Origin of the sequence: Streptomyces sp. MMCC 100 (assembly GCF_041538145.2) — a bacterium.
In the GTDB taxonomy this organism is placed as follows: Bacteria; Actinomycetota; Actinomycetes; order Streptomycetales; family Streptomycetaceae; genus Streptomyces.
The window spans coordinates 4,073,139-4,129,362 of record NZ_JBGORK020000001.1 but is presented as its reverse complement, the minus strand read 5'-3'; the positions used below and the strand labels follow the sequence as shown (position 1 = coordinate 4,129,362).

Below are 56,224 nucleotides of genomic sequence, written 5' to 3'. Positions count from 1 at the left end.
GCACGAGACCCTCGGCACCGGCAAGGGCACGGTCAGTCTCCAGGACCTCCACCACGCCGACCTGATCTTCCTGGTCGGACAGAACCCCGGCAGCAACCACCCGCGGCAGCTGTCCGCGCTGGAGCAGGCCAAGCTGAACGGCGCCCGCATCGTCGCCGTCAACCCGCTGCCCGAGGCGGGACTGATGCGGTTCAAGAACCCGCAGAAGGCACGCGGGGTGATCGGACAGGGCGTCCGGATCGCCGACCGGTTCCTGCACATCCGGCCCGGCGGCGACCTCGCTCTGTTCCAGGCCCTGAACCGGCTGCTGCTGGAAGCCGAGGACGCCCGGCCCGGCCATGTGCTGGACCACGCGTTCATCCACGACAGCACCAGCGGCTTCGAGGAGTTCGCCGCGCACGCCCGGCAGACCTCCTGGGACGACGTACTCACCGCCACCGGCCTGACCCGCGAGGAGATCGAGCAGGTCCGCGACGAGGTCCTGCGCAGCAGCCGGGTCATCGTCTGCTGGGCGATGGGCGTCACCCAGCACAAGCACGGCGTCCCCACCATCCGGGAGATCGTCAACTTCCTGCTGCTGCGCGGCAACCTCGGCAGGGCCGGAGCCGGCGCCTGCCCGGTGCGCGGCCACAGCAACGTCCAGGGCGACCGCACCATGGGCATCTGGGAGCAGATGCCCGACTCCTTCCTGGACGCCCTGCAGCAGGAGTTCGGCTTCGACCCGCCGCGCGCCCACGGACTCGACTCGGTGAACTCCATCAAGGCGATGCGGGAGGGCCGGATCAAGGTCTTCCTCGGCGTCGCGGGCAACTTCGTCCGGGCCGCCCCCGACAGCGCGGTCACCGAGGAGGCCATGCGCAGCTGCCGGCTGACCGCCCACATCTCCACCAAGCTCAACGGGTCCCACACGGTCTGCGGACAGACCGCGCTCATCCTGCCCACCCTCGGCCGCACCGAACGCGACCACCAGGCGGGCGGCGAGCAGTTCGTCACGGTGGAGAACTCGATGAGCGAGGTGCACACCTCCCGGGGACGGCTCAAGCCGGCCTCCCCCCTCCTGCTCAGCGAGGTCGCCATCTTGTGCCGGCTCGCCCGCCACACCCTCGGCCAGGGCCCGGGGAACATCCACTGGGACGAGTTCGAAGCCGACTACCACTCGATCCGCGACCGGATCTCCCGCATCGTGCCGGGCCTGCACGACTTCAACCGGCGCGTGGCACGCCCCGGCGGCATCCGCCTGCCCAACCCCGTCAACGAGGGCGTCTACCGCACCGCCACCGGCAAGGCCATGTTCACCCGCAACACCTGGCAGGCGCCCGACGTCCCCGAAGGTCACCTGCTGCTGCAGACCCTGCGCTCCCACGACCAGTGGAACACCATCCCCTACACCCTCAACGACCGCTACCGGGGCATCCACGGCAGCCGCCGCGTGGTCCTCGTCAACCCGGCCGATCTGAACACCCTCGCGCTGACCCAGGGGGACCGCGTCGACCTGGTCACCGTCTGGCACGACGACACCGAACGCCGCGCCGAAGGCTTCGAGGTCGTCCCCTACCCCACGGCGCTCGGCTCCGCCGCCGCCTACTACCCGGAAACCCAGGTGCTGGTTCCCCTGGACAGCGTCGCCGACATCAGCAACCAGCCCACCTCCAAAGGCATCGTCGTCAGAGTGGAGCGCGCGACACCGTAGCCGCATCGTGAGACGGACCCCGCCGCGGGAATGGCGGGAAGCAGGGCTCCGTTGACACCTGTCATGCCCGACACTTCCCCACGGCCCGCGGCCGGCCGCATGCCGCTCGCCGTCTACATCCTCGGCCTGTCCGTCTTCGCCCTCGGCACCAGCGAGTTCATGCTCTCCGGGCTGCTGCCGCCCATCGCCGACGACATGGACGTGTCGATCCCGCAAGCCGGGCTGCTGATATCGGCGTTCGCGATCGGCATGGTGGTCGGCGCGCCGCTGCTCGCCGTCGCGACCCTGCGGCTGCCGCGCAAGACCACGCTGGTCGCCTTGATCTCGGTGTTCGGCCTGGGCCAGGTCGCGGGCGCGCTCGCGACGAGCTACGAGGTCCTGTTCGTCTCGCGGGTCGTGAGCGCGCTCGCCTGCGCCGGCTTCTGGGCCGTGGGCGCGGCCGTGGCCATCGCCATGGTGCCGGTGACCGCGCGGGCCCGCGCGATGGCCGTGATGATCGGCGGACTGTCCATCGCCAACGTCCTCGGCGTCCCGGCGGGCGCCTTCCTCGGCGAGCACCTGGGCTGGCGGTCCGCGTTCTGGGCCGTGGGCGGCGCGTCCGCCGTCGCGCTCGTGGGCGTGGTGACCCTGATCCCCCGCATCCCGCTGCCCGAGCGGCGGCCCCGGCTGCGGGGCGAGCTGGCGATCTACCGGGACCGCCAGGTCTGGCTGTCCATCGTCGTGACCGCGCTCGCCGCCGGCGGCGTGTTCTGCGCCTTCTCCTACCTCGCGCCGCTGCTCACCGACGTGGCCGGGCTTGCGGACGGCTGGGTGCCGACCGTGCTGGCGCTGTTCGGCGTCGGCGCGCTGATCGGCACGACGATCGGCGGCCGGGTCGCCGACGCGCACCTGTTCGGCGTGCTGCTCTCCGGCATCACCGCCTCGACGGTCCTGCTGGCCGCGCTCGCGCTGTTCGCCTCCAGCCCGGCCGTCGTGATCGTCCTCTCGCTGCTGCTCGGCGTCTCCGCGTTCTACACGGCGCCCGCGCTCAACGCGCGCATGTTCAACGTCGCCGGCGCCGCGCCCACCCTCGCGGGCGCGACGACGACCGCCGCGTTCAACCTGGGCAACACCGGCGGCCCCTGGCTCGGCGGCACGGTGATCGACGCGGACCTGGGGTACGCCGCCACCGCCTGGGCGGGCGGGGCGATGACCCTGGTCGCGATCGCCTTCGTCGCCGTCTCGCTGCGGCTGCACAGCCGGTCGCGCGTCGTGACGGGCGCCATGGCCACCGAGCCCGCGAGCATGGAGCGGGCCCAGCGGGTCTGACGCACGCCGAGGTCCGTACATTCACCGGGTAGTCGTACAGGCTCTATGTATGATCATCTGCAAGGGCGGGGTCGTAGCACAGAGGTAGTGCGCCGCGACACCATCTCGGAGGACGCCGGTTCGAATCCGGCCGCCCCGCCCCCTCACCCGACGTTCGTCCCGACCGGGCGCGAGCGCCCTCGTCAAGGGGGCGTGGGTTCGGCGGCGGCCCTGGCGCAGCGGTCGGCCAGTCGTACGAACGCCTCCCTGAGCGCGGGCGGACCGACGACCTCCACGTCCGTGTCGAAGAGGCAGAAGGCGGCGGCGAGAGCGGGCCACGACCAGGATCCGAGGGTGAGCCGGCAGCGGTCCGGGCCGAGTTCCTCGACGACTCCGTCGGCGGCGTGCGGGGACACCGCGGAGGCGGGCGCGTGGAGTACGGCCTGGCCGCGGCAGGGCCACCGGTAAGAGCCGTCGGAACCGCGGAACCTGCCGGTCACGAACGCGGCCACGTCCTTGCCGGGCAGTTCCCGCGAGGTGAAACGGGGGCCGGTGGGGGTGCGCGGGGTGATCCGGTCGGCGCGGAAGACACGCCAGTCCTCGCGGTCCAGGTCCCAGGCGACCAGGTACCAGCGCCCACCGCGGGTGACCAGATGATGCGGCTCCACCCGGCGCGGTGACGGTACGGCGTCGGCCGCGGTGCTCGCCGGGTGGGCCGGGGCGTGGTCGAAACGCAGCACCTCACCGGCCCGGACGGCGGCGCCGAGTGCCATGAGGACGCCGGTGTCCGCCTGGGGCCGCGGCCCGGGCGCGGACCGCTCGACCGAGGTCACATGGAGGGCGTCGATCCGGTGCGACAGCCTGCCGGGCATGACCTGGCGCAGGGTGGCCAGGGCACGGGCCGCCCCGTCCTCGATCCCGGCGCCGGTGGCGGTCCGCAGCGCGACGGCGAGCGCGACCGCCTGCTCGTCGTCGAAGAGCAGCGGCGGCAACCGCGTTTTGGCGTCGAGCCGGTAGCCGCCGTCGGGGCCCTTGGCCGCCAGCACGGGATAGCCCAGCTCGCGCAGCCGGTCCACGTCGCGGCGCAGCGTACGCGGGCTGATGTCCAGCCGCTCGGCCAGTACCCTTCCGGGCCAGTCCCGGCGTGCCTGGAGCAGCGAGAGCAGGGACAGCAGCCGGGCCGAGGTTTTCCGCATGCCCGGCATGTTCGCGCGAGTAGCGGACACAACCTGACCGCTGCTCGAAGCAGAGTGAGCACGGCGGGGCCACAGGGGCCCCGCGGCCGGCCCGCCGTGGGCCGTCCACCGTGATTCCCCCACGAGGCAAGGAGCCCGTCGTGACCGCCAAAGCCGTGACCCACCTGAACTTCCGTGGTGCCGCCCGCGAGGCACTCACCTTCTACCAGGCCGCGTTCGGCGGGGACGTGACCCTGGTGACGTACAAGGACGCCGGGAACGTCCAGGAGCCCGCCAAGGCCGACCAGGTGATGTTCGGTCAGGTGGCCACCGCCGACGGCCTGTGCGTGATGGCCTACGACGTGCCGTCCGGCCTGCCGTGGGACCAGGGCGAGAACGCCTTCTTCGTCTCGGTCCGCGGCGGGACCACCGAGGAGATCACCGCGTACTGGGAGAAGCTGACCGACGGCGCGACCGTCCTGCGGCCACTGGGCGCCGCGCAGTGGGCGCCCCTCTACGGCATGCTGCGGGACCGGTTCGGCGTCACCTGGGTCCTCGACGTCGTGAGCGAGTACAACGCGTGAGCGTGCTCGACGCCCGGTCGCTGAACCGGGCGGCACTCGCCCGGCAGTTGCTGCTCGACCGCGCGGACCTCCCCGCCCTGGATGCCGTCGCGCACCTCGGCGGCATGCAGGCACAGGAGCCGCAGGAACCGTTCGTCGGACTGTGGTCGCGGCTGCGCGACTTCGCACCGCGAGCCCTCGCGGACCTGCTGACCGGACGTCGGGTGGTGCGCACGCACCTGATGCGCCGCACCGTCCATCTCGTGACCGCCGAGGATGTACTGGCCTGGCGCTCCCGCCACGACGCCATGCTGCGCGGACGCGTCCTCGGCACCTACCGCCGCGAGCTGGAAGGGGTGGACCTCGACGAGCTCGCGGCGGCGGGCCGGGCGGTCCTGGCCGACGGCGAGCCCCGCTCGATGGCCGAACTCGCCCGGGCCGTGGCGGGGCGGTGGCCGGATCCGGGACCGCGGGCGCTGGGGGAGATGCTGGTCGCCGCGCTGATCCCGATGGTGCAGCTGCCGCCGCGCGGGCTGTGGCGCACCAAGGCCGGGGTGCGCAACGCCCCGGTCGCGGCCTGGCTGGGCCGCGAGGTCGACCCGCCGGCCCCACCGGGCACCGATCCGGTCGGTGCGGCACTGGTACGGCGCTACCTGGCCGCGTTCGGACCGGCCGCCTCGGCGGACCTGCGCGCCTGGTGCGGACTCGCGGGGCTGCCCGCCGCGGTCGCCGCGGTACGCGGGGAACTGGTCGCCTTCCGCGACGAGCGCGGCCGGGAACTGCTGGACCTCCCCGACGCGCCGCGACCGGACCCCGGGGTCCCCGCCCCGGTGCGGTTCCTGCCGGCCTTCGACAACGCGGTCCTCGGCTACCAGGACCGCGGCCGCGTCATCGACGACGCGCACCGCGGTCTGTCGGCCACCGGCGCCCGTTTCGTCCTCGTCGACGGCCGGGTCAGCGCCACCTGGACCGTCGAGGACGGCACGGTGACCGTCACCCCGCTGCGCCGGCTCACCCGGCCCGAGCGCACCGAGGTCGGCGAGGAGGGGCGGGCCCTGGCGTCCTTCCTCTCCGACGGCGACAGCGACCGGGCCCGGGTCGGGGCGGCGCCGCTCTGAGCGAGGGATGACTCGAAAGGGCCCCTCCCGGCGGGGTCAGGCGCTCGCCACGACGTCGGCGACCACGCAGCTGACGTTGTCGGGGCCGCCGGCTCCGTTGGCGAGGGTGACCAGTTCCCGGACGGCCCGCTCGGGTTCCCCGGCGCCGGCGAGCACCCGGTGGATCTCCTGGTCCTGCACCACCGTCGGCAGTCCGTCGGAGCAGAGCAGGTAGCGGTCCCCGGGCCGGGCGTCGTGCAGGCGCATGTCGGGGGTGGCGTCGGCACCGCTGCCCAGGGCCCGCACCAGCATCGACCGCTGGGGATGGGAGGCGGCCTCCTCCGGGCCGATGCGCCCTTCGTCGATCATCGCCTGCACCACGGTGTGGTCGTGCGTGATCCGGAACAGCTCGCCGTCGCGCAGCAGGTAGACGCGGCAGTCGCCGATGTGGACGAGGGCCAGTTGCGAACCGGTCCAGAGCATCGCGGTGAGCGTCGTCCCGGCTCCCTCGGCGGCGGAGCCGGTCCGGACGGCGCCGCGCACCGCCTGTTGGGCCTGCTCGACGGCGTCCGCCAGGACGTCGAGGAGACCGCCCGCCGCAATGCCGTCCGTCTCCAGGTGCTTGAGCGCCTCGACGGCGGCCGCGCTCGCGGGGGCGCCGTCGTCGCCGAACCCGTCGGCGACGGCGAGCAGACGGGAGCCGGCGTAGGCGGTGTCCTGGTTGGTCTCGCGGACCAGGCCGGCGTCGGAACCGGCGGCGTAACGGATGCTCAGGGGACTCACGGTGGCTGTCATGGCAGGGTCCTCTCGTTCCAGATGACCGACGAGGAAGGCGACCAGGTCCCGCCGTGCGGCGAAGTCGGCCTCGGCCCGCGCCCAGAAGGCGCGGATCTCCTGAGCCGAAGCCCCCGCGTCCAGCGAGCACACGTGCCGGATGCGGACCAGCGGCATCCCCAGCCGCCGCAGCCAGGCGACGAGCCGAGCCCGCTCCACCTGGTCGGGCGCGTAGAGGCGGTAGCCGGTGACCGGGTCGACGCGGGCGGGCGGCAGCAGCCCCAGCTCGTCGTAGAGACGCAGCGCCTTCGGCGACAGCCGGGAGGCCTTCGCGAACGCCCCGATGGTCAGCAACCCCATGCCCACTCCTCCTCGTTCCGGGCAGGTCGCCCGGTGACACGATGCTGTGGCCTGCCCCAAGGTGAAGGTCAACCACCGTCCTGCCGTCAGCCGTCCATGAGCTGTCAGCCCGTCAGCCCGTCAGCCGTCGTCCGGCACGAGACGTGTGACGTGAGGCTCACAGACGTCGGCTGCCCGTGGCAACGAAATGCGGCGTACACCCATTTTCGTGATCTACACCCGGGGGAGAGGGGCACGGGAACGCACTACACCCGACGCAGTACGCCAGTCCAGACCCAGGGTCGGATCAAACGCCGAGAACCCCGGGCGAGCATGGATGTGTACCCCGGTCAGCGCCTCCGCCTTCCCCCATGTGCCGGGTCTTCGTCCTGCCCGCAACCCGACGGATTGGTCCAAAAGGTGGCTACGTTTCTCTATCGACTCGGCCGGAGGGCGTTCCGGCGCCGCGGTCTCGTCGCCCTGCTGTGGGTGGCCGTACTCGTGGGCGCCGGCGTCGCCTCGTCCGCGGCACCGGCCCCGCCCGAAGACTCCTTCTCCATGCCAGGCACCGAGTCCCAGAAGGCGTTCGACCTGCTCGACGAGCAGTTCCCGGCCGCCAGTGCCGAGGGCGCCACCGCGCGCGTCGTGATCCGTGCCCCCGAGGGCGGGAAGATGTCCGACGCGGCCGGCAAGGACCGGGTCGAGGAACTGGTCGCCGACCTGAAGGCCGGCCCGCAGGTCGCCTCGGTGGACGACCCGTTCGAGGCGGACGCCGTCAGCAAGGACGGCACGACCGCGTACGCCTCCGTGACCTACAAGGTCAACGCGATGGAGCTGACCGACGAGGCCCGCGACTCGCTCACCGCCGCCACCGACGCCGCGCGCGAAGGCGGTTACACCGTCGAGACCGGCGGCGACGCGGTCGTGGCCGAGCAGGAGATGGGCGGCACCGCCGAGCTGATCGGCATCGGCGTCGCCGCGGTCGTCCTGCTGCTGACCTTCGGCTCACTGGTCGCGGCCGGCATGCCGCTGCTCTCGGCGATCATCGGTGTCGGCATCGGCATCTCCGCCATCGGTGCGCTGGGCAGCACCCTGGAGCTGTCGGCCACGACGTCCACTCTCGCCATGATGATCGGCCTCGCGGTCGCCATCGACTACGCCCTGTTCATCGTCTCCCGCTACCGGGCGGAGATAGCCGAAGGCCGGGCGCCCGAGGAAGCGGCGGGACGCGCGGTCGGCACCGCGGGCTCCGCGGTCGTCTTCGCCGGACTGACCGTCGTCGTGGCCCTGGCGGGTCTCGCGATCGTGAACATCCCGATCCTCACCAAGATGGGTCTGGCCGCCGCGGGCACCGTAGGCATCGCCGTGCTGATCGCCCTCACCCTCACCCCGGCCCTGCTCGGCTTCGCCGGCAGGAAGGCGCTCAGCCGCAAGGACCGCAGGGCTGCCGCCGGGGCGCGGGCCGCCGCCAGGCCGAGGCTCGGCACCCGCTGGGCCCGCTTCGTCCTGCGGCGCCCGGTCACCGTACTGCTGACCGCGGTCCTCGGCCTCGGCGTGATCGCCGTCCCGGCCGCCGGCATGGAGCTGGGCCTGCCCGACGAGGGCAGCTCGGCCCCCGGCACCACCCAGCGCAAGGCCTACGACATGCTGTCCGAGTCCTTCGGGGCCGGGTTCAACGGCCCGCTGATGGTCACCGTCGACGCACGCGACGCCGGCGACCCGACGGCCGCCGCCGACGCCGTGGGCGAGAGGATCACCGGACTGGGCGAGGCCGCGGCCGTCACCCCGGCCAACTTCAACGAGGAGGGCGACACCGCCGTCCTCACCGTGGTGCCCAAGACCGGCCCGAGCGACTCCGACACCGAGTCGCTGGTGCGCGACATCCGCTCGCTGTCCGGCGACATCAAGGCCGACACCGGCGCCACCATGCTGGTCACCGGCGCGACCGCGATGACGATCGACTTCTCGCAGACCCTGGACGACGCGCTCGTCCCCTACCTGGCGCTGGTCGTCGGGCTCGCCTTCCTGCTCCTGATGCTGGTGTTCCGCTCGGTCCTCGTCCCGCTCAAGGCGGCCCTGGGCTTCCTGCTCTCGGTGGCCGCGGCCCTCGGCGCGGTGGTCGCGGTCTTCCAGTGGGGCTGGCTCGCGGACGTGTTCGGCGTGGACCAGCCGGGCCCGATCATGTCGATGATGCCCATCTTCATGATCGGCGTGGTCTTCGGCCTGGCCATGGACTACGAGGTCTTCCTCGTCACCCGCATGCGGGAGGCGTACGTCCACGGACAGTCCGCCGCCGAGTCCGTCACCACGGGCTTCACCCACGGCGGCCGGGTCGTCGCGGCGGCCGCGATCATCATGATCAGCGTCTTCTCGGGCTTCATCCTGGAGAACGACGCCATGATCAAGATGATGGGCTTCGGCCTCGCGATCGCGGTCCTCTTCGACGCCTTCGTGGTCCGCATGGCCATCGTTCCGGCCGTCCTCGCCCTGCTCGGCACCAAGGCGTGGTGGCTGCCCAAGTGGCTGGACCGCATCCTGCCGAACGTCGACGTCGAGGGCGAGAAGCTGCACCGGGAACTCGGCGACACCGCCGCGCCCGCGGAGCCCACCCGCGAGCCGGAGACGGCCGGAGTCTGACGCACCCGACACCTCACGCACGGCCCCGGTGACCTGGAACCCCAGGCCACCGGGGCCTTCGGGCTACAGGTCCCCGGCGGCGTCGGTGAGTGCCTGGTCGAGGACGGCCACGCCGCGGGCGATCTCGTCGTCGCTCGCGGTCAGTGGCGGTGCGATACGGAAGATGCCGCCCATTCCCGGGAGCTGGACGATGTTCATGTGCAGCCCCAGGTCGAAGCAGCGCCGGGTGACGGCGGCGCCGAGCCGGTCGGCCCCGCCGTCACCCAGCACCTCGTCCCCGACCAGTTCCATGCCCAGCAGCAGCCCCCGGCCGCGGACGTCGCCCACGACCTCGTGGCGGGCGGCGAGCTTGTCGAGGCCCTCGCGCAGCGCCGCGCCCAGCGTGCGTGCGCGCTCGTCCAGCCGGTCGCGGACCAGCACGTCGAGGACGGTGTTGCCCACGGCGGCCGGCAGCGGGTCGTTGACGTGCGTGGTGAAGAACAGGAACCCGCGCTCGTGCGCCCGCTGCTCGATCTCCGGGCTGGTCAGTACGGCGGCCAGCGGCAGTCCCGCGCCGAGCGTCTTGGACAGCGTGAGGATGTCGGGTACGACGCCCTCGTGCTCGAAGGCGTACCAGTCGCCGGTGCGGCACAGGCCGGTCTGGGCCTCGTCCAGGATCAGCAGCATGCCCCGCTCACGGCACTTGTCCGCCAGGGCCGCGAGGTAACCCGGCGGAAGCTCGACCACGCCGCCCGAGGACAGGATCGGCTCGACCAGGCACGCGGCCAGACTGCCGACGGACTGCGCGTCGATCATCTCGAAGCCCAGGTCCAGCTGGCGGCGCCAGTCCAGCTCACCGTCCGCGTCGACGACCGAGGGGCGGTGGCGGTCCGGCACCGGCAGCGCGAAGTTGCCCGGCGCGGCGGGGCCGTAGCCCTTGCGCCCGGCGCTGTAGGTGGCGTTCGCGGCGGCCTGGGTCATGCCGTGCCAGGACCGGGCGAAGGAGACGATCTCGTGGCGGCCGGTGACGAGCTTCGCCATCCGCACCGCGGCCTCGTTCGCCTCCGCCCCGGTGGTCAGGAGCAGCGCCTTCTCCAGCGGCTCGGGCAGGGTGCCGGCCAGCCGGCGGGCCAGCTCGACGACCGGGCGGCTGAGCATGCCGCTGTGCAGGTGGTCGAGGTGGGCGACCTGCTCGCGCACCGTCGAGACGATCGCCGGATGGGAGTGCCCGAGGATGGCACTCATCTGACCGGACGTGAAGTCCAGCAGCTCACGGCCGCTCTCCGTGAACACCGAGGTGCCCGCGGCGCGGACGACGACCTCCGGCGAGAAGGGTGCGTGGCCGGAGTAGCGGATCAGGTGGCGCCCCGGGTCGGCGCCGGGAGTCTCGGAAGGCATGGGACCGACGGTAGGGACACGGCGCTGCGCGTGTCCATCGCACAGATCCGACGACGCTGTGCGTCACAACCGTACAGATCCTCTGTGTGCGCCGTACCATCGCCGTGTGCTCAACTCCGGACGACTGCACCTGCTCAGCCGGCTCGACACGCTCGGTACCGTCCGCGCGGTCGCCGACACGCTGCACCTGAGCGCGTCGACGGTCTCCCAGCAACTGGCGGTGCTCGAGACCGAGACCCGGTGCCGGCTGATCGAGCGGACCGGGCGGCGGGTACGGCTGACCCCGGCCGGGCTCCTGCTGGCCCGCCGGGGCCGGGAGATCCTGGACCGGATGGCCGACGTCGAGGCCGAGCTGCGCGCCCTGAACGACGAGCCCATCGGCACCGTCCGGCTCGGCGTGTTCCAGAGCGCGATCTACAGCCTCGCCGTCCCCGCGGCGAACCGGCTGGCCACCACCCATCCGCACCTGCACCTGGAACTCGTGGAGATGGAGCCGCACGAGAGCGGGCCCGCCCTGCGCTCGGGCGACGCGGACGTCATCGTCACCACCACCGACTACGCCGGCCTGACCTGGGGTGCGGACCTCGAGGTCGTGTCGCTGGGCAGCGACCCGGTCGTGCTGGTGCTGCCGCACGGCCATCCGCTGGCCTCCCGCACCGCGGTCGATCTCGCGGCGTGCAAGGAGGAGACCTGGGCCTGCGACCGGCCGCAGTCGTACATGGCGGACCTGACCGTGCGGCTGTGCCGCGAGGCCGGGTTCGAACCCCGGGTGGCCTGCCGGTTCAGCAACTACCTCATGCTGCTGCGGCACGTCGAGACGACCGGGTCGATCGCCCTGCTGCCCGCCCTCGCCGTCACGACGGACCACGCCGTGGTCACCCGGCGGCTCAGCCCACCCGTGCACCGCAACGTCGCCGTCGTCGTACGGCGCGGCGCCCCGCCGCGCGCGGCGGTCAACGCGGTCATCGCCGCGCTGCGCGACCACCCGGAGATCGAGGCCCTGGCCGCCCCGGACCCGGCCCGTGCGCAGGGGGACGACGCCCCCCGGCCCTGACGGCGCGGCCCGCGATCAGGCGGCGGGGATCCGGCGGTGGAGCCCTCGAGCATCATGCGGACCGACGTCCCGAAGGCCTCCGCCTGATGGTCGCCGAGGAACGAGGTGTGCCCGAACACCTCCAGCACGACCAGGCCGTGCACGTACTCCCACGCGCTCAGGAGGAGGGAGACCGCGGCGGGCGGCAGATCCCCCTGGGCGGGCACGGGGAGTTGTCCCGGATGCTCCCCGCGATGCGTCTGCTCGGCCGCTCGGCCTGGTACGCGCCGCCCGTCCGGCGCAGGTTCCACGCGCGGTTCGGCCTCAGCGAGGGCGGCCCGGCACTCGCGCCGGCCCTGGCTCCGGCGTCGTCGGCCCGGCCGCCCGGGGTGAAGGACTCGACCGGAGTCCGACGCGTCCCGGCCCCGTACTCCACCCGTGTCCGCCTCCCCGGCGGGAGGTCAGGAGCCGACGGCCGCGGGACCCTCGGCGCCGGCCTCGCCGGCCGGTCTGAACTCGACGGCGACGACCCCGTCCACGCTCCGGCAGTGCTCCTCGAGGAGCGGGGCGGACACATGGGCCGGGAGCCGGCCGCTGAGCACGACATGGCCGTGCGTCACGTCGACCTGCACCGACGAGGGTGCCAGGCCGAGCGCCTTCACCAGCGCCTCCTCGATGATCTCCGTGCGGATCGCGCGGTCCGTGCGCAGGAAGACCCGCAGCAGGTCGCTTCTGCTGACGACCCCGGCCAGCCGCCCGTCCTCGTCGACGACCAGCAGCCGTTTGATGCGGTGCCGTGCCATGACCCGGGCGGCGTCCACGACGCTCCAGCTCTCGCGGGCGCACACCGCGGGCGAGGTCATGAGCCCGGCCGCGTCCGTGGCGTCCGCCTTGCCGGCCGACGCCCGGGACCACTCGGCGTGCTCGGGGGAACCGTCGGGCTCCCCGCCCCACATCTTCTGCAGGAGGTCGGCCTCCGACACCACCCCCACGGGACGGTTCTCCCCGTCGAGGACCGGTACCGCCGTGATGTCGTACTCCAGCAGCAGGTGGGCGATCTCCTTGAACGGTGTGCCGCGCTGCACGCGCACCACGGCGTCACTCATCAGATCGCGCACCCTCTGGTGTTTCATCGAGCGTCTTCCCCTCCGCTGCCGGCCCTCGTGGACCGGCGTTCGTCCTTCTTGTCCGTGAAAACGATCGATCGGCCCCGGGAGTGCCCCGCCGCCGTGCGGGAGCTGACGAGGAGCAGTGCGATGTCGTCGCCCGGGGTGGGCGCGTGCCGGATGAGACTGTCGGCCATGGCGTCGAGGTCGCCGGGATCACCGTGTTCCAGGAGCCCGGCGAGAGCCGCGATCGCGTCGTCGAGGTCGACTCCGGGCGCCTCGACGAGTCCGTCGGTGTAGAGGGCGAGCACACTGCCGGGCGGCAGCGGGAACTCCAGCGAGGGGTACGCGGTGTCCGGCTCGATGCCCAGCAGCAGGCCGGGCGGCACGCGCAGGGCCTCGACGTGCCCGTCGGCGTGGCGCAGCAGGGGAGGCAGGTGTCCGGCGAGTGCCACGCAGGCGCGGTGGGTGGCGAGGTCGAGGTGGACGTAGGCGCAGCTGGTGAACAGGCCGGGATCCAGATCGGTGAGCAGGCGGTTGGTGCGGGCCAGGACGTCGCCGGGGGGCGCCCCCACGGTGGCGTGCGCGTGCACGGCGGTGCGGACCTGTCCCATGAGGGCCGCCGCGTCGACGTTGTGGCCCTGTACGTCGCCGATGGTGACGGCGGCCGTGTGCTCGTCGAGACGGATGACGTCGTAGAAGTCGCCGCCGATGCCAAGCCCCCGGGCCGCCGGTAGGTAGCGGGCGGCGACGTTCAGACCGGGCACGTCGGGGAGGGTGTGGGGCAGCAGGGCGGACTGCAGGCGGTGGGCGAGGTGGTGCTTGGCGTCGTAGAGCCGGGCGCGGTCCAGGGCCTGTCCCACCAGACCGGCCAGCGACGTGAGGGCGGCCCGTTCGCCGGGCGGGAAGACATGGGGCCGTCGGTAGGCGAGGAGGAGGGAGCCGATGGGACGGCCGGAGGCGATCAGCGGCAGCACGGCCCAGGCGGCCATCCCGTCCTCGTGCGTCATGGCGGGATAGGCCTCGTGGAGTTCCTCGAACGTCGGCCAGAAACCGGGGACTTCCGTGGCCATGACGTCGGCGCCGGGGATGGCCGAGGAGAGGGGGACCCGGTCGAAGTGCTCCAGGAGCTCCGGGCGGTAGCCGCGCTGCCCGACGATCTTCAGGTGGCCGTCCTCCGGGACCATCACCACCATGCCCTGCGCACCCAGTGCGGGCATCAGCTGGTCGGCGGTCTGCTCGACCACGTCCGGCACACTGACGGCCTCGGTCAGGGTGGAGGCCAGGTGCATCAGGTGGTACAGCACCGTGGCGCGGCTGGGTCCCGCGCTCTGTACCGACCGGGACAGGGGCGCGTCCGCGTCCGGGCTGCCGGGGACGATGCGGACACTCAGGCCCGTGGCGTCCGGGTACAGCTCGAAGGTCAGCCACGTCTTCGGCGGGCGCAGCACCGTGAAGGCCTGCGGCCTGCGGCTGACCAGCGCGGCCCGGTAGCGGTCCTCCACGTGCGGCACGTCCATCCAGGGCAGTGCCTCCCACGGGAGCGCGCCCACCAGCAGGGACCGGTCGACACCGAGCAGCTCGGCCGCCCCCGGGGTGACGAAGACGAGGCGTCCGTCCAGGCCCAGCGCGCACGAACCGCCGGGCAGGCGGTCCACGAACGCGGACAGCACGCCCGCCTCGACGTGGGCGGGCGGGCGCGGGGCCGGCGGCGGCAGGGTCCGGGGACGGTCGGGCAGCAGCGGCTCGCCGCGGTCGAGTGCCCGCTCCAGGCTGTCACCCAGACGGCGGCAGCCCGCCCGGATGGCGTCCTGTTCACCGCTGCTCAGCCGGGCCGGGTGATTCCCGGCCCACAGCAGCACCAGCCCGCCCCGGACGGCGGAGCCCGAGGCCAGCGGTGCGGCCGCCAGCCCGAACTCGTACGGCAGGACGAGCGCCAGCCGCGGATACTGGCGTGCCATCTCCTCCCGGCCGCCGGCCCACACCAGGCGGCGCTCGCGGACCGCGTCCGCGACGGGCATGGGGTCCTTCAGCCCGACCCGCCGCCACGGAGCGGTCATCTCCTGCGGAACCCCTGTGATCAGGACCTGCCACACGGCGTCCTCGCCCGGCGGCAGTGCGTACAGGATCCCTCCGTACGCACCGCTCGCCCGCACCACCGCGGCCATCGCGGAGTCCATCAGCCGTCCACCCGCATCCGCGCCGACAGGGCTGCCCGACGTCGGCCACACCGAACATCACCCATATCTGGACACTACGCCCGTCCCGCCGCGACGGCATGCGAGGGCACGGCGGGACGGGGACCGCCGCCGCTCAGTCCCGGCCGGCGTGCCCCTCGGACCTGCGCTTCACATACAGCCGGCCGTCCGGCCCTCCGGTCCACTCCAGCCGTACGACACCGGGCACGGCGGACTCCGCCACGCGCGAGGCGTCGGACCAGTAGCCGGCGGCCGGGTTCAGGAAGTACGTCGCCCACAGGTCGCCCTTGTGATCGACGAAGAAGTTGTTGTGACCGGCGCCGACCCCCGCGGTGTACCGCTTCGAGTACGGGCCCTCGAACCGGTCGGCCACGGCGACGATCGCGTCGTACTGGTACTGCACCCGGCCGGTCGCGGGCACGTCGTAGGCGTGGCGGACGGTGCCGTCGGTGTTGACGGACGTCCGGTCCCAGGCGGCGTGGACGAGGTGGTACTTGCCCTTGTACTTGAACACGTACGCGCCCTCGAGGTACGGCTCGGGGGAGTAGGGGGTCTGCCGGAACCGGGGCAGGTCCGTCGTCGTGACGATGTCCTCCATGTCGTCCCGGAACTTCGCGTACAGGTCGTTGTGCAGCACGAGCCACGCGTCGTCGCCCTCGGAGAAGAGGCCGCCGTCGATGTGGTGGTAGGCGCCGGGCTCGATGAACTTCGGACCCCCGATGAACGAGTCGCCGAAGGGCTTCTCCAGATTCCCCTCGATCAGCCGGTACGGGCCTTCGACGCCGCCCTCGCTCACCAGCATGAACGAGCCGACCTTGCGGGAGTGGTCGCCCATGCACGCCACGATGTACCAGGTGCCGCGGAAGTAGTGCAGCTCCGGCGCCCAGGCCTGGCCGCGCTTGCCGAACTGCTCGTCGTGCCAGTACTCCTGCCAGGGCGCGACGACCGTGCGGCCGGGCCGGTTCTCCCCGACGAACTCGGGCGACCACACCTTGCCCCGCTCGGCCCCGGGCCGGATGCGCGTCGTGTCGGCAAGCCGCCACGGGCCCTTGATGGAGGGAGCCAGCCACACGAAGATGCCGTCGTTCCAGGGACCGGCGGCCTCGAGTCCGGGCACCCGGGAGGTGCCCGTGGCCACGTACACAGGGCGGCCGTCGACGACGAAGCAGTTCACGTAGGTGTCGCGCATCCACACCGTGCCGCGCTCCTTGTCACGGGGGCGCAGCTCCAGCGGGAGGACGAACGAGTTGTCCTCCCGCGGCCACAGGTCCACCCTGGTGTCCGCGACGCCGTAGGGCTCGGGGTCGGGCCAGTTCCGCGGGTGGCGCCGTGACGCCTCGGCCGCGGAGGCAGCCGCGGGGCCGGTCGCGGGAGCCGCCTGCGCGGCGCTAGCGGGCAGGACGAACGCCGCTCCCACGCCGGCGGCGCCGGCCAGCAGCGATCGTCGGTGGAGTCCGTACTCGGCATCGGTCATCAGTCGGGTTCTCCTTCGTCGTCCCCGTCCGGGAACCGAGGGGCGGCACAGGAGCCGCACGACGGGGCATGGCGCACAGCATGCGAACGCCCGCACATTTACGTCAACAGGCCGGACGAATAATCTGCTCCGACCGGCACAGCCATGGCCCGGTCCACCAGGCATTGTGAACGCTTCATTGCATCTTTCCGTCGGAGTGTTGACGGAATAACCGAGCCTCTCTACGTTGACCGCATGCAGATGCCCAGCGGAGTGCACGCACTGGTCAGGCGGACCCACGAGGAGCGCGTGATGCGTGCGCTGCAGGAGAACGGCGCCATGAGCCGCGGCGAGATCGCCCGGGTCGTGGGCCTGTCGCGCACCACCCTGTCCGAGATCACCGGCAACCTCCTGCAACGAGGCGCCATCGTCGTCGTGGACACCGACGCCTCCCGGCGCGAGGGCAGCGGGCGGCCGGCCGAACGGCTGGCGCTCGACCCGGCGTCGGCGCAGTTCATGGGCGTCGACTTCGGACACCGGCGGGTCCACGTCGTCGTCGCCGACGCCTCGCACGAGGTCATGGTCTCGGGTTCCGTCCGGTACGAGGACACCGCGACCTGGGGGACCCGCACCGAACTGGCCCTGGAACTGGTCGACCGGCTGAGCGGCGAGGCCGGGGTCCACTACGGGGCGCTGCAGGGCATCGGCATCGGCGTGCCCGGCCCCTACCCGGCCCCGGAGGGGGCGGCCTGGCCCCGTGCCGGCGCGGGGACCACCGTGCTCCGTCCGGCACCCGAGGGCGTCGACGTGGCCTTCGCCGAACGCTTCGACGCACCGGTGATCGTCGACAACAACACCCGTCTGGCCGCCCTCGCCGAGGCGATCAGCGGCGCCGACAGCGTCGCCGACCTGGTCTACGTACGGCTGTCGGACGGTGTCGGCGGCGGTCTCGTCGTCGGCGGGCAGCTGGTGACGGGCTCGTCCGGGCTGGCCGGCGAGCTGGGGCACGTGACCGTTGAACCGGCGGGCCGCCCCTGCCGCTGCGGCAAGCGGGGCTGTCTGGAGACCGTGGCCTCGGTGCCCGGAATCCTCGCCGCCTGCTGGGAGTTCGGCCTGCGCCTGGAGAACCTCGACGACCTCGCGGCCGCCGTGCGCCGCGCACACCCAGTCGTGGACCGGGTACTGCGGGAGGCCGCGGGCACGCTGGGCCGCGTGGTCGGCGCCGCGACCATGATGCTGAACCCGGCGAAGGTGGTCATCGGCGGCGAGATCACCCGGCTGGCGCCCGTCCTCGTGGAACAGGTCGCCGCCACCCTCGCCGCCGATATCTTCCCGACCGCGTCCGCCGGTCCCGTCGTCGCCGCCGCCCGGCTCTCCGACGACGACGGCGCCATCGGCGCGCTGGCCGCGGTCTTCCACAGCTCACCCCTCCTGGCGAGGTATCCCGAAACCGCCGACGTGAAGGGCCGTTCCGATGCAACCGACTCCGCCACCGAAGGAGCCGCCCATGTCCGTCCTTGACAAGCGGAGTGCCGACCAGCGGCACCCGCAGCCCGAGAAGGGGCCCGGGGCCCCGCCCGAGGCCGACGCGGGCGACAGCTCGGCGGGCGCCGCCAAGTCCGCGCCGGAGCGCTCCGGTTCCGGCAGGCGACGCGGGCTGCCGCTCGCCCTGAACGCCGTGTCCGTCGCGCTCGGCATCGCGATCTGGTGGGCCCTCGCGTCCGCCGGTGTCAAGCTGCCGACACCGCCCGAGGTCGTGTCCCGCGCCGGCACCCTGATCAGCGACGGGACGCTCGCCGACGACGCCCTCGCCAGCCTGACCCGGGTCCTCATCGGCTTCGCCCTGGGCACGGTCGTGGCCGTTCTGGTGGGTTTCCTGATGGGCTGGTACGGCATCCTGCGCGGACTGATCGAACCCTGGATCCAGTTCTTCCGCACCGTCCCGCCGCTGGCGATCATCCCGCTGGCCGTGGTCGCCATGGGCATCGGTGAGACGCCGAAAATCTTCGTCATCTTCCTCGCCGCCTTCCTGGCCTGCGTGATCTCCACGTTCCAGGGCGTGGTGAATGTCGACCGCACACTGATCAACGCCGCCCGGGTGCTGGGCGCGGGCGACGCCACGATCTTCGCCCGGGTGGTGGTGCCGGCGTCCACGCCGTTCATCCTCGTCGGCATGCGGGTCGGCCTCGGCTCGGCCTGGGCCACCCTGGTCGCCGCGGAGCTGATGGCCGCCCAGGAGGGCCTCGGCTACCGCATGCAGAACGCCCAGCTCTACTACGACCTCCCGACCATCTTCGTCGGGCTCATCTCGATCGGGATCCTCGGTCTCCTCATGGACCGGGTCCTCCTCCTCGCCGAACGCAGGCTCACCCGATGGCAGGAACGCCGATGACCAGCACACCCGCCAAGATCTCCGTCCAGCACGTCACCAAGAACTTCTCGCTGGGCCGGGAGACCTTCACCGCCCTCGACGACGTCTGCCTCGACATCGCCGACCACGAGTTCGTCACCGTCGTGGGCCCCTCGGGCTGCGGCAAGAGCACCCTGATGAACATCCTCGCCGGACTGGAGGCACCCACCGCCGGCCGTGCCCTGGTGGACGGCGCGCCCGTCTCCGGACCCGGACCCGAACGCGGCGTGATCTTCCAGCAGTACGCCCTCTTCCCCTGGCTGACCGTGCGTCAGAACGTCGAGTTCGGCCTCCGGACCGCGGGCGTGTCCAAACACGAACGCCGCGCCAGGGCCGAGCACTTCATCGAACTGGTCGGCCTGGAACGCTTCGCCGACGCGCTCCCCAAGACCCTCTCCGGCGGCATGCGCCAGCGCTGTGCCATCGCCCGTGCCTACGCCGTCGACCCCTCGATCCTGCTGATGGACGAACCCTTCGGCGCCCTCGACGCACTCACCAGGGTCAAACTCCAGGAACAGCTGCTGAAGACCTGGAGCCAGGACAAGCGCACGGTCCTGTTCATCACCCACGACGTCGACGAGGCCGTGTTCCTGGCCAACCGGGTCGTCGTGATGGCGGCCCGCCCCGGGCGCGTCTACGACGTCGTCGACGTCGACCCCGCCATCGAGCGCGACGAGGCCTTCCGGCTCAGCCCCGAGTTCGCCGCACTGCGCAACCGCGTATGGCACTCCGTCTACCACCAGGAAGGCCGCACCGCCGCCCTTTCCGGTTCCCACTCCTCGACGTCATGACCCGGAAAGGACCCATCGCCATGTCCCCAGTCCTCACCCGCAGAAGTCTCACCACCACCCTCGCCGGCGTGGCCGCCATGGCACTGCTCGCCGCGTGCGGCGGCGGCTCGTCCTCCGGCGGGTCGTCGGACAAGGTCCGCTTCGGATACATCAACGACTTCAACGGCGCCAGCCTGATCGCCATCGCCGAGGCCAAGGGCCTGTGGAAGAAGCACGGGCTGTCGGCGGAGGCCACGGTCTTCACCAACGGGCCGCTCCAGATCCAGGCCCTGGGCACGAACAACCTCGACTTCGGCTACATAGGCCCCGGCGCCATGTGGCTCCCCGCCTCCGGCCAGGCCAAGGTCGTCGCGATCAACACGCTCGGCAACTCCGACCGGGTCCTCGCCCAGCCGGGCATCACCTCGATGCAGCAGCTCAAGGGCAAGACCGTCGCCGTACCCGAGGGCACCTCCGGCGACATGATCCTCTCCCTGGCCCTGGAGAAGGCCGGGATGACCAAGGACGACCTGAAGGTCGTCCCCATGGAGCCGTCCACCATCGTCTCCGCCTTCTCCTCCAAGCAGGTCGACGGCGCGGGCTTCTGGTACCCGGCCGCGGCAACGATCAAGAAGCAGGTCCCCGACCTCGTCGAGCTCGCCAAGAACGCCGACTTCGAAGAGGACGTCTCCTTCCCCACCGCGTTCGTCGCGGGCAACAAGGTGGTGGCCGACCAGCCGGAGAAGACCAAGAAGGTCCTCGCCGTGCTGCGCGAGGCCATGGCGTTCCGCTCCGAGCACACCGACGAGGCGATCGAACTCACCGCCGACAAGCTGAAGATCCCCGTCGACCAGGTCGCGGCGGACGCCGCCAACAACAAGGTGCTCAGCGTCGAGGAGCTCGACAAGCTGACCGAGGACGGCACCGTCGTCAAATGGCTGCAGGGCATGAACGACTACTTCGTCGACGCCGGCAAGCTGAAGAAGCCCGTCGACCCCAAGACCTACTACACCGGTGACCTCTTCACGGGAGCGGGCAAGTGACCCAGTCCAGCACCAGCCCTGTTCCCCAGCCCGGCACCGAGTCCGGCACCGAGTCCGGCACCGAGTCCGGCGCTCGGTCCGGCGCGTCCAGGAAGAACATCCTCTTCCTCATGACCGACCAGCACCGTACGGACACCCTCGGCGCCTACGGCAACCCGCTGGCCCACACGCCCGCACTCGACGAACTGGCCGCCACGGGAACCCGCTTCGACCGCTGGTACACCCCCACCGCCATCTGCACCCCGGCCCGCGCCAGCCTCCTGACCGGCCAGGCACCCTTCCGGCACAAGCTCCTCGCCAACCACGAACGCAACGTCGGGTACCTCGAAGACCTGGCCGAGGACCAGTTCGCCTTCTCCCGCGCACTGCGCGAACACGGCTACAACTGCGGCCTCTTCGGCAAGTGGCACGCCGGCAACCGGCGCACCGCGGCCGACTACGGCTTCGACGGCCCCGACCTGCCCGGCTGGCACAACCCCGTCGACCACCCGGACTACCTCGCCTACCTCGCCGAGCACGGACTGCCCCCGTACGAGATCAGCGACCGCGTCCGCGGCACCCTGCCCAACGGCGGTCCCGGCAACCTGCTCGCCGCCCGGCTGCACCAGCCGGTCGAGGCCACCTTCGAGCACTACCTGGCCACCCGCGCCATCGAGCAGCTGGAGCGGTACGCCGCCGACGCCCACGAACGCGACCGGCCCTTCTTCCTGGCCCTGCACTTCTTCGGACCGCACCTGCCGTACATCCTGCCCGACGAGTACTTCGACCTGGTCGACCCCGCGGACGTGGAGCTGCCGCGGTCGGTGTCCGAGACCTTCGAGGGCAAACCCCCGGTCCAGCGCAACTACAGCGCACACTGGACCTTCGACACCATGCCCATCGAGACGACCCGCAAGCTCATCGCGGTCTACTGGGGCTACGTGGCCCTCATCGACATGGAGATCGGCCGGGTCATGGCCGCCATGGAACGGCTCGGCCTCGTGGACGACACGGCGGTGTTCTTCACCTGCGACCACGGGGAGTTCACCGGCTCGCACCGGCTGCACGACAAGGGCCCCGCGATGTACGAGGACATCTACCGCACACCCGGCCTGCTCCGGGTCCCGGGCGCGCCCGGCGGCCAGGTGCGCGACGAGTTCGTCAGCCTCCTCGACTGCACCGCCACCATCCTCGAACTGGCGGGCCTCGACCCGAAACCCGCCGTCGACTCGCGCAGCCTGCTGCCCCTCGTGCGGGGCGAGGCGGTCGAGTGGGACGAGGACATCGTCTGCGAGTTCCACGGCCACCACTTCCCCTATCCCCAGCGCATGCTGCGCGAGGACCGGTACAAACTCGTCGTCAACCCCGACTCCGTCAACGAGCTGTACGACCTGCACACCGACCCGGACGAGCTGCAGAACGTCTACGCCCATCCCGAGCGGGCGGAGGTCCGCGGCCGCATGATGCGCCGGCTGTACGACGTGCTGCGCGAGCGCGGCGACAACTTCTACCACTGGATGACATCGATGTACGACGTCGGCGAGGTGGGACACGACCCGACCCTGAGCGGGCTCGACGAGTCCACGTACAAGGCCTAGCACCGACACGTCCGCAGCCCGATTCGAGGACCCATGACCCGCGCCCACCGCCCGTGCTGCGCCCCCGCGACAGCACCCGTCGCCGTAGACACCGATTCCCCTCCGGCACCGGGGCCGGCCGCCCGCCCGCGCTCGACACGCGGCCAGGTGCGCCTGCCGGGCGGTGAGTTCGCGATGGGGGACGCCTTCGGGGAGGGGTATCCGGCCGACGGCGAGACACCCGTGCACGCGGTACGTCTGAAGCCCTTCCACATCGACGAGACCGCCGTCACCAACGCCCGGTTCGCCGCCTTCGTCAAGGCCACGGGCCACGTCACCGACGCCGAACGCTTCGGCTCCTCGGCGGTCTTCCACCTGGTGGTCGCCGCCCCGGGCACCGACGTCCTCGGCAACGCCGCCGGTGCCCCCTGGTGGATCAACGTGCGGGGCGCCCACTGGCGCCGACCAGAGGGCGCCCACTCCGACATCACCGGCCGGCAGAACCACCCCGTCGTCCACATCTCCTGGAACGACGCCACCGCCTACGCCCGGTGGGCCGGCAAGCGCCTGCCCACCGAGGCCGAGTGGGAGTACGCGGCCCGCGGGGGACTGGCCGGCCGCCGCTACGCCTGGGGCGACGAGCTGACCCCCGGCGGCCGGTGGCGCTGCAACATCTGGCAGGGCCGCTTCCCCCACGTCAACACGGCCGAGGACGGTCACCTGACCACCGCGCCGGTCAAGACCTACCGCCCCAACGGCCACGGACTGTGGAACACCGCGGGCAACGTGTGGGAATGGTGCTCCGACTGGTTCTCGCCCACCTATTACGCCGACTCGCCGGCCGCGGACCCGCACGGCCCCGCGACCGGGACCGCGCGGGTCCTGCGCGGCGGCTCCTACCTGTGCCACGACTCCTACTGCAACCGCTACCGGGTCGCCGCCCGCTCCTCCAACACCCCCGACTCCTCGTCCGGCAACCTCGGCTTCCGCTGCGCCAACGACGAGGACGACAACGGCCTCAGCGCTGGGTGAGGGCTTGGGGGTAGTCGGTGATGATGCCGTCGACGCCGAGGCCGGTCATGGTGCGGATGGCGCCGGGTTCGTCGACGGTCCAGACGTTGATGTCCATGCCGAGTCGGTGGATGCGGTCGACGAGGGTCTGGTCGGTGACGGTGTGCTGGGGGTTGATCTGGTCGGCCCACTGGCTGAGTTCGACCAGTTCGGCGTCGGTGGGGCGGTCGGCGTCGAGGATGCCGACGGGGATGTCGGGCATCCGGTCGTGGAACGCGCGCGCGTCGTCGGTCTGGAAGGACTGGACGGCGAGTTGCCGGCGCGCGAGGGCCTCGCGGACGTAGCGAGGCTTGCTTCGGAGCGTGTCGGCCAGGTCGTCGGCGAGACCGGTGTAGTGGCTGCAGGGGCTGATTTCGGCGAGGAGTCCGGTGCGGCTGTGCTGGATGCGCCGGATGACATCGTCGACGGTGATGAGCGGCTCGCCGGCGTACTTGTCGTGGAACCAGGATCCGGCGTCGAGGCGGCGGAGTTCGTTCCAGGTGAAGTCGGAGACGCGGTAGCGGGGGCGGCCGGGGTAGAGGTCTTCGATGTCGGTGGTGCGTTCCATGGTGCAGTCGTGGAAGTTGACGAGTTTGCCGTCCTTGGTGCGCTGGACGTCGATTTCGACGTAGTCGGCGCGTTGGTGGACGGCGAGGTCGATGGCGGCGGCGGTGTTCTCGGGTGCCATGCCGGAGGAGCCGCGGTGCGCGATGACGTCGGGGCCGGCCGCGGCGTGCGCGGCCGTCGACGTCCAGGCCAGGGCCAGACCACTCAGCAACGCCACCACGACACCGGCGCGCCTCTTGCTCGCAAGCTTCACTGGAGCCTCCCGCGTTCGAATGACTCCCTGGAGGCTCCAGGACCGTGGTTACGGGAAGCCTGCCGCGGCCTGGCGGGCCCGGGATGGGCCGATGGAGCGGAGCGCCGAACCGGTCATCGCAGGAGGAGGGGGCGATTGCGGGCAATCACCCCCTCCCGCCCCACCTTTCACCTGCCGAGGAGGCCCTGGGGGAGGAGCGACTGCGGGGAGGTGGCCGGATGCCCCACCTCCAGCGATCCGAGGAGGCCGTCCAGGAGCTGACCACCGGGAACACCGGCGGACGGGCCGGGCACGGGGGCCGCTTCGGCGACGGGAGCGGAGACCAGCAGAGCGGTGGCCATGGCGGAGACACAGGCGAGCTTCTTGATCATGCCCGTCCCAACGAACGGAGGACCGGGGGGAAACGCTCGCCGTGGTCGGAGTGGGCCAGTCGGGTTCACTTCACTTCAGCGAAGCGGACGGGGGCGTCCGTCAACGTCCGAAAGGCACGAGCCCGGTGGACAAGGAGTGGCAATGAAGGCAGTAGCGATCCGGACATTCGGCGACCCCGACGGCCTGACGGTCGTCGGCCTACCGGCTCCCACCCCCGAGGCGGGGAAGTGCCGGTCGCGACGGAGACGATCGGCGTCAGCAGTACCGGAGAACAGCGTCTCGTCCCACTCCCAGCCGGCCCCCACGACCACCCGCCACTCCCTCGCTCCCGTAGGTGTCCGACCGAGCCCCATGATCCCATCGTGCAGCCGGTGCGCCCGTCCTGCGCCCTGCCCCGCCTCCGTGTGGCGCCGCACACTCACAGGCATGGGGGACGCATACGAACCGAGCCTCTTCCCGGTGCCGGGCCCCGACGGACACCGGCAGCCGGCCGCCGACGCGCCCCGGCCCTGGGAGAACGTCGACCGGCGGCAGGCCGCCCGTGACGGCGCCACCGGGCCCGAGCCGCCGGCCCGCCCCGTCTGCCCGCACTGCGGCCTGGCCGGCGAACGCCGTCCCACCTACACCGGCCGGCACGTCCTGCTCGAACCCCTGCTCACCGTGCCCGCCCACCTCGTCCCCGGCGGCCACCGCTGGCACGTCGACCCCGGTGGGCAGGCCTGGAACGGCGGCCTGGACGAACCCTCGCCCGGGGCCACCTGCCGCGTCCCCCACCAGCTCACCTGCCCGGGCCTCACCCTGGACGAGATCAAACCGTGGCGGTGGCTGGACGAGGTGCGCGAGGAGAACGCCCGTCGAGCACGGCGGCAGGCGGACGGGACGGGTTGCCCGGAGGTGTTTCCCGACGCGGGCTGATCGTCCGGCGGCGGTCGATTGTCAGTGCCCACCGGCACAATGGACGGCATGAGACCGTTGGTCCTCACCGACATCGAGCGGGCCGTCCGCAGCAGTTGGGGTGCCGACACGTGCACGCCCGAGTTCCGGTCGCAGTGGACCCGGGACAACCCGGCCAGGGACCAGTGCGGCGTGACCGCCATGGTGCTCCACGACCTGCTGGGCGGCGAGCTGATCCGGGGCGAGGTGCACGTCGCGGGCGAGCGGATCGACTACCACTGGTGGAACCGGCTGGGCCCGGGCCTGGAGGTCGACCTCACCCGGGAGCAGTTCGGCCCGCACGAGACCGTCATCGGCGGCACCGTCGTCCCCCGGCCGCCAGAGATACGCCGGCTCCGCGCGGAGTACGAACTGCTCCGCCGGCGCGTCCTGGAACGGCTCGAGCGGCAACGGGCGGCCTCGTAACAGCCCGGCCGGGGTTGCGGCGGCCGCGACGCCCTGGAGTGTCGCCCGCAAAAGCGCCCGGCCCTACGACGACTCGCGCACCACCAGCTCCGTCGGCAGCGTCATCTGCTGCCGGGGCGCACCGTGCTGCGTGATGTCGGTCAGGATGCGGGCCATGGTCCGGCCCAGTTCCTCCACCGGCTGACGCACCGTCGTCAGGGGCGGGTTGGTGTGGCGGGCCAGGATGGAGTCCTCGAAGCCGACGACGGCGACGTCCCCCGGCACCTGCCGCTTCCACCGGCGCAGTTCGGCCAGGGCACCGACCGCCATGAGGTCGGACGCGGCGAAGACGGCGTCCAGGTCCGGGGCGCGTTCAAGAAGCAAACGCATGGCGCGCGCGCCGCCCTCCTCGGTGAAGTCACCCGCCTCGACGAGGAGTTCCCTCGCCGCAACGCCCGCCTCCACGTGCGCGGCGCGCCAGCCGGCGAGCCTGCTGCGGCCGACGTCCATGTCCAGCGGGCCGGTGATCGTGGCGACCCGTCGCCGTCCGCTGCCCAGCAGATGCCGCACCGCGGCGGCCGCCCCGCCGGCGTTGTCGGAGTTGACGTAGCTCAGCCGTTCGCCCGCGTCGCGGCGCCCGGCGAGCACGGTCGGCAGGCCCATCTCCTCCAGCATGCCCGGCAGCCGGTCCTCGGCGTGCACCGAGACCAGCAGCACGCCGTCCACGCGACGGGTCGCGACCGACTCGGTCAGCTGGTCCCGCTCGGCCTGGTCACGGACGAGCATCAGCTGCAACTGGGTGCGACTCTCGGCGAGGGCGCCGCTGACTCCGCGGATGAGCGCGGCGAAGAACGGCTCCGAGCCGAGCCGGCTCTCCGACTCCGGGATCACCAGGGCCACGGCGTTGGTGCGGTTGGTCACCAGGCCGCGGGCGACCGAGTTGGGAACGTAGTTGAGTTCCTTGATCGCCGCAAGCACTCTCTCCCGGGCGTCGGCGCTGACCAGCTCCGAGCCGTTGACGACACGGGAGACCGTGGTGCGGCCCACGCCGGCGCGGGCGGCGACCGTTTTGATCGTTGGACGGCGGTTGCCGGTCATGTACTCCCCCCTCGGCGGCCGCGGCGGCGATGCCTGCCGCGGAGGTGACCTGCGGCAATTCTTGCAGACACCGCGGTCGGCGGAGCACCCCCCGGCCTCCGGGAAGCGAACGCGGCGTGCGGGTGGCCGGGGGAACTTGCGTTCAAGTCATTGACAGATCGGCCGGTTGCCACGAGTCTTCGATGCGCCGGTGGGAACGTGCCCACCAAAATTGGGCACGTTCCCACCCCGTGTTCGAGCCGCTGTCTTTCATCGCTGTAGCCATCGCAGTAGTCATCGCAGAACTCGTCACTCCGATGTGTCAGCGCCGTCGCTAGGAGGAGATCCATGGGCACTCTCGGTTCATTGCGCAGAAAGGCGGTGGCGACGGCCGCGGCCGTCGGCGCGCTGGCGCTCGTCGTCGGCTGCGGAGGCAGCGACGACTCGGCCACCGGCGGTGGCAAGAAGGACGGCAAGGTCACCATCACCATGGGCATGTACGGGGTGATGGGCATCAAGGAGACGGGCCTTCTCGAGCAGTACGAGAAGGAGAACCCCAACGTCGACATCAAGGCCGAGATCGCCGGCGACGAGCAGACGTACTACACCGCGCTGCAGACCAGGCTCGCCGCGGGCAAGGGCCTGAAGGACATCCAGGGCATCGAGATCGGCCGGGCCAAGGAGATCACCGACACCCAGGCGGACAAGTTCGCGGACTTCTCAGACGTGCCGGGCACCGACCACTTCCTGCCGTGGAAGGAGTCCCAGATCAGCACCGAGGACGGCAAGGTGCTGGGCCTGGGCACCGACATCGGCCCGATGGCCGTCTGCTACCGCAAGGACTACTTCGAGAAGGCGGGCCTGCCCACCGACCGCGAGGAGGTCGCCAAGCTCTGGGAGGGCGACTGGAACAAGTACGTCGAGGTCGGCCGCACCTTCAAGAAGGGCTTCAAGGGCGGGGACGTGGCCTACATGGACGCGGCCAGCGGCCTGTTCAACGCCATGGTCTACGGCTACCCCGAGCAGTACTACGACGACAAGGGCGAGCTGATCTACGACACCAACCCGGCCGTCAAGGAGGCCTGGAACCTCTCCGCCGACGCGGCGGAGGACGGGCTGACGGCCAAGCTCCGCCAGTTCCAACCCGGTTGGGACCCGGGCCTGGCCAACGGCACCTTCGCCACCGCGGTGTGCCCGGCGTGGATGCTCAGCCACATCAGTGAGAAGGCCGGTGACGCGAACAAGGGCAAGTGGGACGTCGCCAAGGCCCCCAAGGGCGCCAACTGGGGCGGCTCCTTCCTCGGCGTGGTCGAGCAGAGCCCGGTGAAGGAGGAGGCCAAGAAGCTCGTCGCCTGGCTGACCGCGCCCGAGCAGCAGGCCCACATCTTCAAGGAGATCGGCAACATCCCCTCCTCGCGCGAGGCGCTGGACAGCCCCGACGTGAAGAACGCCAAGTCCGAGTACTTCAGCGGGGCGCCGATCGGCCAGATCTTCGGAGCGGCCGCCCAGGAGATCCCGGACAAGCAGGTCCTCGGCCGCAAGGACGGCACGATCAAGGACACCTTCTCCCAGGGCCTGGCCCTGATCGAGCAGGGAGACGCCTCGCGTGACGAGGCGTGGAAGACCACCGGGGAGCGCATCGAGAAGGCGGTCGGCTGACTCACCGCTCCCGAGGCCACCCGGGTCCGCCCGCGTCCAGGCACAGGTCCTGGCCGGCGGGCCCGGCGCCGGCGCACACATCCGCTCTCAGGAAGGAAGACCGGTGGCCACCTCCACCACCAAGGCCCTGGCCGGGGGCGAGCCCGAGCGCCCGTCCCCGCGGACGGGCGGCGAGAGCCCCGCCCGGCGGCGCGGCGCTCTCTGGCACCGGCTCGACATCAAGGGCGCCCCGTACGCGTTCGTCGCGCCGTTCTTCATCGTCTTCGCCGCGTTCAGCTTCTACCCCCTGATCTACACCTCGTGGATCTCCCTGCACGACGTGGAGCTGGCCACCCTCGATGTCATGGAGTGGGTGGCGTTCGACAACTACGTGCAGCTGTGGGGCGACTCGCGGTTCTGGAACGCGCTGCAGAACACCATCACCATCGGCGTCATCTCCACGGTGCCGCAGCTGATGATGGCGCTCGGCATGGCGCACCTGCTCAACTACCGGATGCGCGCCTCGCTGTTCTTCCGGGTCGCCTCCCTGGTCCCCTACGCCACCTCCGTCGCCGCGGCCGCCCTCGTCTTCACCATGATCTTCGAGCGCGACTTCGGCATGATCAACTGGGCGCTCGGCTCGGTCGGGATCGACCCGGTGGACTGGGAGGCCGACAAGTGGCCCTCCCAGATCGCGATCTCCACCATCGTCATCTGGCGCTGGACCGGCTACAACGCGCTGCTCTACCTGGCCGCGATGCAGGCCATCCCCGCCGACCGGTACGAGGCGGCCTCCCTCGACGGGGCCTCCCGGTGGCAGCAGTTCATCCACGTCACCGTCCCCGGGATCCGCTCCACCATCGTCTTCACCATCGTGCTCTCCACGATCGGCGCCACCCAGCTCTTCGGCGAGCCGCTGATCTTCGGCCAGGGACCCAACGGTGTCACCGGCGGCGCGGACAACCAGTACCAGACGCTGGGCCTGCTGCTGTACGAGGAGGGCTGGAAGAACTACCAGATGGGCCGCTCCGCGACCGTCGCCTGGGCGATGTTCATGCTGCTGGTCCTCGTCTTCGTCGTGCAGCGCGTCATCAAGCGCCTGCGCTCCCGTACGTCCTGACCTGGAGCCGCCATGACCACCCAAAGTCTCCCGGCCCGGACCGACGCCCCGGCCCGGACCCCCGCCGTGAAGGCGAGCGGCCGCGGTGGCCGCCGGCTGCTGCGCCAGCGCGCGGGCCGCCAGCACCACGCCGGCCCCCTCGCCTACGTGCTGCTCGCCATCATGGCGATCCTGTCGATCTTCCCGCTGTACTGGACGATGGTGGCCGCGTCCACCGACAACACCCGGGTCAGCCAGACGCCGCCCCCGTTCCTGCCCGGCCCGAACCTGTTCAGCAACCTCGCCCGGGCCTGGGACGAGGCGGCGATGGGCAAGGCCATGATCAACAGCCTCATCGTGGCCGGGGTGATCGCCCTGTCCACGGTGCTGTTCGCGACGCTCGCCGGGTTCGCCTTCGCCAAGCTGCGGTTCAAGGGGCGCAACGCCCTGCTCATGCTGGTGATCGGCACCATGATGGTGCCGCCGCAGCTCGCCGTCGTGCCGCTGTTCATGATGATGGCCGACCTCGGCTGGTCGCAGCAGCTGCCCGCCGTCATCTTCCCGACGCTGGTGAGCGCGGTCGGCGTGTTCTTCATGCGCCAGTACCTGACGGAGGCGCTGCCGGACGAACTCGTCGAGGCCGGACGCGTGGACGGGGCGCACTCGCTGCGCATCTTCTGGAGCATCGTGCTGCCCATCGCGCGGCCCGCGATGGCCGTCCTGTTCATGATCACGTTCGTGCACGCGTGGAACGACTTCTTCTGGCCGTTCGTGGTCCTCGACATGACCAACCCGACGGTCCCCGTCGCGCTCACCCAGCTCAGCGCGGGCTACGTCCGCGACCAGTCGCTGATCATGGCCGGCGCGCTGCTCGGCACGCTGCCGCTGCTGGCGATGTTCGTCGTCTTCGGCCGCCAGATCGTCAGCGGCATCATGGCCGGCGCCGTCAAGGGCTGATCCGCCGCCGTGCGGCCCGGCCCCGCGCCGTCCGGGCCGTTCGCCACTTCTCCGGGCACGCGCCCCGCGCACACATCCACCACCGAAAGGACTTACGTGGTCACCGCAGCACAGCAGACCGCGTCCGCCCCGGACGCCGCCCGCACCTTCCCCAAGGGCTTCCTCTGGGGCTCCGCGACCGCCTCCTACCAGATCGAGGGGGCCGCCGCGGAGGACGGCCGCACCCCGTCCATCTGGGACACCTACGCCCGTACCCCCGGCCGGGTCCGCAACGGCGACACCGGTGACGTCGCCACCGACCACTACCACCGCCGGAGCGAGGACGTCGCCCTGATGGCCGAACTCGGCCTGGGCGCCTACCGCTTCTCCCTCGCCTGGCCCCGGATCCAGCCCACCGGCCGCGGCCCCGCCGTACAGAAGGGCCTGGACTTCTACCGGCGGCTGGTGGACGAGCTGCTGGAGAAGGGCATCCAGCCCGTCGCCACCCTCTACCACTGGGACCTGCCCCAGGAGCTCGAGGACGCCGGCGGCTGGCCCGAGCGCGCCACCGCCGAGCGGTTCGCCGAGTACGCGGCCCTCGCCGCCGACGCCCTCGGCGACCGGGTGAAGACCTGGACCACCCTCAACGAGCCCTGGTGCAGCGCCTTCCTCGGCTACGGCTCCGGGGTGCACGCCCCCGGCCGCACCGACCCGGTCGCCGCCCTGCGCGCCGCACACCACCTCAATCTGGCGCACGGCCTGGCCGCCCAGGCGCTGCGCGACCGGGTCCGCGCCGACGCCCAGGTGTCCGTCACCCTCAACGTCCACCACGTCCGCCCGCTCACCGGAAGCGACGGCGACGCCGACGCGGTCCGCCGGATCGACGCGCTCGCCAACCGGGTCTTCACCGGACCCATGCTGAACGGCGCGTACCCGGAAGACCTCTTCAAGGACACCGCCGAGCTGACCGACTGGTCCTTCGTCCAGGACGGCGACCTGCGCCAGGCCCACCAGCCGCTGGACTTCCTCGGCGTCAACTACTACACGCCCACCGTCGTCTCCGGGACCGACGGCAGCGCCACCCACACCTCCGACGGACACGGCAACAGCTCCCACAGCCCCTGGCCGGGAGCCGACCGCGTCGCCTTCCACCAGCCGCCCGGCGACACCACCGCCATGGGCTGGGCCGTCGACCCGAGCGGCCTGTACGACCTGCTGCGCCGGCTGGCCGCCGACTTCCCGAGGCTGCCGCTGGTCATCACCGAGAACGGCGCCGCCTTCGACGACTACGCCGACCCCGAGGGCCGGGTCAACGACCCCGCCCGGATCGCCTACGTACGCGGCCACCTGGCCGCCGTCCATCAGGCCATCCTGGACGGCGCGGACGTGCGCGGCTACTTCCTGTGGTCGCTGCTGGACAACTTCGAGTGGGCCCACGGCTACAGCAAGCGCTTCGGCGCCGTCTACGTCGACTACCCGACCGGCACCCGCATCCCCAAGGCGAGCGCGCGCTGGTACTCCGAGGTCGCCCGCACCGGCGTACTGCCCGGCGCCTGACCGGGCCGGTGCGGCGCGCAAGCCGCCCCGTGAGGCGTGCCGCACCAAGGGCCCGCCCCCGCCCTCCGCACATGCGGCGAGCGGGGGCGGACTCTTGTCCCGGCCGGGTCAGTCGAGCGGCGCGAGGGTGAGCCGGGCCTCGGCCGGGCTGCCGTCGTGCACCAGCGACTCGTGGTTGCCGACGTCGTCGAAGGCGAACGCGTACGCCTTCCCGTCGGCCATGTGGTCGTGGATGATCCGGGCGTAGTGGTTGGTCACCGAGTCCTGGTAGAAGTTCGCCGCCGAGGGGTCGGGCTGGTTGGGGTTGCTCAGCAGCGTCGAGCGGTTGAAGCCGGCGCACAGCGTGCGGGAGATCGGCCCGCGCACCTGGTCGTTGGGCGCGTCCAGGAGCCGGTGGCAGCCGAAGACGCTGGAGGCGTCGGGCTTCTGGAAGCTGGTGACGACCGCGCCGGAGCTGTTGGTGAAGTTCATGACGTTGCCCGACACCCGCCCGAAGTACTTGGTGTCCGGCCGGTCCCCGAAGGGCGTGACGGTGAGCGTGGTCGTCGCGTACTTCTGCCAGACCCGGTTGATGTAGTCGTCCATGACCGAGGCGGGCAGCGCCCCGGTCTCCACCCCGTACAGCGGCGCCAGCGCCCGCAGCACGGTGCCGTCGGGCCGGGTCTGGATCAGGCCGCCCCAGCCGGGCTGCGCCCGCAGCGCGTTGAACACCCCGTTGTAACCACCGGGATTGAGCTGTCCGGCGCTGATCACGCCGCCGTCGGCGCGCTGCACGCCGACCGTGTAGGGCGCGGAGAACATGTCGACCTGGGTGCTGTTCAGCCACAGTCCGCCGTCGTTGAGCGTGTACTCGGACCAGTTGAAGAGGATGTTGCGGTTGGGGTCGCTCGGGTTCTGGACGGCGGGCTGGACCAGGCCGCCCGTGGTCAGCCGGAAGTCCAGCTTCTGGCCGTAGGAGAAGTAGATGCGTCCCGACAGCTTCGGGATGCGGATGGTCTTGGTCTGTCCGGCGGCCGGTCCGGGGATGGACGCGTCGGGTGCGGGGGTGGGGGGACTGCCGCCGGCGGGCCAGGCGTGGAAGGTGCCGTTCTCGTCCGCCCAGCCCTGCTGACCCGTCGTCAGCGAGGTGCCCAGGTTGTAGATGTGGACGGCGTCACCGCGGGCGGAGTTGTTGGTGATCGTCAGGGGGATGGTGGCGGGCACCGCGGCGTCCGCGGGCGGTGCGGCGCCGAACGTGAGCAGGGCGCCGGTCAGGCCTGCGGCCGCGGCCACGGCGAGCAGACGGTGTCTGAGTCGGGAGAGCACTCTCCACCTCCGTGCGGGTGTGGGGGAATTGGTCCGTACCGATTCTGAGAGCGCTCTCAGCGTTGCGCCCGGCCGCGTTCATGTCAATGTGTGGGACGGAACGACGCGGGTCGTCCGGTCCAGGTCCGCCCTGGCCCGGTCCCGCACCGGAGCCGCGGGCGGGCACCGGTCGTGATGACCGGCGCCCGCCCGGTACGGCCTCGCCCGAAGATCCGCGTTGCCGTCCGGCCCGTCGGGCGAGGCGGCCGCCCGCCTACTTGACGAGGGCCGACTCGGGGCTGCCGTCGCCTCCCGACGGCAGCGCGGCCGACTCCTCGCTTCCGGCGCAACGGTGGGAGCGGACGCCGGTCATGCCGAAGGCCGTCAACGCCGCGGCGACGGCGGCCGCCACCCCGCAGACCAGGAACGCGGTGCCGAAGCCGCTGCCCAGCGCGTCCAGGGCCAGTCCGTGTGCCGCGGACCCCGGCGCCCCGGGCGGCAGGCTGTTCACGGCGATGGGTCCTCCGGCCTCGGCGACCGCGCGCGCCGCCGCAGCCTGGTCGGCCGGCAGATCCGCGCCGGACAGGTTCGCCGCGAAGGCCGACCCCGCGTTGCTCAGGGCGACCGCGCCGACGACGACGGGTCCGAGGGCGAAGCCCAGGTCGCGCAGCATGTTGGTGGTGGCGCTGGCCATGCCCGCCAGCTGCTGGGGCACGCTGTTCAGCGCCACGGCCGTCACCGAACTCACCGTCAGGGCGAAGCCGACGCCGATCAGCAGCGCGGGCGCCACGAAGGGACCGAGGTGCGGGTCGGTGACGTCCAGCCCGGTGCACAGCAGGCAGCCGATCGCCATCAGGACGAAGCCGGAGGTGAGCAGCCAGGACGCGGCGACCCGGTGCAGGAGCCGGGAGACGACGGGGATGAGCAGGAAGGCCGGTCCCTGGAGGAGCAGGAAGGGGATGGCGACGCGGATCGGGTCCTGGTGCTGCACCGGACCCAGCCACATGCTCGTCGCGAAGCAGGCGCCGAGGAAGGCGAGCATGCCGATGACCGCGACGACGGACGACACCGTGAAGGCCCGGTTGCGGAACAGATTCAGGTCGAGGATCGGGGACTCGGCACCCAGCTCCACCAGTACGAACGCGGCGAGGAAACACGCGCCGAGGGCGAAGGCCAGCATGACGGGCAGGGTGGTCCAGCCCGACTCGGGCCCCTCGACGGCGCCGTACAGCACCAGGACGAGGCCCACGGCGAAGGTGATCTGACCCGGCACGTCGAACCTGCGGCCCTCGGGGGCCTTCGACTCCTTGGCCAGTACCAGGGTGAGCACCGTGCTGACCAGTGCGAGCCCGACGAGCACCCAGAAGGAGCCGCGCCACGAGCCGACCTTGGCGAACATGCCGCCGAGCAGGGGCGAGACGGCGGCGCCGGCGGACAGGAAGCCGCTCCAGACGGCCACTGCGTGCGCCCGCTGCCGCGTGGTGCGGGTGACGGAGGTGATCGCGGTGAGCGAGCCGGGGAACATGGCGCCGGCGCCCAGTCCGTTGAGGGCGGCACCGATCCACAGCACCTGGACGGTCGGCGCGAGCGCGGCCACGGTGCTGCCCGCCGCGACCAGGGCCGTGCCGGCCACGACGAGCCTGCGCCGGCCGAAGAGGTCGCCGAGGACGCCGAAGGTGAACTCGAAGCAGACTACGGCGATCATGAACGCGGCGGTGATCCAGGTGAGCTGGGACCCGTGCGTGCGGAGGTCCTCCTGGAGCAGCCCGTTCAGTGAGGCGGGCAGCGCGTTCGCGACCTGGGCCACGAAGACCGCGGCGCAGGCGGCAGCCAGTGTCCCCGCGTAGCCCGGTGTCCGGGCGGCCCCCGCGGTTGGGCCCGGGGACGTCGTCGTCCCGTTGTTGAGCGTCATTGCTGATCTCCCTGGCTGGGAAAGGACGGGCGTCCCCGGAAGCGGGAGGCCTCGAAGCGTGGAAGGGCTCGGCTCTGCGTGCGCGGTGGGGGAGAGGGGCACGACGCGAGTCGGGCGTGATGCCGTGGAGAATGACACTCGCTTTACGGTGCGTCAAGGGTATGTACAGGCTGTTCTGTACGGAGGCGCTCTGTACGTTCGATGTGCGCGGCACGTTAGGATCCGGTCATGGCGAACCTTCGTGAGGCGCAGAAGCGGATGACCCGCCGCCTGCTGCTGGAGTCAGGACTCGAGACCTTCAAGACGAAGGGCTACGCCGCCACCACGGTCGACGACATCGCGACCGCGGCGGGCACCACGCGGGTGACCTTCTACGCGTACTTCCCCTCCCGCAGCGACCTGATGAAGGCGCTCATCGACGAGCAGCTCAACGAGGCGTTGCAACGTGTCCGTTCCCCCGAGCACGGCTCCACGGCACGGGACCTCGTCGCCACCGTCGCCGAGGGGACGCCGGAGGCGATCACGGCATGGCTGCGGCGGACCGCCGACATCTGGCCGGCCATCCGGCCGATCATCCGCATCGGCCGCGACGCCTCGGTGGTCGATCCGGAACTTCCCGACCTGGTCGAGCGATGGCTGGAGGAGGCCATCAGCGACATCGAGGACGGACTGGCGGCAGCCGGACGCCTCGAGCCGCACCAGCGGCACTTCCGAGGCGTCCTCGCGATGGCCGAGCTGGATTTCGTCGCCCAGCACTGGGACCGCGTCGACTGGAAGCTCAGCCGTGACCAGATGATCGACGAGCTCGCCGCCAGCTGGGTGCGGCTGCTGACCTGACGCCGAGGCTCAGGCGGGACGTCAGGCGGGCGCGGCCGCGTCGAAGAGCAGCGTCCGAAGCCATTCGACGAAGTACTGATCGCCCAGGCGGGGATTCCAGACCATGTCGATCCCGAGCCCCGGCAGCGGGAACGGGAACTCCTCGATCCGCAGGCCGGCGAGCGAGCGCATGGTGATCGCGACCCGGTGCCGAAGGAGGGCGACGCCGCCCGCGCGTGCGACCAGGAAGGGCACGAGGAGGAAGTCGGAGCTCAACTGGCCGACCCGGTAGGGGATGCCCTTCTCCTCCAAGAGCGCGTACGGGAAGACCCGGCGTTCGGTGTCGACGACGACGTGCGGCTGCGTGGTGAGCAGGTCGAGGGCGCTCGCTTCCGGCGGCGTGTCCGGTGAGGCCGCCACCACACAGCGGTCGTTGTAGAGCCGCTCGCGGGGGTACGGCGAGAAGTGCCCTTCGGAGATCAGCGCGACGTCGACGCCCTGGTCGGTGAAGGTGGCCTCGGTCGGCACCGTGAACGTGCGCAGCCGCAGCGTGGCGTGCGGAGCGCGCTCGGCGACGAGCCGCGTCAGACGGGGACCCACGACGAACGCCGTGCTGGTGGTCATGGCGACCGTGATGACCCGCTGATCCGCCAAGGGGTCGAAGGACGGGAAGTTCACTACGCGTGCCGTCTGCCGCAGGGCCCCGCGCAGCGGCCCCAGCAGCTCCAGCGCGCGCGGGGTGAGTGTGGCGCCCGCCTTGTGCGGGACGACGAGGTCGTCCCCCAGCATCCGGCGCATCCGCGTCAGGGCGTGGCTCATCGCCGGTTGCGACAGACCGACCCGCTGCGCGGCCCGGGTCACCGAACGCTCCTCCAGGAGCGCGAGGAGGGGCACCAGCAGGTTGAGATTGACCGACGCCAGTCGGTCCAGGTCCGTACCCGTGGTGCCCTCGGCCTCTGTGCCCATGCGGCGAACCCTACGTGGTCGCCCGCGCCGTCCGACGCAGCCGGGGGATCGGGATCCGGTAGTCGAGCGCCGCCACGTCGCCGCTGCCGTCCCGGCGCGACCAGCGCATCAGCGCCGGTCCGCCTCCCGGTCCACCGTCGAGGTACTCCGGCTCCCCTGCCACCGGGAAGTGACCCACCGCCTTCAGGCTCAGCCCGAACTGCTCCGTCCAGAAGTAGGGCTGGAGCCGGAGGGGAGGGGCCTCGTCGCCGCGTACGAGTGCCCGGGCGGCGACCTTCGCCTGCTCGATCGCGCTGCTCCACAGCGGGATCCGGCGCGGCCCGTGCGCGGTGGGCAGTACCGCCAGGTCGCCCGCTGCCGCCACGTCGGGCCGCGCCAGCCCACGGGAGTCGACGGGCACGGCGCCCTTCGCCACGAGTCCCGTGCCCGCGAGCCATTCCGTGTTGGGCACGTCGCCGGCGGCGGTGATGGTCAACTCCGCCTCCAGGACAGGGCCCTCGTCGAGGGCGACCCGGATGCCTCCGGCCCCCCGCTCGAGGTGTGCCGCCGCGGTCTCGACGACGGTGAGACCGCGGTCGAGCGCGGCCGTGCGGAAGACGCCGGCGAGGTACGCGCCGAGTTGGAGGACCATCGGCACGCCCTGGGAGACGAGGGTGACCCGGCAGCCGGCGGCCAGGCACCCGGACGCGATCTCCATACCGAGCGGGCCTCCGCCCACCACCACGACCGACGGTTCGGCCGCCAGCCGGCCGCGCAGGGCGAGCGCGTCGTCGAGCCCGCGCAGGGTGAGCTCCTCGGGCAGGTCGGACAACCGTCGCGCCCGGGAGCCGGTGGCCAGCACGAGCCGGTCGTAGGGCAGGTTCGTTCCGTCGTCGAGGGTGACGAGCCGGCGCTCGGGGTCGAGCCCGGCGGCGCGTACGCCGAGCAGCTCGGTCGCCCCGTGACCGGTCGGCGGGAGCTCGTGCGACGCCGTGTCGTCGCCGTCGAGCAGCAGTGCCTTCGACAGGGCCGGGCGGCTGTACGCGGGACGGCCTTCGTCGCCGACGACGGTCAGTTCCCCGTCGAAGCCGGCCTCGCGCAGCGTGTCGGCCGCGGTGAGCCCGGCGATGCCGTTGCCCACGACGACGATCCGGCGGGGCGTGCCGCTCACGCGACCCTCAGCGCGGCGACCGGGCACACCCGGGCGGCGGCGTTCGCCAGGGCGGCGTCGGCCCCGTCGACCTCCTCGCGGTCCAGCACGAGTTCGCCCTCGTCGTCCAGGTGCATGAGCTGCGGGGCTGCCTCCTCGCACAGGCCGTGGCCCTCGCAGCGGGGCCGGTCGAGAACGATCTTCATGCGGGGATCACCTCCAGGACGGGGAGCACCTCGATGCTCCGGGTGATGTTGCCGGGAACGCGGGTCTCGGGGCCGACGACGATGCGCCCGACGCGCCGGGACAGCGCCGCGATCACGGCGTGCGCCTCGATACGGGCGAGGCCCTGGCCCGCGCAGCCGTGCGGACCGTAACCGAACGAAAGATGGTCGACGGGGTTGCGTTCCACGAGGAAGGCGTCCGGGTTCTCGTAGTGCCGGGGATCGTGGTTTCCGGCGCCGAACAGGATGGCGACCTGGGCACCCGCCGGGACGACCGCCCCGTCGATGTCGACGTCCCGGGTGGCGCGCCGGCCCCAGGCGTGGACGGGCGGCCACAGGCGCAGTACCTCGTTGAACGCCGCCGGCACCAGCGGCGGGTTCGCCCGGACCAGGTCGAGCTGGTCGGGGTGGGCGGCGAAGAGAGCGACGATGTTGCCGATCGCCGCGACGGTGGTGTCGACGCCCGCGCCGAGGTACTGGTGGATGATGTGCCCGGCCGTGCCGGGCGGAACGGCGCCTCGCGCCTCGGCGTCGAAGATGCCGCGGCCCACGGATCCTTCTGCCAGATCCTGGGCCCGGACCCGCGAACACCAGCCGTACAGTTCGCCCGCTATCGGGAAGTTCTCGCTCGTGCGCCGGTTCATGGGGCCGAGGACCTGCATGGCGGCCTGTCCCCAGCGCAGCATGTTCTCGCGCACGTGGCCGGTGAAGCCGATGAGGTCCGCGACGACTTCCAGCGGGAAGGCGCGGGCGAGGGCGTCGACGGCGTCGAAGGACCCCCTCTCGACCAGTTCGGCGACCAGGGCGTCGGCCTTCGCCTCGATCCGGGGTTTGAGACCGCGCAGCGCACGCGGTGAGAGGTTCTCGGTGAGCGTGGCGCGCAGCCGGGTGTGCGCCGGCGGGTCGGAGGCGAGCGAGGTTCCCGCCAGCGCCTCGTTGGCCGACGGATTGAATGCGATCGAGTCCGAGGAGTACGACTCCCAGTCGGCGAGGGCGTCGCGGATCACGTCGTACCGCGTGAGCGCGTAGACGTCGTTCTCGCGGAGACGGACCACGGGGCCCTGTTCTCGCAGTTCGGCGTAGACGGGGTACGGGTCGAGGACCACCTCGTCGGCGAAGAGGTCCACGTCGGAGGTGGGCGGGGTGGTGGTCATGGCCTCAGTGAAGTGCGCGGTGTTCGCATCGAGCAAGTGAATGATCGGCATGCCGACACATGCACGCCGTGCATGTGTCGCCTCGTGCGACGTCGGCCGGGCGCCACTTCGATGCTCAGTCGACATCCCTCCGCGCAACCCTCGGTGAATTGTTTTTTCGTGGTGTTCGTTTCATTGACGTTGTGTAAATCGAATGGCTACGGTGACCGAAGCCACAGGGTGCGGTGCAGCACCCCCACCGGACACGTGAGGGCAGGCATGAGCGTCAAGAGCAACACCGTGAACACCGTCCTTGGACCGGTGCCGGCCGATGAACTGGGCGTCGTCTCGGTCCACGAGGCGCTGCTGTCGGTGGTGCCGGGCGCCGAGTACGCCTTCGACGTCACCCTCGACCGCGCGGAGATCTTCGAGACCCTCGCCGCCAAGCTCACGGACTTCCGCACCCACGGCGGCGGCACGGTCGTCGACAGCACCGGCATGTTCCACGGCCGCGACGTCCGGCTGTACGAGACCCTCTCCCGCGCGACCGGCGTACACATCGTCGCATCGACGGGGCAGGGCCCGGAGGAACTGCTCGGCGGCTACTTCCTCACCCCGCAGACCAACCCGCCGACGCCGTGGCCGGCCGACAAGTTCGCCGAGCTCTTCACCAAGGAGGTCACCGAGGGCATGGTCGTCCCGCGGGTGGAGCGCCGCGGCGCGGCAGGGCTGGTGGCCACCGCCGCGACCCGTACGGGCATGACCGCGACCGACGAGAGCCTGTTCCGGGGCGCCGCCCGGACCGCTCTGAGCACCGGCGTCGCGGTCTCCATCCGCTACGGGGCCGACGCCCTGTGCGACCTCGACGTCGTCCTGGACGAGAGGCTCCCCGCCGACCGCGTCGCCGTCGGCGGCCTCGACCGCAAGGACGCCGTCGCCGCCGGCGCGCCCCTGGAAGTCGCACGCCGCGGCGCCTGCGTCGTACTCGACCACGTCGGTGTGGAGGACGAGGCCCACGTCACCGACGCCGAGCGCGCCGCCCTGGTCGCCGACCTCGTACGAGCCGGTCACGGCGACCGCGTCCTGCTCTCCAGCAGCGCGACCGGGGTGGCCAAGGGGCACGCGGCCAACGACCTGCCGTACAGCCACGTCCTGACCGCTTTCGTCCCGCTCCTCAAGGCCCAGGGCCTCGACGACGAGGACACGCGGCGGATCCTCGTGGACAACCCGCGCGACCTGCTGTCGGTGCGCTGAGCGCGCCGGAGCGCACGACCATCAAGTCTCTTTTCTCCAAAGGTGAGTGTTGTGTCGAGAGTGAACACGGTCCTGGGGCCGGTCCCCGCCGAGGAACTGGGTCTCGTGGCCGTCCACGAGCACATCGGTTACGGCATGCCCGGCTCCGAGCTGGACACGAAGTGGTGGAAGTCCCCGGAGCAGCGGTACGAGGAGACCGTCCCGAAGCTGCGCCGCTTCCACGAGTACGGCGGCGGCACGTTCGTCGACGCGACCGGCATCTGCAACGGCCGCGACGTCGACTACTACAAGTCGCTGTCCGCGAAGACCGGCGTCCACATCGTCGCCTGCACCGGCTTCGTCGGCGGTGACACCGCCCTGCCGCACTTCGCGAACGCCGACGTCGACTACCTGATGCGGCAGTTCGTCCACGAGATCACCGTCGGCATCGGCGCCACCGGTGGCCTCGCCGGGGTCATCAAGGTCGGGGTGAGCCGCGGCGGCCGTATGACGGACCTGGACAAGCGCATCTACCGGGCCGCGGCCCGCGCCGCGCTCGCCACGGGCGTACCGATCCTCACCCACCTGGCGATCGACGCCGAGAACGCGATCGCGATCTTCGAAGAGGAAGGACTCCCTCTGGACCGCGTCCTGTTCGGGCACGTCGACGACGGCGTCAACGCCGACAAGACGCGCGACGTGTGGATCGCGGAGCAGGGCGGCCGCATCGGCTTCGACACCTTCGGCTACGAGACCGAGCTGCCCGACCCGCCGTTCTGGGCCCGGCCCCGCAAGGAACGCCTCGACCACTTCCTGCGGTTCGTCGACGGCGGCCGCCGGATCAAGCAGGTCCTCGCCTCCGCCGACGCCAACTGCAGCCCGCTCGGCTGGCCCGGCGTCAAGGGCCACACCGTCAACTACATCTTCGAGGACCTCATCCCGGACCTCCGCGCCGCCGGTCTCGACGACGCCGCCATCAGGACGGTCTTCGTCGACAACCCGGCCGGCTTCCTCGCCCTTCAGAAGTAGAGAGAGAACCACCATGCAGTCCTCGGACCTGAAGAAACTGAAGATCGCCGTCGTCGGGGCGGGATACGGCGGCGCGGCGGCGGCCAAGGCGCTGAGCCTGCTCGGCGCGGACGTCGCCGTCTACGAGCAGGCGGGCCGGATCCGCGAGGTCGGCGCCGGCATCGGACTGCGCCCGTCCACCGTGAACAGGTTCCGCGAGTGGGGGATCTTCGACGCGATCGCCAAGGTCAGCTCGCCGAGCGAGTACTTCGAGATCCTCACCGCCACCGGTGAACCGATCATGAAAGAGGCATGGCCGGCCGACGGCGAGCAGACCCACACCCACCTGATCCACCGCGGCGACTTCATCGAGGCCCTCCTGGGCGTGCTGCCCGAGGGCATGGTGCGCCTCGGCCACCGGCTGGAGAGCCTCCAGGACAAGGGCGACCGCTCGGTCCTCACCTTCGCGGGCGGCGAAAGAGTCGAGGCCGATCTCGTCGTCGGCGCCGACGGCATCAAGTCGGTGGTACGCAAGGAGCTGTTCAGCGACAAGGAGCCGGTGTTCTCGGGCGAGCACGCCTACCGCGCGGTCATCTCCGCCGACGACGCCCACGGCATGGTCACCGACGACAACCTGCGGATGTACGTCGGCAAGGGCACCAAGATCTACCTGCTGCCGCTGCGCCACCGGGGCCAGGTGTCGTTCGACATCACCGCACTGTGCGCGGACAGCACGTGGAACCCGCAGAACACCAAGGACGACATGCTGGCGACGGTGGAGGGGTTCGACGAACGCCTCGTCGCCATCACACGCGACCTCGACATGGACGTCGTGAACATCCGCGCGGTCTACGACATCGACCCGATCGACACCTGGCACTCGGACTCGGTGGTCCTGGTCGGCGACGCCGCCCACTCGATGCTGCACCACCAGGGCCAGGGCGCCAACTCCGCCATCGAGGACGCCGGAGCGCTCGCCGACGCCCTGCGCGCCTCGGACACGGTGCGGGAGGCGCTGGCCCGGTACCAGGCCACCCGCAAGCCCGTGACCGACAAGCTCCAGGCCATCTCCCGCCAGGGCTGGTCCGCGGAGGAGATCGAATCGGTCTTCCCCGGCCAGCAGCCCTCCGCCGCCGCACCCAAGGAGTGACGGACATGCCCCTGCACCCGGAGATCGCCAAGTTCCTCGCCGGCCTGCCCAGCCCTCCCGAAGGCCCGCTCGACCCGGTCGCCATGCGCGCCGCAGACGAGGCGCACGTCGCTCCCGTGGACAAGCGCCTGCCGATCCACGCGGTCGAGGACATGACCGCGCACACCGCGTCGGGCGACGTACCCGTACGCGTCTACACACCGGACGAGGCCGACGGCCACGGCGTGCTGGTCTACTTCCACGGCGGCGCGTTCTTCCTCGGCAGCCTGGAAACGCACGACCACGTCGCTCGTTCGCTGGCGAAGGAGACCGGGCTCAAGGTCGTCTCCGTCGGCTACCGGCTGGCCCCGGAGGCGGCCTTCCCCGCCGGTCTCGACGACTGCTACGCGGTCGTCCGCTGGGCCGCCGAGGAGGACTCCGGCCTGGGCCGGGACGGCACGACGCTGGCCGTCGCCGGGGACAGCTCCGGCGGCACCTTCGCCGCCGCGGTCGCGGCCAGGGCGCACGACGACGGCTTCGACCGGATCACCCACCAGATCCTCTACTACCCCTCGCTGGACCTGGACTTCGACGTCGACCGCTACGCCTCGCTGCGGGAGAACGCGGTCGGTTACGGACTGGAGACCGCGGGGCTCAAGCCGTTCAACGCCTTCTACCTCGACAGCGGGGCCGACCCCGCCGACCCGCTCGTCTCGCCGGTCAAGCGGGCCGACCTCACCGGACTGCCGCCGGCCCTCGTCGTCACCGGGCAGTACGACCCGATGCGCGACGAGGGCGAGCTCTACGGCCGGCGGCTGCGCGAAGCCGGTGTGGAGACGACGGTGAGCCGGTACGACGGCGCGGGCCACGGATTCGTCCAGCACTTCTCCTGGCTTCCGGAGTATTACCGGGTCTTCGAGGAGACGCGCGACTTCCTGCGCCGACGCTGAACGGGCCGATCCGCGTACGAGTTCCGAAGTTTCGTAAGGACATCCATGACGCACGAAGTCAGCGTTCATCCCCTCTTCTCGCCGTGGGGCCGGTTCGGTCTCTACAGCTTCTTCATCGACGCACCCGAACCGGCGATCGTCGACACCGGCATCGCCACCTCTCCGGCGGAAGGGATGGTGCCCGCGCTCGAGGTGATCGGGCGCCGCGTCGAGGACGTGCGCTGGATCCTGCTGACCCACGGTCACATCGACCACGTCGGCGGAGCGTACGCCTTGTGGGAGCTGACCGGCCGCCGTGCGCAGGTGGTGATCCACGAGGCCGACGCGCCGATGCTCCGCTCCCGCCGGGCCCATGTGGAGGAGTACCTCGACGGCAGGGGCCGGTACCTGGACGACGCCGGGGGAGAGGCGAAGGTGACGGCCGCGACGCAGGCCGTCATCTCCGGCGAGATGGAGCCCACCCTGCTCGTCAGGGGCGGCGAGACCCTCTCCCTCGGCGGCGGTGTCACCGTCTCGGTGCACTCGATACCGGGGCACACGCCGGGATCGGTCGGCTACGCCGTGGACGGGCAGCGCTCGGTGTTCGTCGGCGACTCCGTCCAGGTCCACGGGGCCGCCAACCACTTCCCCGGCTACACGGACCCGGCCGCCTACCGCGCGAGCCTGGAGCACCTGCGCGACGAGATCCGGCCGCGCCGGCTCTACCTGGGGCACCCCTACCGCCGCGCCGACGGCACACCGTACGGCGTCGAGCTCGACGAGGCGCAGGCCCGGGAGGCCATCACCCAGAGCCTGGACATCGAGGCCCGTCTCGCCACGGCCGCCCGCGGATGCCTGGAGGCGGGCCTTCGCGAGACGGACTCGCCGTACTCACCCTTCGCCCGCGTGGCCGAGGAGCTCGGCTACTGCGGCGATCCCGCCCTCGAGCCGTCGCCGTTCTTCACCTCCATGGCCGGCTACCGCACGCACTTCGAACAGAACGTGTAGACACAGGAGCATCCCCCTCATGACCGACCTCCAGACGATCCGCGCGGGCGAGCAGTCGATCGCCGTCCGCAAGGATCTCCGCGTGCCGATGCGCGACGGCGTCACGCTGGCCGCCGACACCTACAGCGGCGCCGGCGACGAGCCCCGTCCGGCGCTGGTGGCACTCAGCCCGTACGGCAAGGAGCTGCAGGCCCTCGCCCTCACCACACCGCCGCAGCGCCGGCCGAGCCCCATGTGGGACGGCTGCATCGAGGCGGGCGACATCGCACGCGTCGTCCAGGAGGGCTACGTCCACGTCATCGGCGACCTGCGCGGCTCCGGCGCCTCCGAGGGCGAGCACATCGGCAACTACAACGCCGGCGGTGTCCCGCTCGGCCAGGACGCGTACGACTTCATCGAGTGGGTCGCCGCGCAGCCGTGGTGCGACGGCAACGTCGGCATGATCGGCATCTCCTACTTCGGCTCGATGCAGGTGCTGGCGGCGGCCGAACGCCCGCCGAGCCTCAAGGCGATCTTCGTCAGCGGCGGTCACTACGACTTCTACGAGACCACCTACCACGGCGGCGTCATGTGGTTCATGCCGCGGGCCGCCCGTGAGGGCCGCGGCGGCGACTCCGGCTGGGCCTTCACCGACGGCGTCAAGTCCCGCATGCTGGAGACCTTCTCGCCCGAGGAGATCAGGAAGAAGGTCGCCGAACGGCTCCGGGACCCGGACGTGGCCGCCTGGCCCAACCTGGTCCATGTGCTCAACTACCCGAAGAACCACGAGGCCTGGTTCGACATCGTGATGAACGAGGTCGACGGCGACTGGTACGAGGAGCGCAACCCGATCACGCTCGCGCCGCGCATCGACATCCCGGTCTGGCTCCAGATCGACCAGGGCCGCGGCTGGACCATGGACGGCACCATCGAGCTGTACAAGTCGCTGAAGGGCCCGAAGAAGCTGGACATCGGCCCCTACCCGCCGATGCAGTCGCGTCCCTTCGTCGAGGAGCACGACAAGATGTTCCGCTGGTACGAGTACTGGCTCAAGGGCGTCGACAACGGAATCATGGACGAGCCCCCCGTCACCGTCCACGTCGAGGGTTCGCGCGAGTACGTCACCGGCGCGCAGTGGCCGCCGAAGGACGTCGAGCACCGGTCGCTCTACCTCCGCCCGCGCCGCGCGCTCTCCTTCGAGCCCGAGCTGATGGGCGCCGAGCACGCCGCCCCCGACGGCTTCTACCAGGCGCCGCTGACGGTGACCGACAAGGTGGAGATCCTCAGCTGGAGCACCGCCCCGTTCACCGAGCCCACCGAGATGATCGGCCAGGGCGCGGCGCACCTCTTCGCGGAGATCGACCAGAGCGACACCAACTTCATCCTGCGCCTGTGGGACGAGGCACCGGGCGGCAAGCGGCAGCTCATCACGACCGCCTACCTCAAGGCCTCGCACCGCGAACTGGACGAGGAGCGCACCACCGACGGCGACCCCCACCACCCGCACACCCGCGCGGTGCCCGTGGAACCGGGGACGATCGAGGAGTACGTACTGCGCGTCTACCCGTTCGCGGCGACCTTCCTGCCGGGACACAGGCTGGTCGTGGAACTCTCCAACGACGAGCCGCTCGCCGACGAGCACAACGCGCTCCTGCCGCCGGACGCCTTCCACCTGCCGGTGGGCCGCCCCGTCACCCACAAGATCTACCGCGACGCGGCGCACCCGTCCCGGCTCGTGCTGCCGTTCACGACGGGCCCGGCCACCGCATAGTGCCGCACCCCTGCGGCACCCCGCCGCTCCGCCCCGGGCCACAGGCAGTCCAGGACCGAGGCGGACGGCGGGAAGAGAGCGGACGGGACCGCCTTACGGGCGAACCACTCCCAGCGCTCGATCTTGTCGGGCTCGGTGACCCGGGGCGCACCGGCCGTCCGCTCGGTGACGGCCGCGGCGGTCACCCGGGTCAGCCCGCCCACGCCGTCGACGAGCACGGCCAGCACCCGCACGTCCGCGGGGGCCGCGACGAGCCCGGTCTCCTCCGCCAGCTCCCGGGCGGCGGCCGTCTCGAAGTCCTCGCCCGCGTCGACCTTGCCGCCGGGCAGCTCCCAGCGTCCGTCGTGACCGAGCCCCAGCAGCACGCGTCCGGCGGGATCGAGGACGGCGAGGCCGACACCGGTGAGGCTCTGCGCGGCGGGACGGACACGTTCGGGGCGCTCGGCACCCGGTGTGAAATCGCTCATCGGGTCATTCCACACCGTGACGGCGGCCGGAAGCCACCGAGGCCGTCCGGGCGGCGGCGTCGTGGAACGCCCGGCGCAGGGCGGTGATCCTGTCGCCCGTCCTCAGGGCGAAGGTGTCGGACCGCAGCAGGCCCCGGCCCCCGGCGGCGAGGGCGGCGCCGAGCAGTTCCATGTCCGCGAGCGTGGAGAACAGGCCCGCGTGGCCGCCGACCCCGCCGAGCACCACCGCGTTCTCGTCGTGGGCCTCGCCCACGACCCGGCGGCCGCGCCAGGGCAGAAGAGGGTGTCGCGCATGCCGAGCGGTGCGCACACCAGCCGCTGCACCAGCTCGTCCAGCGGCTGTCCGGCCGCCGCCTCGGCGATCGGACAGCCGGTACAGCGGCACCTGTCCGGGTATCCGAAGTGTGCGTGAGGAGTTGACGTACCGTCAGCTCCGCCTTGTCGCTGTCCCGGTAGTCCGGGATGTACGCGCCCACGGTGTCGTCAAGGCCGGGCACGCCGCGCTCGACGAGCGCCATGGCCGCGAGTCCCGTGCGCAGGTAGGTCTCCGGCCATCACCGGCCGGCCGGCAGACGTGGCCGAAAGGACACTCGCGCCTACGACGTTCGTCGCGCCTGGTACACCGAGTCGTAGATGGGGAAGACGTGCCGCAGGCCGGTCAGGGCGAAGAGCTGCTTGGTGTTGGCGTCGGTGATGACCAGTTTCAGCTCGCCGTGCACGGACTGGACCCGTTTGAGTGCACCGACCAGCACGCCCAGGCCCATGGAGTCGATGAACGCCACCCCGCGCAGATCGACGACGAACCGACGGTGGCCGTCCGCGAGTCGCTCGATCATGTACTGCTTGATCGTCGGCACGGTGTACACGTCCACCTCTCCGCGGATCTCCACGATGGTCCAGTCTCCGACGTCGCTGTGGTTGATCTCGATGGGAGGTTCCATACGTACTCAACGGCATGCCCTGGGCAGAGGTGGCGCCGCACATTCGTTCTGCATATGCGTGAACGACTGGCCAAAGGATCACCAGAGGTAGCGCGGTGCCTCAGACTGGGCGCATGGAGTTCTTCTGCTACCACCGCGACCGCACCGGCTCCCTGGCGCTGCGAGAGGAGCTGGTCGAAGCGCACTGGTCCTATATGGACGGGTACGCGGCGGAGATGATCGCACGCGGCCCCACCCTCACCGGTGACCGCGAGGTGCCCACGGGCAGCGTGCACGTACTCGATCTGCCCGATCCGGCCGCCGCCCGGGCCTTCGCCTTCGACGAGCCCGGCTACCAGGCCGGCGTGTACCGCGACGTGATGCTGCGCCGGTGGCGCAACACCTTGGGGCGCACCATGTGGGACTTCCCCGGTGGCCGTACCGGTGGCGACAGGTTCCTGGTTCTCGGGCTGGGTGCCGGGGAGGCCGTCGACCTCGAAGTGCCGCCCAGCCGTGAGGAGTTGATCGCGTACGGCCCCCTGCTGTCCGACGACGGGGACACCTGGCTGGGTACGGCGGCGCTGGTGCGGGCACCGGATCCGGACACGGCACGCGCCCTGCTGACTGTGGACCGCTACGCCGAGACCGAGGTGCACCACTGGCAGTTCGGCGGGCGTCCGTCCTGAATCGAGTGCCCGGTGTCTCGCCGTACAGGAGACGGCAGCGGCCCACCACGGTCGGGGGCCGATCGCGGTCGAGGTGTCGACTCGGGCTGTCACCCTAGATGCGAACAGGTGCACGAATCTGCCGGTGGGGGAGCGAGGACGCACAAAACCTGGGCGCCGGCAACCGGGGCCCGACCGAGCCGGTCGAGGCCGCGGTGCGCCCCGGTGACCGGCGCCCGTCGGCGCCTTTCGTACGGGGCGGGAGGCTCTCGCCGTGCGGATTCCGCCATTCGGGCCCATCCTTGAAGCCGGGCCACGAAGCCCACAGACCGACCCACCGGGAGGTCCTGTGATTCTGCTCGCGCTGCTCCTACCAGTCGTGATGATGGCCTTCCTCTTCGCCGCGGACGCGCTCGAAGACCTGATCTTTCCGCCCCCGGCGGCCTCGGACGAGGATGCGCCGGGCGCCGACATCGCCCGAACGACCTCCCCCTGAGACGAGCGGCACGCGTCGCCCGGTCACGAGACCTGCCCGGCCACGGGCCGGGCGGCGCGCGGGGGCGGAGTCGCCGCGGCGGATCAACCCCGCCAGGGACAGGGCGCCCCGCCCGAAGAAGACCAGCGGCAGAAGGCCCCGGCGGAACAGGGCCGGGGCCGGCCCGCCGCCCGTGGACCGGCGGCGCGGCCCCGCCCGCTGGAGCACCGTCGGCCGTCAGCCGTCGCTCGTGGTGACCTTCACCTCGTCGACCACCAGTTGCTGCGGGAAGGTGGTCGAACCGTTGGGGTCGCCCGGCCAGTAGCCGCCGACCGCGAGGTTCAGGATGAGGAAGAACGGCTTGTCGAAGACCCAGTCGTTGCCGCCCAGATCGGCCGGCGTACGGGTCTGGTAGACGTTGCCGTCGACCGACCAGGTGATCTTGTCCGGCGCCCAGTCCACCGCGAAGGTGTGGAAGGCGTCGGCGAACGCCTCACCGTTCGGCAGGGTGTAGCCCGCGCCGATGCCGCCCGAGCCGGAGTAGCCGGGGCCGTGGATGGTGCCGTGCACGGTGGACGGCTCGAAGCCGACGTTCTCCATGACGTCGATCTCGCCCGAGTTGGGCCAGCCGACCTCGCCGATGTCCTGGCCCAGCATCCAGAACGCGGGCCAGATGCCCTGCCCGCGCGGGATCTTCATCCGGGCCTCGACGTGGCCGTAGGTCGCGGTGAACTTGCCGGAGGTGTTCAGGCGCGCGGAGGTGTACTCGCACGCGCCGTACCAGCACTGGTAGTTGCCCGGGTTCTCGCGCCGGGCCTCGATCACCAGGTTGCCCTGGCCGTCGAGCTTCGCGTTGTCGGTGCCCGGCGTGTAGTACTGCCGCTCGTGGTTGTTGACGTTGTCGCCGGTCTCGAGCTGCCACTTGGCGGAGTCGACACCGGACCCGGCGGGACCGTCGAAGGTGTCGGAGAACGTCACCGCCGCCGCGGCCTTCGGCTGGTGCTCGGCCTGGGCGGGAGCCACCGCGGCGGTCGCCACGAGGGCGGCCGGCAGGGCGGCGAGGAGGCAACTGCGGAGCAGTCGTGGGGAGGCCATGTCTCTCCCTTTCGTGGGCCCGCTCCCACGAAGGGGAGCGGGCGCTGAGGTGGGAGGAAGGTGGTGCGGTCCGGGCGCGGGTGGGCCGGCCCGGGGTCAGTCGAAGGACTCGAGCGTGATCGCCGCGTCCTTGGGGTCGCCGTCGTGCACCAGCGACTCGTGGTTGCCGACGTCGTCGAAGGCGAAGGCGTACGCCTGGCCGTCCTGCATCTGCCCGTGGACGAGGCGGGCGTAGTGGTTGGTGACGTCGTCCTGGTAGAAGCCGGAGTCGTCGGCGTCGGGCTGCTCGGAGTTGGTGAGCAGCGTGGAACGGTTGTACGCGGCGCACAGGGTCCGCGAGATGGGGCCGCGCACCTGGTCGTTGGGGGCGTCCAGCTTGTTGTAGCAGCCGAAGACCGAGTCGGAGTCCGGCTTCTCGAAGGAGGTCACCACCGCGCCGCTGCCGTCGGTGAAGTCCATCTTGTCGCCGTTGACCTTGCCGTAGAACTTCGTGTCCGGCTGCTCCTTGAACGGCGTCACCGTCAGCGTGTCGGTGGCGTACTTGCTCCAGACACGGTTGATGTAGTCGTCCATCACGTCGGCGGGTATGTCGCCGGAGCCGATGCCGTGCCCGGGAGCCAGGACGCGCAGCGGCGAGCCGTCGCTCCTGGTCTGGACCAGTCCTTCCCAGCCGCCGCCCTGCTGAGTGAGACCGTCGGCGACCGCCTTGTACCCGCCGGGCTTCAGCGACCCCGTCTGCTTCGTGGATCCGTCACCCGCGGTCAGGCCGACCGAGTAGGGGGCCGAGAACATGTCCACCTGGGTCGAGTTGATCCACAGCCCGGAGTCGTTGAGCGTGTACTCGGTCCAGTTGAACAGCGTGTCGTGATTGGGGTCGTCGGCGTTCTGGACGGCGGGCTGCACGAGGCCGCCCTCGGCGAGCCGGAAGTCGAGCTTCTTGCCGTACGAGAAGTAGACCCGCCCCGAGAACTTCGGAAGCCGAACGGTCTTTGACCCGCCGTTTGCGGGGCCGGCGAACGAGGCGTCGGGGGCCGGGACCGGCGGGGCGCCACCGCCCGGCCAGGCGTGGAAGGCGCCGCTCTCGTCGGCGTACCCCTGCTGCCCGGAAGCGAGTTCGGTGCCGATCACGTACACGTAGACCTGTTCGGCGCTGCCCGAGTCGTTCTTCAGGGTGAGCGGGATGGTGTCCGGTACCGCCGAAGCCGGTTCGGCCGGCCCGACGACGACGGCGACGGCGCCGATCGACGCCGCGACGGCCAGGGACGCCGTCAGCTTGCGTGGGGAAAGCACACGGTCCTCCTTGGTGTGGGGGACTTGCAGCGTTGTAGCCCTTCCCTGGACATGTCAACTAGTTGAACGAAATCAATCGGAAGCAGGGCCTCCAGGTTCGGAAGGTGAAGCGGGACATGGCCACGCACTTCCGGCTTCCGGGTCCGTGCGTGGTGGAGCAGTCGCGACGCGTTTATTGACATGTCCGCCACTGATTACGATCCTGGACCTGCCTACTTCCATCGTTGTACATCACGGTCCGTCACGGCCTTTGGAAGCGGAGGGACATGCCGCCCCTGTCTGGAAGCCCGGCGAACGGGACCCGGAAGATCTCCCGCCGCCTGCGCGGCGTCGTCGCCGCCCTGCTGTCCGGCGTCCTCGCCGTCCTCCTGCTCCTGATGTCCTTTGCCGGGCCCGCGCAGGCGGACCAGACCGGTCTGCGGGCCGCCGACCCGAGCGTGATCCGAGTCGGCGGCACTTACGTCTCGGTGCAGTCCACCGGGGGTGGCATCGCCGTGCGCCAGGCCGCGTCCACGGCCGCGCTGGCGGCGGCGCCCGCCCGGCAGGTCTGGACGGACACCAGCGGCCGCGGCGAGGTGTGGGCCCCCGAGATCGTGCGGGACGGCGGCCGCTACTACATCTACTTCTCGGCCGGCCGCGGGGCGGCCCACCGGATGTACGTGATCAGCTCCGCCGCCGCGGACAGCGGGTACACGGCCGAGACCAAGCTGGCGCTGCCCGACGACAAGTGGGCCATCGACGGCACCCTGTTCACCTTCGAGGGGCAGCGGTGGTTCGTCTGGTCCGGCTGGGCAGGCGACACCAACGTCGAACAGAACCTCTACATCGCGCGGATGAGCAGTCCGACCGCACCGACCGGCGCCCGGTACGTCATCTCGCAGCCCCGCGAGAGCTGGGAGCGGGTGGTCGGCAACCCGTTCATCAACGAGGGCCCCGAGCCGATCAAGGACCCGAACGGGCAGCTGCACATCGCCTATTCCGCCAACGGCAGCTGGAGCGACCAGTACTGCCTGGCCGACCTGAGACTGCGGGCCGGCGGCGATCCGACGTACGTGTGGGACTGGTACAAGTCCAACGGCTGCCTCTTCGGCTCGCACCGCGCCACGATGATGGCCGGCTGGGACCCCACCCTGTACGTCGACGGGCCCGGCCACCACAGCTTCGTCCTGCTCGACGGCGACATCGCCACGAGCCCGCCCGCCGGACCCAGGTTTCCCTTGATGTTCCACGCCGTCGCGAAGGGAACGCCGTACTCGTGGGAGAACCGGTACTGGTACACCGGCACCTTCTGCTGGTGGGGCGGGACCACCTACAGTCGCGCCAACGTCCCCGGCCCCACCAGCGACACCGGGTGGAGCCTCAAGTTCTTCGAGTAGGGCCGTCGCGACGGCCGGGGCGCGCGATCCGTCAGGGAGCCAGGGACCACCGCGGTGGCACACCGGCGAGCCGGCAGACGAGGAAGTACAGCGGGATGGGCGCGGTGTAGGGCGAGTCGCCGTCGGGGCCGTGGACCAGGCGTGGACCGGCCGGCCGGTCCACGGGCCGTGGCCGTGTCCAGGAAGGGTCGCCGACGACGTAGTGGGTGCCGGACGGCCACGCGATCCCGATGTCCGAGCCGGACGGGACGATCCACCACCAGCGGCCCCCGTCGGCGAACACACAGCCCGCGCGGGGCAGGCGGGCCAGGATGCGTTCCCCGTGGGACGCGGAGGTGCCCACGGCGTCGTGTCCCAGCCCGGAGTGCAGTCCGGCGGGAAGGCGGAGCGAGGCGGGGCCGGGGCTGCGGCGGCGGGGCGGGCGGGCGGCGGCGCCGGACGGGCAGGAGCGGTCGCGGACGGCGGCCGCGGACGGACGTGGATCACGGGCGTGCTGCAGGTTCATGGGGGGTGTGTCCTTTGGCCGCGACGGACGGCAGGAGAACGTTGTCATGCGCGACCGACCCGTGAGGCGGGGAGGTGTCCGCAACAGGACGGTCCTGGTCATCGGTCGAGAAGCGCAGGGGGCGGTGGAGTCACTGTGTCACCTGTCAACAACCATGCGCAACCGCCAAGTTGAAAATTGCAGCTGCCTGGATGCATGCTCCTGCGACGGGACGACGCCCGTGACAGACTCGTGTTTCCGGTCCCGGACGCGGGACGGTGAAAGGGAGACGGTGTGACCGCGGAGACCGACTGGGGCGGCGCCCCCTCCGTGCTGCGGATGATCCTCGGCAGGCAGTTGGAGGAGCTGCGCACCCGCGCCGGTCTCACGTTCGAGCAGGCCGGTGAGGCGATCGGGGTGAGCCACTCCACGATCCGTCGGCTCGAGGCGGCGAAGGTGGCCCGGCTGCGCCTTCCAGACGTGGAGAAGCTGCTCCAGATCTACGGTGTCCGCGACCAGCAGGAGATCGACACCTTCCTGAAGTCGGCGCGGGAGGCGAACAAGCGGGGCTGGTGGCACACCTACCGCGACGTCATGCCGGACTGGTTCGCGGCGTACCTGAGCCTGGAGCAGGCGGCCCTGCACATCCGCGCCTACGAGTCCGGGTTCGTGCACGGCCTGCTGCAGACCCCGGCCTACGCGCGGGCCCTGCTGAGCGCCGGCAACCCGCACGCCTCCTCCGTGGCCACCGAGCGGCGGGTGGCCCTGCGTATGCGACGCCAGGAGATCCTCACCCGTGCCTCCCCGCCCCGGCTGTGGGTCGTGATGGACGAAACGGTCCTGCGCTGGCCCGTCGGCGGCGCCGAGGTGATGCGACAGCAGGTGGACCATCTGATCGAGGTGGGCAGGCTCCCCAACGTGACGCTCCAGATCATGCCCTTCGCGAGCGGTCCGCACCCGGCCATGCGCGCCGGCGCGTTCGACCTCTTCCGCTTCCGGGCTCCCGAACTCCCCGACATCGTCTACCTCGGAGGACTCGTGGGCGCCGTCTACCTGGACAAGGGCGACGACGTGGTGGTCTACCGCGAGGCCCTGGACCGCCTGGGCGCCCAGGCGGTGCCGGCCCGGGGCACCGAGGAACTCCTCGGCGCGCTCCGCAAGGAGCTGTGAGGACCCGGAGTTCACCACCGAGAGTTCACTCGTACCGCACAACCCGACCGAGAGGGGCGAACGTTGTCCGACAGCGGATGGCCGGCCGACCGAATCGACACCGAGCACGCGCACTCGGCCCGCATCTACGACTACATCCTGGGAGGGAAGGACTACTACCCGGCCGACCGCGAGGCGGGTGACGCGATGGCCCGGGAATGGCCGGCCCTGCCCGTCCACATGCGCGCCAACCGGGACTGGATGAACCGCGCGGTGCGATGGCTGGCCGAGGAGGCGGGAATCCGCCAGTTCCTCGACATCGGCACCGGCATCCCCACCTCGCCCAACCTGCACGAGATAGCGCAGTCGGTGGCCCCCCAGTCGCGGGTGGTCTACGTGGACAACGACCCGATCGTCCTGACCCTGTCCCAGGGCCTGCTGTCCAGTACCCCCGAGGGCCGCACGACGTACATCGAGGCCGACTTCCAGCGCCCGGAAGCCGTCCTCGCATCCGACGAGTTCCGCAAGACGCTGGACCTGAGCAGGCCCGTCGCGCTCACCGTCATCGCGATCGTCCACTTCGTCCTGGACGAGGACGACGCGGTCGGCATCGTCCGCCGCCTCCTGGAGCCCCTGCCCGCGGGAAGCTATCTGGCCATGACCATCGGCACCGCCGAGTTCGCCCCCGAGGAGGTGGGCCGGGTCGCACGCGAGTACGCGGCGCGCGGCATGCCGATGCGGCTGCGGACCATCGACGAGGCCCACGAGTTCTTCGAGGGTTTGGACCTGGCCGAACCCGGCATCGTCCAGGTGCACAAGTGGCATCCGGACGGCACGGGCGAGCAGGGCATCCGGGACGAGGACATCGCGATGTACGGGGCGGTGGCCCGCAAGCCGTAACGGCTCGCATGCAGGTGGTCCGCAAGCAGTAGTGGTCCGCAAGCAGTGGCGGGCCGCGCGGAGGGCCTCGGGCCGCGGGTCAGATCACGCGGAACAGGTCCGCCGCGGCGTGGACGTCGGTGAAGTCCTCGACGGAACGGAGGTTGTCGCACAGGGCCTCGAGGACCGAGCCGGCCGCCGCGACGCGCGGCGCGCCGATGCCCACGCCGAAGACCCGGAAGCCCAGCCGGCGCTTGGCCTCGTTCCAGCCGCGCATCCACTCCTCGGTGACGCCGCAGTCGTCGTCGGTGAGCATCACGATGTCCCCGCGCGTGCGGGCGGCGTCGTTGAACTCCTCCTCGAGCAGTTCGCCCGCCGCGGTCAGGGGCCGCTGGTAACTGGTGCCGCCGCCGAGGAACGTCTCCGCGAAGTCGAGGGTGCGGGCGAGACCGGCGGGCCGGTCGGCGGGGAAGCGGAAGACCCGGAGCTTGTCGGCGGCGGAGAACAC

Annotated in this window: 50 protein-coding genes, 1 tRNA gene and 2 pseudogenes (2 of these 53 only partly in view); 31 read left to right on the top strand and 22 right to left on the bottom strand. The window is 71.4% G+C overall.

Annotation, left to right across the window (positions count from 1 at the left end; translation table 11 throughout):
* From ABS735_RS19230 to ABS735_RS19220, 3 genes are all read left to right on the top strand, one after another.
* Positions 1-1,690, top strand: partial view of an FdhF/YdeP family oxidoreductase gene (locus tag ABS735_RS19230; RefSeq protein WP_373903185.1) — the 3' portion only. The gene continues 605 nt to the left of window position 1, outside the view; 1,690 of the gene's 2,295 nt are visible here — the last part of the coding sequence; the start codon falls outside the window, past its left edge; the stop codon is at positions 1,688-1,690.
* A 99-nt stretch (positions 1,691-1,789) separates the two neighbouring features.
* Positions 1,790-2,998, top strand: a complete 1,209-nt coding sequence (locus ABS735_RS19225; RefSeq protein ID WP_373903426.1) for a Cmx/CmrA family chloramphenicol efflux MFS transporter — start codon at positions 1,790-1,792, stop codon at positions 2,996-2,998.
* 65 nt (positions 2,999-3,063) lie between these two features.
* A tRNA-Trp gene (locus ABS735_RS19220) sits at positions 3,064-3,138 on the top strand.
* Between the two features lie 42 nt (positions 3,139-3,180).
* On the opposite strand, the gene ABS735_RS19215 is transcribed toward ABS735_RS19220, so the two are convergent.
* Positions 3,181-4,173 (bottom strand): helix-turn-helix transcriptional regulator, encoded by a 993-nt coding sequence (locus ABS735_RS19215; RefSeq protein WP_373903186.1) that lies wholly within the window; start codon positions 4,171-4,173, stop codon positions 3,181-3,183.
* 140 nt (positions 4,174-4,313) lie between these two features.
* Here ABS735_RS19215 and ABS735_RS19210 point away from each other — a divergent pair, with 140 nt between their 5' ends.
* Complete coding sequence (locus ABS735_RS19210; RefSeq protein ID WP_373903187.1) at positions 4,314-4,736, top strand: VOC family protein; 423 nt, start codon at positions 4,314-4,316, stop codon at positions 4,734-4,736.
* Entirely contained in the window at positions 4,733-5,833 is a 1,101-nt protein-coding gene (locus ABS735_RS19205; protein WP_373903188.1) for a winged helix DNA-binding domain-containing protein, read from the top strand. Before ABS735_RS19210 ends, ABS735_RS19205 begins: the two co-directional genes overlap by 4 nt.
* Positions 5,834-5,869: 36 nt before the next feature.
* On the opposite strand, the gene ABS735_RS19200 is transcribed toward ABS735_RS19205, so the two are convergent.
* Positions 5,870-6,946 carry a MerR family transcriptional regulator gene (locus ABS735_RS19200; RefSeq protein WP_373903189.1) on the bottom strand — a complete coding sequence of 359 codons (1,077 nt, stop codon included), beginning with the start codon at positions 6,944-6,946 and terminating at the stop codon, positions 5,870-5,872.
* Positions 6,947-7,345: 399 nt separating this feature from the next.
* On the opposite strand from ABS735_RS19200, the gene ABS735_RS19195 reads away from it, so the two are divergent.
* The gene (locus tag ABS735_RS19195) at positions 7,346-9,562 is read left to right on the top strand and encodes an MMPL family transporter (protein WP_373903190.1); all 2,217 of its coding nucleotides are present in this window, start codon (positions 7,346-7,348) and stop codon (positions 9,560-9,562) included.
* A gap of 63 nt (positions 9,563-9,625) precedes the next feature.
* Here the strand turns inward: ABS735_RS19195 and ABS735_RS19190 are convergent, their stop codons facing one another.
* Entirely contained in the window at positions 9,626-10,939 is a 1,314-nt protein-coding gene (locus tag ABS735_RS19190; protein WP_373903191.1) for an aspartate aminotransferase family protein, read from the bottom strand.
* Positions 10,940-11,045: 106 nt separating this feature from the next.
* Here ABS735_RS19190 and ABS735_RS19185 point away from each other — a divergent pair, with 106 nt between their 5' ends.
* On the top strand, positions 11,046-11,993 hold the full coding sequence (locus ABS735_RS19185; protein WP_373903192.1) for a LysR family transcriptional regulator: 948 nt from the start codon (positions 11,046-11,048) through the stop codon (positions 11,991-11,993).
* A gap of 440 nt (positions 11,994-12,433) precedes the next feature.
* On the opposite strand, the gene ABS735_RS19180 is transcribed toward ABS735_RS19185, so the two are convergent.
* The 3 genes from ABS735_RS19180 to ABS735_RS19170 form a co-directional block, all read right to left on the bottom strand.
* On the bottom strand, positions 12,434-13,105 hold the full coding sequence (locus tag ABS735_RS19180; protein WP_373903193.1) for a CBS domain-containing protein: 672 nt from the start codon (positions 13,103-13,105) through the stop codon (positions 12,434-12,436).
* On the bottom strand, positions 13,102-15,258 hold the full coding sequence (locus ABS735_RS19175) for a SpoIIE family protein phosphatase (protein WP_373903194.1): 2,157 nt from the start codon (positions 15,256-15,258) through the stop codon (positions 13,102-13,104). Before ABS735_RS19175 ends, ABS735_RS19180 begins: the two co-directional genes overlap by 4 nt.
* A 133-nt stretch (positions 15,259-15,391) precedes the next feature.
* On the bottom strand, positions 15,392-16,750 hold the full coding sequence (locus ABS735_RS19170; RefSeq protein ID WP_373903195.1) for a family 43 glycosylhydrolase: 1,359 nt from the start codon (positions 16,748-16,750) through the stop codon (positions 15,392-15,394).
* Positions 16,751-16,984: 234 nt separating this feature from the next.
* On the opposite strand from ABS735_RS19170, the gene ABS735_RS19165 reads away from it, so the two are divergent.
* From ABS735_RS19165 to ABS735_RS19140, 6 genes are all read left to right on the top strand, one after another.
* Complete coding sequence (locus ABS735_RS19165) at positions 16,985-18,250, top strand: ROK family transcriptional regulator (protein WP_373903196.1); 1,266 nt, start codon at positions 16,985-16,987, stop codon at positions 18,248-18,250.
* The gene (locus ABS735_RS19160) at positions 18,237-19,121 is read left to right on the top strand and encodes an ABC transporter permease (RefSeq protein ID WP_373903197.1); all 885 of its coding nucleotides are present in this window, start codon (positions 18,237-18,239) and stop codon (positions 19,119-19,121) included. Before ABS735_RS19165 ends, ABS735_RS19160 begins: the two co-directional genes overlap by 14 nt.
* Positions 19,118-19,930, top strand: coding sequence for an ABC transporter ATP-binding protein (locus ABS735_RS19155; protein WP_373903198.1), 813 nt, complete (start codon positions 19,118-19,120; stop codon positions 19,928-19,930). The genes ABS735_RS19160 and ABS735_RS19155 overlap by 4 nt, the downstream gene beginning before the upstream one ends.
* 20 nt (positions 19,931-19,950) lie before the next feature.
* Positions 19,951-20,952 (top strand): aliphatic sulfonate ABC transporter substrate-binding protein, encoded by a 1,002-nt coding sequence (locus ABS735_RS19150; RefSeq protein WP_373903199.1) that lies wholly within the window; start codon positions 19,951-19,953, stop codon positions 20,950-20,952.
* 98 nt (positions 20,953-21,050) lie between these two features.
* On the top strand, positions 21,051-22,529 hold the full coding sequence (locus ABS735_RS19145) for a sulfatase family protein (RefSeq protein WP_476755886.1): 1,479 nt from the start codon (positions 21,051-21,053) through the stop codon (positions 22,527-22,529).
* Positions 22,530-22,562: 33 nt separating this feature from the next.
* A complete protein-coding gene (locus ABS735_RS19140) occupies positions 22,563-23,540 on the top strand; it encodes a formylglycine-generating enzyme family protein (RefSeq protein WP_373903201.1) in 978 nt (325 codons plus the stop codon).
* Here the strand turns inward: ABS735_RS19140 and ABS735_RS19135 are convergent.
* Complete coding sequence (locus tag ABS735_RS19135) at positions 23,527-24,378, bottom strand: glycerophosphodiester phosphodiesterase (protein ID WP_373903202.1); 852 nt, start codon at positions 24,376-24,378, stop codon at positions 23,527-23,529. The two genes, ABS735_RS19140 and ABS735_RS19135, sit on opposite strands and share 14 nt — an antisense overlap.
* Positions 24,379-24,545: 167 nt before the next feature.
* Entirely contained in the window at positions 24,546-24,749 is a 204-nt protein-coding gene (locus tag ABS735_RS19130; protein ID WP_373903203.1) for a hypothetical protein, read from the bottom strand.
* Positions 24,750-25,176: 427 nt separating this feature from the next.
* Between ABS735_RS19130 and ABS735_RS19125 the strand changes: the two genes are divergently transcribed.
* Both ABS735_RS19125 and ABS735_RS19120 read left to right on the top strand, forming a co-directional pair.
* Positions 25,177-25,665 carry a DUF6083 domain-containing protein gene (locus tag ABS735_RS19125; protein WP_373903204.1) on the top strand — a complete coding sequence of 163 codons (489 nt, stop codon included), beginning with the start codon at positions 25,177-25,179 and terminating at the stop codon, positions 25,663-25,665.
* 48 nt (positions 25,666-25,713) lie between these two features.
* The gene (locus ABS735_RS19120) at positions 25,714-26,109 is read left to right on the top strand and encodes a YunG family protein (protein ID WP_373903205.1); all 396 of its coding nucleotides are present in this window, start codon (positions 25,714-25,716) and stop codon (positions 26,107-26,109) included.
* A 63-nt stretch (positions 26,110-26,172) separates the two neighbouring features.
* On the opposite strand, the gene ABS735_RS19115 is transcribed toward ABS735_RS19120, so the two are convergent.
* Entirely contained in the window at positions 26,173-27,186 is a 1,014-nt protein-coding gene (locus tag ABS735_RS19115; RefSeq protein WP_373903206.1) for a LacI family DNA-binding transcriptional regulator, read from the bottom strand.
* Between the two features lie 327 nt (positions 27,187-27,513).
* Here ABS735_RS19115 and ABS735_RS19110 point away from each other — a divergent pair, with 327 nt between their 5' ends.
* The 4 genes from ABS735_RS19110 to ABS735_RS19095 all read left to right on the top strand — a co-directional run bounded on the left by ABS735_RS19110 (position 27,514) and on the right by ABS735_RS19095 (position 32,395).
* Complete coding sequence (locus ABS735_RS19110; RefSeq protein ID WP_373903207.1) at positions 27,514-28,824, top strand: ABC transporter substrate-binding protein; 1,311 nt, start codon at positions 27,514-27,516, stop codon at positions 28,822-28,824.
* 103 nt (positions 28,825-28,927) lie between these two features.
* Positions 28,928-29,923 carry a carbohydrate ABC transporter permease gene (locus ABS735_RS19105; protein WP_373903208.1) on the top strand — a complete coding sequence of 332 codons (996 nt, stop codon included), beginning with the start codon at positions 28,928-28,930 and terminating at the stop codon, positions 29,921-29,923.
* Positions 29,924-29,935: 12 nt separating this feature from the next.
* Complete coding sequence (locus ABS735_RS19100) at positions 29,936-30,859, top strand: carbohydrate ABC transporter permease (protein WP_373903209.1); 924 nt, start codon at positions 29,936-29,938, stop codon at positions 30,857-30,859.
* Between the two features lie 96 nt (positions 30,860-30,955).
* Entirely contained in the window at positions 30,956-32,395 is a 1,440-nt protein-coding gene (locus ABS735_RS19095; protein WP_373903210.1) for a GH1 family beta-glucosidase, read from the top strand.
* Positions 32,396-32,503: 108 nt separating this feature from the next.
* Here the strand turns inward: ABS735_RS19095 and ABS735_RS19090 are convergent, their stop codons facing one another.
* Both ABS735_RS19090 and ABS735_RS19085 read right to left on the bottom strand, forming a co-directional pair.
* Positions 32,504-33,700: a glycoside hydrolase family 64 protein gene (locus ABS735_RS19090; protein WP_373903211.1), complete on the bottom strand. Its 1,197-nt coding sequence runs from the start codon at positions 33,698-33,700 to the stop codon at positions 32,504-32,506.
* A gap of 253 nt (positions 33,701-33,953) precedes the next feature.
* Positions 33,954-35,591, bottom strand: coding sequence for an MFS transporter (locus ABS735_RS19085; RefSeq protein ID WP_373903212.1), 1,638 nt, complete (start codon positions 35,589-35,591; stop codon positions 33,954-33,956).
* Positions 35,592-35,819: 228 nt separating this feature from the next.
* Here ABS735_RS19085 and ABS735_RS19080 point away from each other — a divergent pair, with 228 nt between their 5' ends.
* Positions 35,820-36,428, top strand: a complete 609-nt coding sequence (locus ABS735_RS19080; protein WP_373903213.1) for a TetR/AcrR family transcriptional regulator — start codon at positions 35,820-35,822, stop codon at positions 36,426-36,428.
* 21 nt (positions 36,429-36,449) lie between these two features.
* Here ABS735_RS19080 and ABS735_RS19075 read toward each other — a convergent pair whose 3' ends face one another.
* From ABS735_RS19075 to ABS735_RS19060, 4 genes are read right to left on the bottom strand one after another with little or no spacing between them, the layout of a single operon-like run.
* Complete coding sequence (locus ABS735_RS19075; RefSeq protein ID WP_373903214.1) at positions 36,450-37,373, bottom strand: LysR family transcriptional regulator; 924 nt, start codon at positions 37,371-37,373, stop codon at positions 36,450-36,452.
* A 10-nt stretch (positions 37,374-37,383) separates the two neighbouring features.
* A complete protein-coding gene (locus ABS735_RS19070) occupies positions 37,384-38,523 on the bottom strand; it encodes an NAD(P)/FAD-dependent oxidoreductase (protein ID WP_373903215.1) in 1,140 nt (379 codons plus the stop codon).
* Complete coding sequence (locus ABS735_RS19065) at positions 38,520-38,708, bottom strand: ferredoxin (protein WP_373903216.1); 189 nt, start codon at positions 38,706-38,708, stop codon at positions 38,520-38,522. The genes ABS735_RS19070 and ABS735_RS19065 overlap by 4 nt, the downstream gene beginning before the upstream one ends.
* The gene (locus ABS735_RS19060; RefSeq protein ID WP_373903217.1) at positions 38,705-39,880 is read right to left on the bottom strand and encodes a cytochrome P450; all 1,176 of its coding nucleotides are present in this window, start codon (positions 39,878-39,880) and stop codon (positions 38,705-38,707) included. Before ABS735_RS19060 ends, ABS735_RS19065 begins: the two co-directional genes overlap by 4 nt.
* Before the next feature lie 258 nt (positions 39,881-40,138).
* On the opposite strand from ABS735_RS19060, the gene ABS735_RS19055 reads away from it, so the two are divergent.
* The 6 genes from ABS735_RS19055 to ABS735_RS19030 are packed head-to-tail and all read left to right on the top strand — an operon-like array spanning position 40,139 to position 46,916.
* Positions 40,139-41,113, top strand: a complete 975-nt coding sequence (locus ABS735_RS19055; protein ID WP_373903218.1) for a phosphotriesterase family protein — start codon at positions 40,139-40,141, stop codon at positions 41,111-41,113.
* A 51-nt stretch (positions 41,114-41,164) separates the two neighbouring features.
* Positions 41,165-42,121: a phosphotriesterase family protein gene (locus tag ABS735_RS19050; protein ID WP_373903219.1), complete on the top strand. Its 957-nt coding sequence runs from the start codon at positions 41,165-41,167 to the stop codon at positions 42,119-42,121.
* 13 nt (positions 42,122-42,134) lie between these two features.
* The gene (locus ABS735_RS19045) at positions 42,135-43,250 is read left to right on the top strand and encodes an FAD-dependent oxidoreductase (RefSeq protein ID WP_373903221.1); all 1,116 of its coding nucleotides are present in this window, start codon (positions 42,135-42,137) and stop codon (positions 43,248-43,250) included.
* A gap of 5 nt (positions 43,251-43,255) precedes the next feature.
* The gene (locus ABS735_RS19040; protein WP_373903222.1) at positions 43,256-44,179 is read left to right on the top strand and encodes an alpha/beta hydrolase; all 924 of its coding nucleotides are present in this window, start codon (positions 43,256-43,258) and stop codon (positions 44,177-44,179) included.
* 45 nt (positions 44,180-44,224) lie between these two features.
* On the top strand, positions 44,225-45,166 hold the full coding sequence (locus ABS735_RS19035; RefSeq protein ID WP_373903223.1) for an MBL fold metallo-hydrolase: 942 nt from the start codon (positions 44,225-44,227) through the stop codon (positions 45,164-45,166).
* A gap of 19 nt (positions 45,167-45,185) precedes the next feature.
* Complete coding sequence (locus ABS735_RS19030) at positions 45,186-46,916, top strand: CocE/NonD family hydrolase (RefSeq protein WP_373903224.1); 1,731 nt, start codon at positions 45,186-45,188, stop codon at positions 46,914-46,916.
* Here the strand turns inward: ABS735_RS19030 and ABS735_RS19025 are convergent.
* The 3 genes and pseudogenes from ABS735_RS19025 to ABS735_RS19015 all read right to left on the bottom strand — a co-directional run bounded on the left by ABS735_RS19025 (position 46,850) and on the right by ABS735_RS19015 (position 48,324).
* Positions 46,850-47,383, bottom strand: a complete 534-nt coding sequence (locus ABS735_RS19025) for a nucleotide triphosphate diphosphatase NUDT15 (protein WP_373903226.1) — start codon at positions 47,381-47,383, stop codon at positions 46,850-46,852. The genes ABS735_RS19030 and ABS735_RS19025 overlap by 67 nt on opposite strands.
* Before the next feature lie 4 nt (positions 47,384-47,387).
* Positions 47,388-47,922 (bottom strand): annotated as a pseudogene (locus tag ABS735_RS19020) (serine hydrolase domain-containing protein).
* 57 nt (positions 47,923-47,979) lie between these two features.
* Complete coding sequence (locus tag ABS735_RS19015) at positions 47,980-48,324, bottom strand: STAS domain-containing protein (protein ID WP_373903227.1); 345 nt, start codon at positions 48,322-48,324, stop codon at positions 47,980-47,982.
* A gap of 113 nt (positions 48,325-48,437) precedes the next feature.
* On the opposite strand from ABS735_RS19015, the gene ABS735_RS19010 reads away from it, so the two are divergent.
* Complete coding sequence (locus ABS735_RS19010; protein WP_373903427.1) at positions 48,438-48,989, top strand: YciI family protein; 552 nt, start codon at positions 48,438-48,440, stop codon at positions 48,987-48,989.
* 328 nt (positions 48,990-49,317) lie between these two features.
* Positions 49,318-49,464 (top strand): hypothetical protein, encoded by a 147-nt coding sequence (locus ABS735_RS19005; protein ID WP_373903228.1) that lies wholly within the window; start codon positions 49,318-49,320, stop codon positions 49,462-49,464.
* A gap of 222 nt (positions 49,465-49,686) precedes the next feature.
* Here ABS735_RS19005 and ABS735_RS19000 read toward each other — a convergent pair.
* Positions 49,687-50,538: pseudogene (locus ABS735_RS19000) on the bottom strand (glycoside hydrolase family 16 protein); the annotation flags it as partial.
* A gap of 96 nt (positions 50,539-50,634) precedes the next feature.
* On the bottom strand, positions 50,635-51,828 hold the full coding sequence (locus ABS735_RS18995) for a glycoside hydrolase family 64 protein (protein ID WP_373903229.1): 1,194 nt from the start codon (positions 51,826-51,828) through the stop codon (positions 50,635-50,637).
* A gap of 266 nt (positions 51,829-52,094) precedes the next feature.
* Here ABS735_RS18995 and ABS735_RS18990 point away from each other — a divergent pair, with 266 nt between their 5' ends.
* Complete coding sequence (locus tag ABS735_RS18990) at positions 52,095-53,204, top strand: glycoside hydrolase family 43 protein (RefSeq protein ID WP_373903230.1); 1,110 nt, start codon at positions 52,095-52,097, stop codon at positions 53,202-53,204.
* A gap of 31 nt (positions 53,205-53,235) precedes the next feature.
* Here the strand turns inward: ABS735_RS18990 and ABS735_RS18985 are convergent, their stop codons facing one another.
* Positions 53,236-53,709: a hypothetical protein gene (locus tag ABS735_RS18985; RefSeq protein WP_373903231.1), complete on the bottom strand. Its 474-nt coding sequence runs from the start codon at positions 53,707-53,709 to the stop codon at positions 53,236-53,238.
* A 273-nt stretch (positions 53,710-53,982) separates the two neighbouring features.
* Here ABS735_RS18985 and ABS735_RS18980 point away from each other — a divergent pair, with 273 nt between their 5' ends.
* Positions 53,983-54,858: a helix-turn-helix domain-containing protein gene (locus tag ABS735_RS18980; protein ID WP_373903232.1), complete on the top strand. Its 876-nt coding sequence runs from the start codon at positions 53,983-53,985 to the stop codon at positions 54,856-54,858.
* 63 nt (positions 54,859-54,921) lie between these two features.
* Positions 54,922-55,737, top strand: a complete 816-nt coding sequence (locus ABS735_RS18975; RefSeq protein ID WP_373903233.1) for an SAM-dependent methyltransferase — start codon at positions 54,922-54,924, stop codon at positions 55,735-55,737.
* 79 nt (positions 55,738-55,816) lie between these two features.
* On the opposite strand, the gene ABS735_RS18970 is transcribed toward ABS735_RS18975, so the two are convergent.
* On the bottom strand, positions 55,817-56,224 hold the end of the coding sequence (locus ABS735_RS18970) for a vWA domain-containing protein (protein WP_373903234.1). Its footprint extends 1,242 nt past the window's final position; 408 of the gene's 1,650 nt are visible here — the last part of the coding sequence; its start codon lies beyond the right edge, outside the window — the gene reads right to left on this strand; the stop codon is at positions 55,817-55,819.

What these genes read in the sequence shown, in the direction of transcription:
- ABS735_RS19225 (WP_373903426.1), top strand. Translation starts at nt 1,790, where the DNA reads ATGCCGCTCGCCGTCTACATCCTCGGCCTGTCCGTCTTCGCCCTCGGC.
- ABS735_RS19215 (WP_373903186.1), bottom strand. Translation starts at nt 4,173, where the DNA reads ATGCGGAAAACCTCGGCCCGGCTGCTGTCCCTGCTCTCGCTGCTCCAG.
- ABS735_RS19200 (WP_373903189.1), bottom strand. Translation starts at nt 6,946, where the DNA reads ATGGGGTTGCTGACCATCGGGGCGTTCGCGAAGGCCTCCCGGCTGTCG.
- ABS735_RS19190 (WP_373903191.1), bottom strand. Translation starts at nt 10,939, where the DNA reads ATGCCTTCCGAGACTCCCGGCGCCGACCCGGGGCGCCACCTGATCCGC.
- ABS735_RS19180 (WP_373903193.1), bottom strand. Translation starts at nt 13,105, where the DNA reads ATGAAACACCAGAGGGTGCGCGATCTGATGAGTGACGCCGTGGTGCGC.
- ABS735_RS19175 (WP_373903194.1), bottom strand. Translation starts at nt 15,258, where the DNA reads ATGGACTCCGCGATGGCCGCGGTGGTGCGGGCGAGCGGTGCGTACGGA.
- ABS735_RS19170 (WP_373903195.1), bottom strand. Translation starts at nt 16,750, where the DNA reads ATGACCGATGCCGAGTACGGACTCCACCGACGATCGCTGCTGGCCGGC.
- ABS735_RS19165 (WP_373903196.1), top strand. Translation starts at nt 16,985, where the DNA reads ATGCAGATGCCCAGCGGAGTGCACGCACTGGTCAGGCGGACCCACGAG.
- ABS735_RS19160 (WP_373903197.1), top strand. Translation starts at nt 18,237, where the DNA reads ATGTCCGTCCTTGACAAGCGGAGTGCCGACCAGCGGCACCCGCAGCCC.
- ABS735_RS19155 (WP_373903198.1), top strand. Translation starts at nt 19,118, where the DNA reads ATGACCAGCACACCCGCCAAGATCTCCGTCCAGCACGTCACCAAGAAC.
- ABS735_RS19150 (WP_373903199.1), top strand. Translation starts at nt 19,951, where the DNA reads ATGTCCCCAGTCCTCACCCGCAGAAGTCTCACCACCACCCTCGCCGGC.
- ABS735_RS19140 (WP_373903201.1), top strand. Translation starts at nt 22,563, where the DNA reads ATGACCCGCGCCCACCGCCCGTGCTGCGCCCCCGCGACAGCACCCGTC.
- ABS735_RS19130 (WP_373903203.1), bottom strand. Translation starts at nt 24,749, where the DNA reads ATGATCAAGAAGCTCGCCTGTGTCTCCGCCATGGCCACCGCTCTGCTG.
- ABS735_RS19125 (WP_373903204.1), top strand. Translation starts at nt 25,177, where the DNA reads ATGGGGGACGCATACGAACCGAGCCTCTTCCCGGTGCCGGGCCCCGAC.
- ABS735_RS19120 (WP_373903205.1), top strand. Translation starts at nt 25,714, where the DNA reads ATGAGACCGTTGGTCCTCACCGACATCGAGCGGGCCGTCCGCAGCAGT.
- ABS735_RS19115 (WP_373903206.1), bottom strand. Translation starts at nt 27,186, where the DNA reads ATGACCGGCAACCGCCGTCCAACGATCAAAACGGTCGCCGCCCGCGCC.
- ABS735_RS19110 (WP_373903207.1), top strand. Translation starts at nt 27,514, where the DNA reads ATGGGCACTCTCGGTTCATTGCGCAGAAAGGCGGTGGCGACGGCCGCG.
- ABS735_RS19100 (WP_373903209.1), top strand. Translation starts at nt 29,936, where the DNA reads ATGACCACCCAAAGTCTCCCGGCCCGGACCGACGCCCCGGCCCGGACC.
- ABS735_RS19085 (WP_373903212.1), bottom strand. Translation starts at nt 35,591, where the DNA reads ATGACGCTCAACAACGGGACGACGACGTCCCCGGGCCCAACCGCGGGG.
- ABS735_RS19080 (WP_373903213.1), top strand. Translation starts at nt 35,820, where the DNA reads ATGGCGAACCTTCGTGAGGCGCAGAAGCGGATGACCCGCCGCCTGCTG.
- ABS735_RS19075 (WP_373903214.1), bottom strand. Translation starts at nt 37,373, where the DNA reads ATGGGCACAGAGGCCGAGGGCACCACGGGTACGGACCTGGACCGACTG.
- ABS735_RS19065 (WP_373903216.1), bottom strand. Translation starts at nt 38,708, where the DNA reads ATGAAGATCGTTCTCGACCGGCCCCGCTGCGAGGGCCACGGCCTGTGC.
- ABS735_RS19060 (WP_373903217.1), bottom strand. Translation starts at nt 39,880, where the DNA reads ATGACCACCACCCCGCCCACCTCCGACGTGGACCTCTTCGCCGACGAG.
- ABS735_RS19055 (WP_373903218.1), top strand. Translation starts at nt 40,139, where the DNA reads ATGAGCGTCAAGAGCAACACCGTGAACACCGTCCTTGGACCGGTGCCG.
- ABS735_RS19045 (WP_373903221.1), top strand. Translation starts at nt 42,135, where the DNA reads ATGCAGTCCTCGGACCTGAAGAAACTGAAGATCGCCGTCGTCGGGGCG.
- ABS735_RS19040 (WP_373903222.1), top strand. Translation starts at nt 43,256, where the DNA reads ATGCCCCTGCACCCGGAGATCGCCAAGTTCCTCGCCGGCCTGCCCAGC.
- ABS735_RS19035 (WP_373903223.1), top strand. Translation starts at nt 44,225, where the DNA reads ATGACGCACGAAGTCAGCGTTCATCCCCTCTTCTCGCCGTGGGGCCGG.
- ABS735_RS19030 (WP_373903224.1), top strand. Translation starts at nt 45,186, where the DNA reads ATGACCGACCTCCAGACGATCCGCGCGGGCGAGCAGTCGATCGCCGTC.
- ABS735_RS19025 (WP_373903226.1), bottom strand. Translation starts at nt 47,383, where the DNA reads ATGAGCGATTTCACACCGGGTGCCGAGCGCCCCGAACGTGTCCGTCCC.
- ABS735_RS19015 (WP_373903227.1), bottom strand. Translation starts at nt 48,324, where the DNA reads ATGGAACCTCCCATCGAGATCAACCACAGCGACGTCGGAGACTGGACC.
- ABS735_RS19010 (WP_373903427.1), top strand. Translation starts at nt 48,438, where the DNA reads ATGGAGTTCTTCTGCTACCACCGCGACCGCACCGGCTCCCTGGCGCTG.
- ABS735_RS18990 (WP_373903230.1), top strand. Translation starts at nt 52,095, where the DNA reads ATGCCGCCCCTGTCTGGAAGCCCGGCGAACGGGACCCGGAAGATCTCC.
- ABS735_RS18985 (WP_373903231.1), bottom strand. Translation starts at nt 53,709, where the DNA reads ATGAACCTGCAGCACGCCCGTGATCCACGTCCGTCCGCGGCCGCCGTC.